Source organism: Epibacterium sp. Ofav1-8 (assembly GCF_022348185.1).
Taxonomy (GTDB): Bacteria; Pseudomonadota; Alphaproteobacteria; order Rhodobacterales; family Rhodobacteraceae; genus Epibacterium.
This window is the reverse complement of the sequence record NZ_JAKRFD010000004.1, coordinates 170,452-226,251: the sequence shown is the minus strand read 5'-3', so window position 1 is coordinate 226,251 and position 55,800 is coordinate 170,452. Positions and strand designations below refer to the sequence as shown.

At 63.2% G+C, this 55,800-nt stretch carries 51 protein-coding genes and 3 tRNA genes (1 of these 54 only partly in view); 30 read left to right on the top strand and 24 right to left on the bottom strand.

The window, feature by feature from the left end:
- Nucleotides 1–735: the 3' portion of a hypothetical protein gene (locus MHM97_RS08490; RefSeq protein ID WP_239321799.1), read on the top strand. It extends 147 nt beyond the left edge of the window; 735 of the gene's 882 nt are visible here — the last part of the coding sequence; its start codon lies beyond the left edge, outside the window; its stop codon occupies nt 733–735.
- Between the two features lie 24 nt (nt 736–759).
- On the opposite strand, the gene mazG is transcribed toward MHM97_RS08490, so the two are convergent.
- The gene (mazG, locus tag MHM97_RS08485) at nt 760–1,578 is read right to left on the bottom strand and encodes a nucleoside triphosphate pyrophosphohydrolase (protein ID WP_239321797.1); all 819 of its coding nucleotides are present in this window, start codon (nt 1,576–1,578) and stop codon (nt 760–762) included.
- Nucleotides 1,579–1,641: 63 nt separating this feature from the next.
- Between mazG and MHM97_RS08480 the strand changes: the two genes are divergently transcribed.
- From MHM97_RS08480 to MHM97_RS08465, 4 genes are all read left to right on the top strand, one after another.
- Nucleotides 1,642–2,805 carry a M20 aminoacylase family protein gene (locus MHM97_RS08480; RefSeq protein ID WP_239321795.1) on the top strand — a complete coding sequence of 388 codons (1,164 nt, stop codon included), beginning with the start codon at nt 1,642–1,644 and terminating at the stop codon, nt 2,803–2,805.
- An 89-nt stretch (nt 2,806–2,894) separates the two neighbouring features.
- Complete coding sequence (gene speB / locus MHM97_RS08475; RefSeq protein ID WP_219232534.1) at nt 2,895–3,860, top strand: agmatinase; 966 nt, start codon at nt 2,895–2,897, stop codon at nt 3,858–3,860.
- On the top strand, nt 3,857–4,789 hold the full coding sequence (gene speB, locus MHM97_RS08470) for an agmatinase (protein ID WP_239321793.1): 933 nt from the start codon (nt 3,857–3,859) through the stop codon (nt 4,787–4,789). Before speB (MHM97_RS08475) ends, speB (MHM97_RS08470) begins: the two co-directional genes overlap by 4 nt.
- A 210-nt stretch (nt 4,790–4,999) precedes the next feature.
- Nucleotides 5,000–5,371, top strand: a complete 372-nt coding sequence (locus MHM97_RS08465; protein ID WP_239321791.1) for a CZB domain-containing protein — start codon at nt 5,000–5,002, stop codon at nt 5,369–5,371.
- Between the two features lie 152 nt (nt 5,372–5,523).
- Here the strand turns inward: MHM97_RS08465 and MHM97_RS08460 are convergent, their stop codons facing one another.
- On the bottom strand, nt 5,524–5,832 hold the full coding sequence (locus MHM97_RS08460) for a hypothetical protein (protein ID WP_239321789.1): 309 nt from the start codon (nt 5,830–5,832) through the stop codon (nt 5,524–5,526).
- Between the two features lie 72 nt (nt 5,833–5,904).
- On the opposite strand from MHM97_RS08460, the gene prfA reads away from it, so the two are divergent.
- The 3 genes from prfA (at nt 5,905) to MHM97_RS08445 (ending at nt 8,666) form a co-directional block, all read left to right on the top strand.
- A complete protein-coding gene (prfA, locus tag MHM97_RS08455) occupies nt 5,905–6,957 on the top strand; it encodes a peptide chain release factor 1 (RefSeq protein WP_239321787.1) in 1,053 nt (350 codons plus the stop codon).
- Nucleotides 6,954–7,790 (top strand): peptide chain release factor N(5)-glutamine methyltransferase, encoded by an 837-nt coding sequence (gene prmC, locus MHM97_RS08450; RefSeq protein ID WP_239321785.1) that lies wholly within the window; start codon nt 6,954–6,956, stop codon nt 7,788–7,790. The genes prfA and prmC overlap by 4 nt, the downstream gene beginning before the upstream one ends.
- A gap of 231 nt (nt 7,791–8,021) precedes the next feature.
- Nucleotides 8,022–8,666: a DUF4167 domain-containing protein gene (locus MHM97_RS08445; RefSeq protein ID WP_239321783.1), complete on the top strand. Its 645-nt coding sequence runs from the start codon at nt 8,022–8,024 to the stop codon at nt 8,664–8,666.
- A gap of 102 nt (nt 8,667–8,768) precedes the next feature.
- On the opposite strand, the gene rsmA is transcribed toward MHM97_RS08445, so the two are convergent.
- The 6 genes from rsmA to lptF form a co-directional block, all read right to left on the bottom strand.
- A complete protein-coding gene (gene rsmA / locus MHM97_RS08440) occupies nt 8,769–9,611 on the bottom strand; it encodes a 16S rRNA (adenine(1518)-N(6)/adenine(1519)-N(6))-dimethyltransferase RsmA (RefSeq protein ID WP_239321781.1) in 843 nt (280 codons plus the stop codon).
- 107 nt (nt 9,612–9,718) lie between these two features.
- Nucleotides 9,719–10,699: a 4-hydroxythreonine-4-phosphate dehydrogenase PdxA gene (gene pdxA / locus MHM97_RS08435; protein WP_239321779.1), complete on the bottom strand. Its 981-nt coding sequence runs from the start codon at nt 10,697–10,699 to the stop codon at nt 9,719–9,721.
- Nucleotides 10,696–11,973, bottom strand: coding sequence for a peptidylprolyl isomerase (locus tag MHM97_RS08430; protein ID WP_239321777.1), 1,278 nt, complete (start codon nt 11,971–11,973; stop codon nt 10,696–10,698). Before MHM97_RS08430 ends, pdxA begins: the two co-directional genes overlap by 4 nt.
- Nucleotides 11,958–14,156 carry an LPS-assembly protein LptD gene (locus tag MHM97_RS08425; protein ID WP_239321775.1) on the bottom strand — a complete coding sequence of 733 codons (2,199 nt, stop codon included), beginning with the start codon at nt 14,154–14,156 and terminating at the stop codon, nt 11,958–11,960. Before MHM97_RS08425 ends, MHM97_RS08430 begins: the two co-directional genes overlap by 16 nt.
- A complete protein-coding gene (gene lptG / locus MHM97_RS08420; RefSeq protein ID WP_239321773.1) occupies nt 14,140–15,246 on the bottom strand; it encodes an LPS export ABC transporter permease LptG in 1,107 nt (368 codons plus the stop codon). The genes MHM97_RS08425 and lptG overlap by 17 nt, the downstream gene beginning before the upstream one ends.
- Nucleotides 15,243–16,376: an LPS export ABC transporter permease LptF gene (lptF, locus tag MHM97_RS08415; RefSeq protein WP_239321771.1), complete on the bottom strand. Its 1,134-nt coding sequence runs from the start codon at nt 16,374–16,376 to the stop codon at nt 15,243–15,245. Before lptF ends, lptG begins: the two co-directional genes overlap by 4 nt.
- Before the next feature lie 222 nt (nt 16,377–16,598).
- Here lptF and MHM97_RS08410 point away from each other — a divergent pair, with 222 nt between their 5' ends.
- Nucleotides 16,599–18,071: a leucyl aminopeptidase gene (locus MHM97_RS08410; protein WP_239321769.1), complete on the top strand. Its 1,473-nt coding sequence runs from the start codon at nt 16,599–16,601 to the stop codon at nt 18,069–18,071.
- A gap of 7 nt (nt 18,072–18,078) precedes the next feature.
- Entirely contained in the window at nt 18,079–18,543 is a 465-nt protein-coding gene (locus tag MHM97_RS08405; protein WP_239321767.1) for a DNA polymerase III subunit chi, read from the top strand.
- A 252-nt stretch (nt 18,544–18,795) separates the two neighbouring features.
- Here the strand turns inward: MHM97_RS08405 and MHM97_RS08400 are convergent, their stop codons facing one another.
- The 3 genes from MHM97_RS08400 to MHM97_RS08390 are packed head-to-tail and all read right to left on the bottom strand — an operon-like array spanning nt 18,796 to nt 21,909.
- Nucleotides 18,796–19,377: a retropepsin-like aspartic protease family protein gene (locus MHM97_RS08400; protein ID WP_239321765.1), complete on the bottom strand. Its 582-nt coding sequence runs from the start codon at nt 19,375–19,377 to the stop codon at nt 18,796–18,798.
- A gap of 49 nt (nt 19,378–19,426) precedes the next feature.
- Nucleotides 19,427–20,050, bottom strand: coding sequence for a MarC family protein (locus MHM97_RS08395; protein WP_005613274.1), 624 nt, complete (start codon nt 20,048–20,050; stop codon nt 19,427–19,429).
- Nucleotides 20,047–21,909, bottom strand: coding sequence for an ABC-F family ATP-binding cassette domain-containing protein (locus MHM97_RS08390; RefSeq protein WP_239321763.1), 1,863 nt, complete (start codon nt 21,907–21,909; stop codon nt 20,047–20,049). Before MHM97_RS08390 ends, MHM97_RS08395 begins: the two co-directional genes overlap by 4 nt.
- A 189-nt stretch (nt 21,910–22,098) precedes the next feature.
- Between MHM97_RS08390 and MHM97_RS08385 the strand changes: the two genes are divergently transcribed.
- The 3 genes from MHM97_RS08385 (at nt 22,099) to ndk (ending at nt 25,579) form a co-directional block, all read left to right on the top strand.
- A complete protein-coding gene (locus tag MHM97_RS08385; RefSeq protein ID WP_239321761.1) occupies nt 22,099–23,688 on the top strand; it encodes a DUF2235 domain-containing protein in 1,590 nt (529 codons plus the stop codon).
- Between the two features lie 106 nt (nt 23,689–23,794).
- A complete protein-coding gene (locus MHM97_RS08380) occupies nt 23,795–25,006 on the top strand; it encodes a multidrug effflux MFS transporter (protein ID WP_239321759.1) in 1,212 nt (403 codons plus the stop codon).
- A 150-nt stretch (nt 25,007–25,156) separates the two neighbouring features.
- Nucleotides 25,157–25,579, top strand: a complete 423-nt coding sequence (gene ndk, locus MHM97_RS08375) for a nucleoside-diphosphate kinase (protein ID WP_239321757.1) — start codon at nt 25,157–25,159, stop codon at nt 25,577–25,579.
- A gap of 211 nt (nt 25,580–25,790) precedes the next feature.
- On the opposite strand, the gene MHM97_RS08370 is transcribed toward ndk, so the two are convergent.
- A complete protein-coding gene (locus tag MHM97_RS08370) occupies nt 25,791–26,123 on the bottom strand; it encodes a TfoX/Sxy family protein (protein WP_239321755.1) in 333 nt (110 codons plus the stop codon).
- Between the two features lie 403 nt (nt 26,124–26,526).
- Between MHM97_RS08370 and MHM97_RS08365 the strand changes: the two genes are divergently transcribed.
- Nucleotides 26,527–27,792, top strand: a complete 1,266-nt coding sequence (locus tag MHM97_RS08365) for a mannose-6-phosphate isomerase (protein WP_239321753.1) — start codon at nt 26,527–26,529, stop codon at nt 27,790–27,792.
- A 435-nt stretch (nt 27,793–28,227) separates the two neighbouring features.
- Here the strand turns inward: MHM97_RS08365 and MHM97_RS08360 are convergent, their stop codons facing one another.
- Nucleotides 28,228–28,842 carry a response regulator transcription factor gene (locus MHM97_RS08360; RefSeq protein WP_239321751.1) on the bottom strand — a complete coding sequence of 205 codons (615 nt, stop codon included), beginning with the start codon at nt 28,840–28,842 and terminating at the stop codon, nt 28,228–28,230.
- Between the two features lie 343 nt (nt 28,843–29,185).
- Here MHM97_RS08360 and MHM97_RS08355 point away from each other — a divergent pair, with 343 nt between their 5' ends.
- From MHM97_RS08355 to MHM97_RS08340, 4 genes are all read left to right on the top strand, one after another.
- A complete protein-coding gene (locus tag MHM97_RS08355; RefSeq protein ID WP_239321749.1) occupies nt 29,186–29,659 on the top strand; it encodes an oxidoreductase in 474 nt (157 codons plus the stop codon).
- A 41-nt stretch (nt 29,660–29,700) separates the two neighbouring features.
- Entirely contained in the window at nt 29,701–32,163 is a 2,463-nt protein-coding gene (locus MHM97_RS08350) for a hybrid sensor histidine kinase/response regulator (RefSeq protein ID WP_239321747.1), read from the top strand.
- Between the two features lie 250 nt (nt 32,164–32,413).
- Nucleotides 32,414–32,488 (top strand) — tRNA-Asn (locus tag MHM97_RS08345).
- 223 nt (nt 32,489–32,711) lie between these two features.
- On the top strand, nt 32,712–34,538 hold the full coding sequence (locus tag MHM97_RS08340) for a methyl-accepting chemotaxis protein (protein WP_239321745.1): 1,827 nt from the start codon (nt 32,712–32,714) through the stop codon (nt 34,536–34,538).
- Nucleotides 34,539–34,956: 418 nt separating this feature from the next.
- Here MHM97_RS08340 and MHM97_RS08335 read toward each other — a convergent pair.
- Nucleotides 34,957–35,031: transfer RNA gene (locus MHM97_RS08335), tRNA-Asn, on the bottom strand.
- Between the two features lie 68 nt (nt 35,032–35,099).
- Nucleotides 35,100–36,023, bottom strand: coding sequence for an MBL fold metallo-hydrolase (locus MHM97_RS08330; protein WP_239321743.1), 924 nt, complete (start codon nt 36,021–36,023; stop codon nt 35,100–35,102).
- 57 nt (nt 36,024–36,080) lie between these two features.
- On the opposite strand from MHM97_RS08330, the gene MHM97_RS08325 reads away from it, so the two are divergent.
- Entirely contained in the window at nt 36,081–37,406 is a 1,326-nt protein-coding gene (locus MHM97_RS08325; RefSeq protein ID WP_239321741.1) for an ATP-binding protein, read from the top strand.
- A gap of 192 nt (nt 37,407–37,598) precedes the next feature.
- Nucleotides 37,599–37,778, top strand: coding sequence for a PLDc N-terminal domain-containing protein (locus MHM97_RS08320; RefSeq protein ID WP_239321739.1), 180 nt, complete (start codon nt 37,599–37,601; stop codon nt 37,776–37,778).
- Nucleotides 37,779–38,023: 245 nt separating this feature from the next.
- On the opposite strand, the gene MHM97_RS08315 is transcribed toward MHM97_RS08320, so the two are convergent.
- Nucleotides 38,024–39,208, bottom strand: coding sequence for an AI-2E family transporter (locus tag MHM97_RS08315; protein ID WP_239321738.1), 1,185 nt, complete (start codon nt 39,206–39,208; stop codon nt 38,024–38,026).
- A gap of 273 nt (nt 39,209–39,481) precedes the next feature.
- Here MHM97_RS08315 and MHM97_RS08310 point away from each other — a divergent pair, with 273 nt between their 5' ends.
- Nucleotides 39,482–40,420, top strand: coding sequence for a PRC-barrel domain-containing protein (locus MHM97_RS08310; RefSeq protein ID WP_239321736.1), 939 nt, complete (start codon nt 39,482–39,484; stop codon nt 40,418–40,420).
- A gap of 195 nt (nt 40,421–40,615) precedes the next feature.
- Here MHM97_RS08310 and MHM97_RS08305 read toward each other — a convergent pair.
- Both MHM97_RS08305 and MHM97_RS08300 read right to left on the bottom strand, forming a co-directional pair.
- Nucleotides 40,616–40,691: transfer RNA gene (locus MHM97_RS08305), tRNA-Ile, on the bottom strand.
- A gap of 36 nt (nt 40,692–40,727) precedes the next feature.
- Nucleotides 40,728–41,657: a LysR family transcriptional regulator gene (locus tag MHM97_RS08300; RefSeq protein WP_239321734.1), complete on the bottom strand. Its 930-nt coding sequence runs from the start codon at nt 41,655–41,657 to the stop codon at nt 40,728–40,730.
- A 121-nt stretch (nt 41,658–41,778) separates the two neighbouring features.
- On the opposite strand from MHM97_RS08300, the gene rmmL reads away from it, so the two are divergent.
- The 4 genes from rmmL (at nt 41,779) to rnd (ending at nt 45,937) form a co-directional block, all read left to right on the top strand.
- Nucleotides 41,779–42,747: a quorum-quenching N-acyl-homoserine lactonase RmmL gene (rmmL, locus tag MHM97_RS08295; protein ID WP_239321732.1), complete on the top strand. Its 969-nt coding sequence runs from the start codon at nt 41,779–41,781 to the stop codon at nt 42,745–42,747.
- Between the two features lie 284 nt (nt 42,748–43,031).
- Nucleotides 43,032–44,078 (top strand): phosphoribosylformylglycinamidine cyclo-ligase, encoded by a 1,047-nt coding sequence (purM, locus tag MHM97_RS08290; protein WP_239321730.1) that lies wholly within the window; start codon nt 43,032–43,034, stop codon nt 44,076–44,078.
- Nucleotides 44,075–44,680 carry a phosphoribosylglycinamide formyltransferase gene (gene purN, locus MHM97_RS08285; RefSeq protein WP_370645699.1) on the top strand — a complete coding sequence of 202 codons (606 nt, stop codon included), beginning with the start codon at nt 44,075–44,077 and terminating at the stop codon, nt 44,678–44,680. The genes purM and purN overlap by 4 nt, the downstream gene beginning before the upstream one ends.
- A 99-nt stretch (nt 44,681–44,779) precedes the next feature.
- Nucleotides 44,780–45,937: a ribonuclease D gene (rnd, locus tag MHM97_RS08280; RefSeq protein WP_239321728.1), complete on the top strand. Its 1,158-nt coding sequence runs from the start codon at nt 44,780–44,782 to the stop codon at nt 45,935–45,937.
- 205 nt (nt 45,938–46,142) lie between these two features.
- Here rnd and MHM97_RS08275 read toward each other — a convergent pair whose 3' ends face one another.
- The gene (locus MHM97_RS08275) at nt 46,143–46,667 is read right to left on the bottom strand and encodes a hypothetical protein (protein ID WP_239321726.1); all 525 of its coding nucleotides are present in this window, start codon (nt 46,665–46,667) and stop codon (nt 46,143–46,145) included.
- A gap of 133 nt (nt 46,668–46,800) precedes the next feature.
- Between MHM97_RS08275 and MHM97_RS08270 the strand changes: the two genes are divergently transcribed.
- Nucleotides 46,801–47,211: a SufE family protein gene (locus MHM97_RS08270; RefSeq protein ID WP_239321724.1), complete on the top strand. Its 411-nt coding sequence runs from the start codon at nt 46,801–46,803 to the stop codon at nt 47,209–47,211.
- Between the two features lie 55 nt (nt 47,212–47,266).
- Here MHM97_RS08270 and MHM97_RS08265 read toward each other — a convergent pair whose 3' ends face one another.
- Nucleotides 47,267–48,013, bottom strand: coding sequence for a DUF1638 domain-containing protein (locus MHM97_RS08265; RefSeq protein WP_239321722.1), 747 nt, complete (start codon nt 48,011–48,013; stop codon nt 47,267–47,269).
- Between the two features lies 1 nt (nt 48,014).
- A complete protein-coding gene (locus tag MHM97_RS08260) occupies nt 48,015–48,713 on the bottom strand; it encodes a corrinoid protein (protein WP_239321720.1) in 699 nt (232 codons plus the stop codon).
- Nucleotides 48,714–48,933: 220 nt separating this feature from the next.
- Here MHM97_RS08260 and MHM97_RS08255 point away from each other — a divergent pair, with 220 nt between their 5' ends.
- The gene (locus tag MHM97_RS08255; protein ID WP_239321718.1) at nt 48,934–50,013 is read left to right on the top strand and encodes a PA0069 family radical SAM protein; all 1,080 of its coding nucleotides are present in this window, start codon (nt 48,934–48,936) and stop codon (nt 50,011–50,013) included.
- A gap of 67 nt (nt 50,014–50,080) precedes the next feature.
- Here MHM97_RS08255 and bmt read toward each other — a convergent pair whose 3' ends face one another.
- The 3 genes from bmt to MHM97_RS08240 form a co-directional block, all read right to left on the bottom strand.
- Nucleotides 50,081–51,103, bottom strand: a complete 1,023-nt coding sequence (bmt, locus tag MHM97_RS08250) for a betaine--homocysteine S-methyltransferase (protein ID WP_239321716.1) — start codon at nt 51,101–51,103, stop codon at nt 50,081–50,083.
- 66 nt (nt 51,104–51,169) lie between these two features.
- Nucleotides 51,170–53,077, bottom strand: coding sequence for a phosphatidylglycerol lysyltransferase domain-containing protein (locus tag MHM97_RS08245; protein WP_239321714.1), 1,908 nt, complete (start codon nt 53,075–53,077; stop codon nt 51,170–51,172).
- A gap of 120 nt (nt 53,078–53,197) precedes the next feature.
- Complete coding sequence (locus MHM97_RS08240) at nt 53,198–53,515, bottom strand: DUF1476 domain-containing protein (RefSeq protein WP_239321712.1); 318 nt, start codon at nt 53,513–53,515, stop codon at nt 53,198–53,200.
- A gap of 456 nt (nt 53,516–53,971) precedes the next feature.
- On the opposite strand from MHM97_RS08240, the gene purC reads away from it, so the two are divergent.
- From purC to purQ, 3 genes are all read left to right on the top strand, one after another.
- Nucleotides 53,972–54,733 (top strand): phosphoribosylaminoimidazolesuccinocarboxamide synthase, encoded by a 762-nt coding sequence (purC, locus tag MHM97_RS08235; protein WP_239322038.1) that lies wholly within the window; start codon nt 53,972–53,974, stop codon nt 54,731–54,733.
- A 106-nt stretch (nt 54,734–54,839) separates the two neighbouring features.
- Complete coding sequence (gene purS, locus MHM97_RS08230) at nt 54,840–55,070, top strand: phosphoribosylformylglycinamidine synthase subunit PurS (RefSeq protein ID WP_005607046.1); 231 nt, start codon at nt 54,840–54,842, stop codon at nt 55,068–55,070.
- Nucleotides 55,070–55,738, top strand: coding sequence for a phosphoribosylformylglycinamidine synthase subunit PurQ (gene purQ / locus MHM97_RS08225; RefSeq protein WP_239321710.1), 669 nt, complete (start codon nt 55,070–55,072; stop codon nt 55,736–55,738). Before purS ends, purQ begins: the two co-directional genes overlap by 1 nt.
- Nucleotides 55,739–55,800 lie beyond the last annotated feature (62 nt).

The following is a 55,800-nucleotide window of genomic DNA, read 5'->3' as shown; positions in this document are numbered from 1 at the left end:
TTGGCGTTGCGGCTGCCCGCGCCCCGGCACGGCGCAAAGGAGGCTGCCAAAATGGCCGAGGCGGCGCGGCGCCATCTGACCGAGGACATCGCGCCCGATGCGGAGAGCAACATCCTGCTGTCGGAGGAGAATATCCTGGGCAGCATGGTGCATTTCCAGAATGCCACCTTTTATCCGGCCTCTGAACAACGGCTGACCGCGCTGCGGCAGGCGCTGGACGGGCCGGTGCAGGCGGTTCTCTTTGTGGTGCGGGACTATGGGCCGTTCTTTCGGTCCTGCATTCGCAAACGGATGGAGGAGACGGTGGAGACGGATTTCGAGGCTGCCGCCGCCGCCTATCTGGCCATGGATCGCGGCTGGGTGGAGGTGCTGCGCGAGGTGCGCGACATCTTGCACCCGTCGCGGTTGGCGGTGGCGCGCCATGAGGACAGGCATGGGCGTGTGGATCTGCTGCGCCAGCTCGCCCCCGGACTGGAGGATGCAGCGCTCACACCGCCGAGCCGGTCTCTGAATACCTCGGCCACGGATCGGGCCCTTGTTGAATTGCAGGAAATCTACGGCAAGGGGGGCAAACTGTCGCGCAAGGACCGGCGCGCGGTGATCGACGCCCGCAAGAACGACCCGGAGCCGCTTGGGCTGACGGAATTCACCACCCGAGAGCTGCGTTCGTTTTCAATGCGTTACCAGCGTGATCTGATGCGGTTGCAACAGGAGCCGGGGATCACCTTGATCTAGCCGCGATCTGCACGACGCGCGTGGCTATCGCGCTTTTTCCTCGGCCTTCACCGCGTTCCAAAGCGCATCCATTTCGTCCAGATCACTGTCCTCCGCGCGCTTGCCGCGGGCCGCAAGTTTGGCCTCTACGCCCTTGAAACGGCGCGTGAATTTGGCGTTGGTACGGCGCAGGGCGGCTTCGGGCTCGACGCCGAGATGACGGCCCAGATTGGCCATCACGAACAAAAGGTCGCCAAACTCTTCTTCGACTTCATCCTGAGTGAGGCTCTCTTGGGCTTCGACCAACTCGGCAGATTCTTCGGCGATCTTGGCCAGCACGTTCTGGGCGGACGGCCAGTCAAACCCGACCCGCGCGGCCCGCTTTTGCAGCTTGTAAGCGCGCAAAAGTGCAGGCAGCCCCACAGCAACACCATCCAGCGCGCCAGTCTCTGCCTTGGCGGCACGTTCGGCGGCCTTGATCGTCTCCCAATCCTGCGTTTGCTGGTCGGCGGATTTATCGCGGCTCTCGTCACCAAACACATGTGGATGGCGCGAGACCATCTTGTTGGACATGGTGGTGACCACGTCCTGAAAGGTGAAATGCCCGGCTTCCTCGGCCATCTGCGCGTGAAAGACCGATTGGAACAGAAGATCGCCCAACTCGCCTTTCAACTCGTCCCATTTTTCGCGCTCAATGGCGTCGGCGACCTCATAGGCCTCTTCGATGGTGTAGGGCGCGATAGTGGCAAAGCTTTGTTCGATATCCCACGGGCAGCCGGTTTTGGGATCGCGCAGGCGACGCATGATTTCCAAGAGCCGCTCGATGCCTGCATTTTCATCGTGGATCAACCTGTCGTCGCTCATTGCACCTGCCCGGGATTTCGTGTTCTGCTGCATCATCCCGACTATTTGACAGGAGTCCACCCCATGCCGGTCGTGAACCGCATCGCCGATTACGCCGAAGACATGAAGACCTGGCGGCGCCATCTTCACCAGATCCCTGAACTGGGATTGGACACCGTAAAGACCGCCGCATATGTGACTGAGATCCTTGAGACATTCGGCGTTGATGAGATCCACGGCGGGATCGCGCAGAACGGGATTGTGGCCATCATCAAGGGTCAGGGCGACGGGCCGACCCTTGGCCTGCGCGCGGATATGGACGCGCTGCCGATCACTGAGGTGCGCGATCTGGACTATAAGTCCCGGGAGCCGGGGAAAATGCATGCCTGTGGCCATGACGGGCACACCACGATGCTGCTCGGCGCGGCGAAATATCTGGCCGAGACGCGCAATTTCAAAGGCCGGGTGGCGCTGTTGTTCCAGCCCGCCGAGGAAGTGATCGGTGGCGCGCAGATCATGGTCGAGGAAGGCGTGATGGAGCGCTTTGACATCAAGGAAGTCTACGCGCTGCACAATGCGCCGGGGTTGCCGGTTGGCCATTTTGTCACCACGCCGGGCGCGCTGATGGCGGCGGTGGATGAGTTTACCATCAACATCAAAGGGCTGGGCGGCCATGGCGCGATGCCGCATGAGACCCGTGATCCGGTGATGGCGGCCTGTGGCATGGCGCAAGCGATCCAGACCATCGTCAGCCGCAACCATCATGCGACCGAGGATCTGGTGATTTCCGTCACTCAGATCCACACCGGCACCGTCGACAACGTGATCCCCGAAACCGCCTATATCAACGGCACGGTGCGCACCTTCAATCCGGAGGTGCAGCGCATGGTGATGGCGCGCTTTGATGAGATCGTGAAGGGCTGTGCGGTGGCTTACGGTGTGGACGCAGAGCTTGATTATGCGGTTGGGTATCCGGCAACCATCAATGATGCGGAAAAGGCAGCCTTTGCCACCGATATTGCGCGCGAAATCTCTGGCGATGCCAATGTGCAGGGGGATGCGGGCCGCGAGATGGGGGCGGAGGATTTCTCATATATGCTGCAAGCCCGTCCCGGGGCTTATCTTTTCCTTGGTCAAGGCGATACCGCCGGGCTGCATCACCCGGAATATGATTTCAACGATGAGATCTCTCCAGTCGGGGCGTCGTTCTTTGCCCGTCTGGTGGAGAAAGCACAGCCTTTGGCGTGAAATCGCGATCGGCGGCGGGCTTTCGGATGACAAGCCCGCCTGCATTGGCTAGGACGTGAGCATAACCCGAGAACAGGGAGCAGTCCGACATGGCGCTGGAAGACGCAAAAACACAGGTCGATCAAGCCTTTACCCGCGAGGATCTTAAGGGTCTCAGCTTTGAGAATACCTTTGGCGGGGCAACATCGTTTCTGCGACGGCGCTACAGCAAGGATCTGACCCATGCGGATATCGCGGTCACGGGGATCCCCTTTGATCAGGCGGTGACTAACCGCCCCGGCACCCGGCTTGGGCCGCGTGCGGTGCGTGAAGCCTCTGCCTTGCAAAGTCCGGATGCGCCGTATGGGTGGGACATTTGCCCTGCAAGCGAACTCGCGATTGTGGATTATGGCGATCTGGCATTTGATTATGCCAATGTTCCGGCCTTTCCCGACACGCTGACGGATCATATCCGGGGCATTCTGGCGACCGAGACCGCTTCGGTAGCGATTGGCGGCGATCACTACGTCAGCTTTCCGATCCTCAAGGCCTATGCCGAGAAATACGGGCCGATCTCGCTGCTGCATTTCGATGCCCACAGCGACACTTGGGCCGATGATGATTTCAGCCGCGTCGATCATGGCACCATGTTCTACAAGGCGGTGAAATCCGGCATCATTGATCCCGCGACCTCGGTGCAGGTGGGCATTCGCACCACCAATGAGGACAATCTTGGCGTGCCGACCATCGACGCGCCCACCGTGCATGAGATTGGCCCTGTCGAGACCGCGCGCCGCATCCGCGAGGTTCTGGGCGACCGGCCGGTCTATCTGACCTTTGACATCGACTGTCTTGATCCGGCCTATGCGCCGGGCACCGGCACGCCGGTCTGGGGCGGTCTGACCACGGCGCAGGCAGAGGCGATCCTGAAGGGCCTGCGCGGCATCAACATTGTGGGCGGCGATATCGTCGAGGTCTCTCCGCCCTTTGATACCACCGGCGCCACCGCCATTGCGGGCGCCCATGTGGCCATGAGTATTATCTGCCTTCTGGGCTGGAGGATGACAGGACGATGAGCGAGTTCAATCAACCCATCAGCGGCAATGATCTGGCACGGTTTTCCGGGCCGGGGACGTTTATGCGACTGCCGCAGGCCACCTCGCTGGAGGGGCTGGATGTGGCCATTCTGGGCGTGCCAATGGATATTGGCACATCCTGGCGGTCCGGCACCCGGTTTGGCCCCAAACAGATCCGCGCCGAGAGCGCGATGATCCGCCCCTATAATATGACCACGGGCGCGGCACCGTTTGAGACCCTCAATATCGCCGATATTGGCGATCTGGCGATCAACACGTTCAACCTTGCGGACTCCTTGCGCATCATCGAGGACAGCTATGATGCGATCCTTGCCTCCGGGGTGATGCCGCTGGCGATGGGGGGAGATCATTCGATCACCCTGCCGATCCTGCGGGCGATTGCGCGCAAACACGGCCCCGTCGCGGTGATCCATGTGGATGCCCACGCAGACGTCAATGACGAGATGTTCGGCGAGAAGGAAACCCATGGCACGGTGTTCCGCCGCGCCTATGAGGAGGGGCTTCTGGAGGCCGACAAGGTCTATCAGATCGGTCTGCGGGGCACCGGCTATGGGCCGGATGATTTCAAGGAACCACAGGGCTGGGGCTTTCAGCATTTCCTGGCGTCCGAGCTGTGGAACCGATCGTTGCACAATATGGGCGCGGAAATTCGCCGCGATATTGGCGCGCGTCCGGTCTATATTTCCTATGATATCGACAGCCTTGATCCGGCCTTTGCGCCGGGCACCGGCACGCCGGAAATCGGCGGGCTGACCACCATGCAGGCGCTGGAACTGATCCGGGCCTTCAAGGGGCTGAATGTGGTGGGCTGCGATCTGGTGGAAGTGTCGCCGCCCTATGACCCGTCGGGCAATACCGCATTGGTGGCGGCCAATCTGATCTACGAACTGCTCTGCATCCTGCCATAACGGTGATTGCTCTGCGGTGCCGGCGCGTCCTCTCACAGTGGGCGGCTCTGGCACCTGCTGGCCTCTCTGCGGAACGTCCGGGGAGAGCGGCGCGCAGATGTGCGCTGTTTTACTCGAATTCTCTGGATGACTATCATTCAGAATAGGAGATATTTTACCGCTGGACTGTATCTTGGCGCGCACAAAACAAAGTTGTTCTGGAGAGACAGTATGGATACTGCGGTGCTACAAGGCCAAATCAATGACGCCAAGGCGGCCCATGAAAGCTGGAAAGTGAAGCTGCGTTCGGCCATTGACAGTGGGGTTCTGCCAAAACCGGCACGGGACATCACGATGGATGACCAGTGCAGCTTTGGCAAATGGCTGAAATCCCTGGCCAATGACCCCGAGATCCGGGGGAACCTGAAATACAGTGCCGTTGTCCGTGCCCATGCCGCGTTTCACCGCCAGGCGGGGAAAGTGGCCAGCTATGTCGAGCAGGACAACCAGACGATGGCGCGCGATGCGCTTACCGGTGGGGCGTTTCAGGAGTCGACCTCACGGCTGAATGCCGCCATGGATGATTGGTTGCGCAGCATCTGACAGTCTGAGCGTCTCGGGGCGTGTTGCGCCGTTCAGGTTGCCAAGGGCAGGGCGCAGGCCCTGCGCATATCCTGAGACAAGACTGCGAAAAAGACACCGGAAGATAAACTGCCACGGTCGGGGGGCACACCCGGCCCACGGCCGCTCTGCGACTAGAGACGCGGCAGATCTGCGGGAAGGGGGCTGTGGCTGTTGGCAGCGGAGAGGCAGCCATCCTCGACCTTGCGCCACATCGGCACATTCAGCGACATCTGGCACTGCGCCATGAACATGCGCCCATCCACCTGCAGGCAGATGGTTTCGCCCAGCTCAATGCGCCCGCCCTGGGTGTCGGTGCAGTAGCAATCAATGGTTTTGCCGCCAGGGCCTATGACATCGGCCCGCGCAAATGGTGCAAAAGCAGCCCCGCCCGCAAGGGCGGCGCAGGCTGCAAACCGGACAAGACCACTGGCATGTTTCATGGCTCTAGCCTATCACAGGTGAAGCCCCGCGCCAAAGCAAGAGGCGCACCCAACAGCGAGACACGCCACGACATGATCCCCGAAGACCGGCTGGAACAGATCCTGCAACGCTATCAGTACCTTGAGGCCGCAATGGCCGATGGGGCAGGCGGCGACATTGCAAAACTCGCCAAGGAGTATTCCGACCTGCGCCCGGTGGTGGAGCAGATCAGCGCCTATCGCCAGCTGCTGAGCGATCTGGCCGAGGCCGAGGAAATGCTGGTCGATCCGGACATGAAGGCGCTGGCAGAAGAGGAAATTCCTACCCTGAAAGCGGCGTTGCCAGAGGCGGAACATGCGCTGCAACTGGCGCTCTTGCCCAAGGATGAGGCCGACAGCCGTGCGGCGATCCTGGAAATCCGTCCCGGAACCGGGGGCGATGAGGCGGCGCTGTTTGCCGGTGATCTCTACCGCATGTACAGCCGCTACGCCGAGGCGCAGGGCTGGAAGATCGACGTGATCGAAGAGCAGGTCTCCGAACTGGGCGGGCTCAAGGAATTGGTGGCGCGGATCAATGGCGATGGTGTCTTCGCGCGGCTCAAGTATGAGAGCGGCGTGCACCGTGTCCAGCGGGTGCCTGTCACCGAGAGTGGCGGGCGCATTCACACCTCTGCGGCCACGGTGGCGGTGCTGCCCGAGGCCGAGGACGTGGATATCAAGATCGACGCCAATGACCTGCGCATTGATACCATGCGCTCTTCCGGTGCGGGGGGACAGCACGTGAACACCACCGACTCGGCGGTGCGGATCACGCACCTGCCCACCGGACTGGTGGTGACGAGTTCCGAGAAATCCCAGCACCGCAACCGCGAGATCGCGATGCAGGTGCTGAAAACCCGGCTGTTTGATCTGGAACGGCAGCGCATCGACAGCGAACGCTCGGCGGATCGGGCCTCTCAGGTGGGGTCGGGGGATCGCTCGGAACGCATCCGCACCTATAATTTCCCACAGGGGCGCATGTCGGATCACCGTATCAACCTCACGCTTTACAAGCTGGAGCAGATCATGGGGGGAGATCTGGATGAGATCATCGATGCGCTGATCTCCGAACATCAGGCGAAACTGCTGGCGGAGATGGGACAATGACCACCACCGCCGCGCAGGCCATGGTTGCTGCGACCGCACGTCTTCGGGCGGCGGGTGTGGACGATCCGGCGCGCGATGCGCGGGTACTATTGGCCCATGCGGCGCGGATCGAGGCAGCGCGGGTGACGCTGATTGCACCCGAGGAGCTCTCGCACGAGGTGGCAGAGCGCTATGACCAGCTGATCTCCCTGCGCGCGATCCGGGTGCCGGTGTCGCATCTGATCGGCGAGCGGGATTTCTACGGGCGCCGCTTCAAAGTCTCGGCAGATGTGCTGGATCCGCGCCCGGAAACCGAGACACTGATCGAGGCGGCTCTGGCGGAACCGTTTGAACGTGTGCTGGACCTCGGCGTGGGGTCGGGCTGCATCCTGGTGACGCTGCTCGCGGAACAGCAGGGCGCGTTGGGGCTGGGGGTGGATCTGAGTGAAGCCGCCTGCCTGCAGGCCAGCGCCAATGCGGTATTGCACCGGGTCGAGGCGCGCGCCGACATTCGCCAGTCGGATTGGTTCTCTGCCGTCAAAGGCCAGTTCGACCTGATCGTCTCCAACCCGCCCTATATCGCGCTGGACGAGATGGACGGGCTGTCCGCCGAGGTGCGCGATCACGAGCCGCAGATGGCGCTCACGGACGGGGCCGATGGGCTCAGCGCCTATCGGTTGATCTGCGCCGGGCTTGGGCAGCATTTGGCGCAAGGGGGCCGCGTTATGGTGGAAATCGGCCCGACCCAGGGGGCGGCTGTGGCACAGATGATGCGGGCGCAGGGGCTGGTCGATGTTGTGGTGCTGCCGGATCTGGATGGCCGGGATCGCGTCGTTTCAGGGCGAAAATCGTGACATTCCGGCCCATTTGCCCTATATTTTGAGGTGTCAGAGCAAAAAGAGTCAAAAAACCACGGCTCCCCCCTTGTTTGTGACGGTGGAACGTGGTTACTCAAGGTGTCGCTGTTGCAAGAGGACGTCAACGGACCTCTCGGCGACGCCAAGCCCAAAAAAGTTCGCAGGCCCATGCGCAGGATGCGCGGTACGCGGTCTTCGACAATTAGAACCAAGGCTGACGTTAGGCATATGAGATCGTCAAAATCACGTTCGCGTTCGAAGTCGAACCGTAATCGCCCGAATGGGGCCAATGTTGTCAACCGCGTGTTCGACAGCTCTGGACCCGAGGGTAAGGTTCGCGGAACGCCGCAACAAATCATCGACAAATACAACCAGCTGGCGCGCGATGCGCAGCTTGGGAATGACCGTGTGGCCACTGAGAACTTTCAGCAGCACGCGGAACATTACCTGCGCATGCTGAACGAAGCGCAGCGCGAGATCGAAGCCAAGCGCGAAGAGCAGGAACGCCAGAACCGCGAACGTCAGGCCGAGCGTGACCGCGAGCGGGCAGAGCGTCTGGAACGGCAGGAGCGCGAAGCGGCAGAGGCTGCTGCGGGCGATGGGCCTCAGCCCGAGATCGCCGATCCGCGCGAGTCCACGGCACCTGCATCGCAAGAGGACAGCGGCCTGGTGGAAACCCCCGAAGGCAAGACCTCTGCCGGAGAGGCTGCACCTGCCAAGAAAGCGCCGGCGCGCAAGCCGCGCAGCCGCAAACCGGCAGCTCCCAAGGATGGGGAGACCGGCGAGGGCAAACCGGAGGCCGAGGCCAAGCCGAAACGCAGCCGCGCCAAGCCCAAGCCAAAGCCGGATGAGCCGCAGGAAGCCGCCGAATAAGGCCCATCCTGTCCATGCGAGACAAAAGAAAACCCCGCTGCGCGAGCTGCGGGGTTTCTTGTCATTCCGGGCGTGTCTCTGGCGGTTCTGGCCGCGGACGCGTCAGGCCTGCCCGAGGCTGCGGGCAAGGGCGCAGAACGCCTCTAGGCTGACCTGCTCGGCGCGTTCGGTTGGCGGAATGCCTGCGGCGTTCAGGTGATCCTCGATCTGCGGCGAGACGCCTTTGAGCGAGGCGCGCAGCATCTTGCGGCGCTGGTTGAAGGCGGCAGCCACCACGCGGCTGAGGATGGCGGCATCGGCCGGAAAACGCGGCTCTGGCAGGGCGGTCAGATGCACCACGGCGCTGGACACTTTTGGTGGCGGCGTAAAGGCCCCCGGCGGCAGCGACAGGGCGATCTTGGCCTCCGCGCGCCACTGCGCAAGGATCGCAAGCCGCCCGTAAGCTTTGGAGCCGGGTTGCGCCACGATCCGCTCGGCCACTTCGCGCTGGAACATCAAGGTGAGGCTTTGCCAGAAAGGCGGCCAGTCCTTGGGCGTCAGCCAGCGCACCAGCAGCTCGGTGCCGACGTTGTAGGGCAGGTTGGCGGCGACGCGGATCGGGGGGGTCAGATGCGCCAGCGGGTCGATCTCCAGCGCATCGCCATTGATCACCTCCAGACGATCCGGATAGGCGGCGGCGATCTCCGCCAGAGCGGGCAGGCAGCGCTGGTCCTTTTCGATGGCCAGCACCTTGCGGGCGCCTTCGCTCAGCAACCCCCGTGTCAGACCACCGGGGCCGGGGCCGATTTCCAGCACGTCACAGCCGGACAGATCCCCGGCCTGACGCGCGATCTTGGCGGTCAGGTTCAAATCCAGGAGGAAGTTCTGGCCCAGCGATTTGCGGGCCGAGAGCTGATGGGTCGCGATGACCTCACGCAGCGGGGGGAGATTGTCGATGGCGCTCATGATGGGTCTTCATAAGGGGCGGATATGGATCTGGAAAGCGGCTTTTGTTGTGAAACGGTGCGCAGGGCAAATGCCCTGCGCGCAGGTTTGTCTGTGGTCCGCGCCCTTCAGGCCGCACGCGTGGCGGCCATGGATTGCGCCAGACGCAGCGCCTCGATCAGGCTGGATGGGTTGGCCCGGCCTTTGCCTGCAATGTCGAAGGCGGTGCCATGATCCGGCGAGGTGCGAACAAAGGGCAGGCCGAGGGTCACATTGACCCCCTTGTCGAAATCCAGCGTCTTGATCGGGATCAGCGCCTGATCGTGATACATGGCGATGGCCGCGTCATAGTGCTGCCGGGCGGCGGCATGAAACAGCGTGTCGGCGGGATGCGGCCCCGTGAGCCGGTGGCCCTCGGTCTGCATGTCGGCAATCAGCGTCTCGATCCAGTCGAGTTCCTCATTGCCCATAGCGCCGCCTTCGCCCGCATGCGGGTTGAGGCCCGTCACCGCGATGCGGGGGGATTGGAGACCGAACTGGTCGCGCAGCCCCTGTGCGGTGATGGTGATCACCTGACGCAACAGAGCCGGGGTCAGGACCTCGGGCACCTGTCGCAAGGGGATGTGGATGGTGGCCGGGACCACCCGCAACTGCGCGCTGGCAAGCATCATCACCACATGATCGACGCCCGCAAGCGCGGCGAGGAATTCGGTATGGCCGGGATAGGCAAACCCGGCCCCGTCAATCAGCGCCTTCTTGTGGATCGGAGCGGTGCAGACCGCTGCCGCCTGACCGGAGGTGACCAGCCCGACTGCGGTTTCGATGGACTGGATGACCCCGGCGGCGTTCCTGGGGTCAGCTGTGCCCTTGCTCGCATCGCCTTCAAAAGTGAGCGGCAGGACGGGCAGGGCGGTTGCACAGAGCTCCAGCGCATCGGCGGGGAACGCGACCTGTTGCCAGTTGGTCTGAGCAGGCAGGTGCCGGGGGTCACCGATCCAGACAAAGGGACAGTCGGCGCGCAGCGCCTCCCATGCGGCGGCGGCGATCTCGGGACCGATCCCCGCAGGCTCGCCGCAGGATAGCGCGATCACCTGCGGGGGCCGGGTCATTTGTATTCGATCCGCGCGTTGGCTTTCAGTTGCTCGACCAGGCTGTCGGCATAGGCATTCAGCCGCTGCTGGACAAGCGCATTGGCGACAGTGGCGCGGGCGTTCTCCTGCGCAGCGACCACATCGCTGGTGCGACCGCAGAGCATCACGAACAGCAGCGTCTGGCCGTTGTCACGGGTTACCGCGGCGGAGGATTCATTGGCGTCCAGCTTGGACAGTTCCAATGCGATGTCCTGTGGAATCTCCGATGGGGCGCGGCTGATCCGCTCCAGGCGCTCCGGCGCCTGGCCCTTGTTGATGCCGTAGAGATCGTCACAGGTGTCGATCTCGTTGCGCAGTTCGGTTGCGCGCGCCTGGGCCTCCGGGCTGCGACCGCCGGGGATGCGGTAGGTGGCATAGTCGATGGCGGCGTAATTGGTGCTGCGTCCGTCGACTTCGCGCAGGCCACGCATCTGGAAAATGGCGATCGCCCCCTGCAAGGGCAGCGGTTGGGTGATCTCTCCGGGTTTCAGTCCCAGCACCACCTCCTGCAACTGGGCGGGCAGCCGTGTCAGTGGCATCCAGGGCAGGCGGCCACCGTCGACGCGGCTGTCGGCGGCAGAGAACTGGGCGGCGGAGGCGGTAAAGGCCTGCTGCGTCTTCAGCTCGGAGATCTGTGTGGCGAGTTCCTGAACCTGGGCGGCGTTCTCCTGCGTCATCGGCAGGATGACCTCCGACAGCAGCACCTGCACGCTGCCGGATCCCGCCGTGCCCATGGCGCGGTCGATCTCGTCTTGGGAGGGGCGCGCCTGTGCGAGAAAGCGCCCGCGCACATATTCGCGCCATCCAAGGCCCGCGGCGGCAAAGTCGCGCACGGTCTCGGGGGCGACCCCGGCCTGCTGGAGCTGCGCCAGGAACTGATCCAGCGGGATATTCGCACGCCCGGCCAGTTCGCGCATGCCCTCGGTGACCTCGGCCTCGGACAGGGTCAGACCGACCTCGTTCAGCAGATCCTGTTTCAGGCGGTCTTCGATCAGATCTTCGCGGGCCTCTTCCAGCGGGTCGCCCTGTGCGGAGCCCAAGACGGACATGAACAGCGCGCGTTGTTCCAGCTCATACTGGGTGACCACATCCTCGTTGACGATCACAACCGGAGCAAACAGCCCCTGCGCCATGACCGCGGATGCGGAGGAGAGCGACAGCGCTGCCAGCGCCAGGGCGCCCGCGCCAGCAGCGTTGCGGGTCCAGGTGGTCAGGATCCGGGTGATCCGGCGGGAGGTTACGTTCTGCTGCATGATCGCCTGCTTGTTGTGGTCGCGCTTTTCACGGAAAATCCGTTGAGCGAGAGTGTAAATCCGAAATCTGTCGAAGGCTCAACACTTGTGGTTGAGGTATAGCGACGGCTGACCGAGAGGTCGAGGGTGACGCATTCATTGCGATAGGTCAGGCCGAGCCCGGCCCGGGTCGCGCGCCCATCGGTGATGTCGTAGCGCATATTCGCCCCGGCGCGCCATGTCTCGTTCAGGTCATAGGCGCCGTCAAACCACAGTTCCGAGGTCTCCTCGGTGCGGTCTTCCTCCGGGTCGGCCTGGAGCCAGAGGTAGCTCCCGGCGAGGGTCACGCGGTTGCGATGCAGATCCCCGCGGAATTCGGCCTTGGTGACGGAGAACTCCTCGTCGAGGATGCCGCGCGCGGTGAGGGTCAGGTCGTTCTGCAAGCCGATCTGGCCCGCCAGCAGGAGGTTCGAGTTGCGCCCGTCCAGCCCGGAGGAAGAGGTAAAGCCGGGTTGTGCCTCTTCGCGCCGGATCTGGGCGATGGTGCCGGTGGCCTGCCAGCCGCTGGGATCAAAATGCGAGAAGTTCACGCCGTAAACCAGGGTGCGCCCGTCCTCGCGCGCATCGGTTTCCGGAAACCGCGACAAGGCGAGCAGGTTGCCCTGATCGAATTCCGAGATATTGCTGGCCTCGTTGGGGGTGCTGTCGCCACTGACCTTGGTCCAGCCGATCTGCAGGATGGGTTCGAGGATCTGAACCGCGCCGGAGGCAGTCTGGCGCGCCATCGGTCGGCGAAAGGTCACCGCTGTTTTGGGGGTGACGCGCGTGGCCTCGTTGTCAAACGCGCCATCATCGGCCAGCGCAAAGCTGTCCACCCCGACACCCAACGTCCAGCTGCCCTGCACGCCCCAGGGCAGAATCCAGCTGCGCAGCCAGGTGGCGTCGGCAGACACTCGGGTCATGTCGCGCCCGTTGGCGCTGGTCGCGGTGGCCTCCTGCGAGGAGGGGCGGTTGAAGTGGCTGGTGTTCAGGCGCAGGCGCAATTCGCCGCCGATGCGGTTGGGAAACAGGCGTTTTTCAAATGTGCCGGTCAGGATGGTGGCGGGCAGAAACGCCTGATCCTCGGTGCCGCGCAGGGTCTTGTAGTGATAGAGCGTGCCTTCGATCAGCTCGTCACGACGGGCCCGCGACAGGGTGATGCTGGACCGCAGCCGGTCGGTGTCGGAAATATCGTAATCGGCAAGATAGGCATCGTCTGACACGCTCTTGAGATCGAAGCTCAGCTTGTAGCCGCGCCGGATGTCGAAGCTGCCTTTTGCAAACAGGTAGCCACGCCCGTCGTCGGGCTGGATGTCGTCACGGCTGAAGGCGCCGGTGAGCTCGATCCGACCATTGCGGAAGGCCTGCCTGTACCGCAGGCCAAGGGTCGTGGTCTTGGCAGAGATATAGGGCGTGATGGTGAGGTCGCGATGCGGCCCCAGGGTCACGAAATAGGGCAGCTTGACACCGACGCCGAGGTTGGAGTCGCTCGATAGTGACGGGGTCAGGAACCCGGTGGAGCGCTCCAGGCTGGGGTCCGGCAGGCGCAGCGCCGGAAAGTAGAACACCGGAACATCCTTGATCCGCAGCTGCGCGCCCTCGAAGTAGAGTTGCCGCTCCACCTCGTCGTGGGTGATCCGTTCCGCGCGGATTTGCCAGAGCGGCGGGCGGCCGTCATCGCAGACATCGCAGGAGGTGACAGAGGTCTTGTAGAGCTGGGAATAGCGCCCTTCGACCCGGGTCATCTGCAAGGCCGCAAGCTGCACCTGCTGGTCGAACACCAGCCGGGCGCCGCGCAGAATCCCGTTGCGCAGGCCGTTGTCCAGTTCGGCGGCGTTGGCCAATACGGTGACCGACCCGCTCTGGTCGATGCGGATCGGGCCTTCGAGGTTGAGCACACCACTGTCGCGATCATAGGTGATCCGCTGGGCCTGAAGCCGCACATCCCCCTGGAACGCCTCCACATTGCCCTCGGCAACGAGCTTGCGATCCGGTGACAGGAACACGCGGTCGGCGACCAGCATGGCCGGCGCGCTGACCTGCGACGACGGCGGCGCCACAGGCTGTGCGATCCCGGGCGCCGGCAACAGGCCAAGCCACAGGGGCAGCACCGTGGACAGCAGCGCTCCTCGCCGCCAGTTCTTGAATTCAACCGTCTTCGGCATGCAGGAGCAGTCCCATTGTCAGAAGTATTGAGGCCACCGGCGGCGCCCAGGCCGCCAGCAGAACCGGGATTTGTCCGTTTTCGCCAAGGATCCGGGCGAAGTTATGGACGAAGTAGAGCGCGAACCCCAGCAGCACCGACGTCAGCACGGCGACCCCGGTGCCCCCCAGCCGCGTGTGGCGCATGGTAAAGGCAGCGCCCACCAGCACCATGGCGACCAGAAACAGCGGGCGGGCCAGCTCAACCTGCAACCAGACGCGGAACCGCGTGGTCGAAAATCCGGCTTCGGCGAGAGAGGCGATGGTCTCCGGCAGTTCGTAGATCGAGATGCCTTCGGAAAAGCTGAGCGTATCGCGAATGCGCTCGTTGGTCAGGGTGGTGGGCAGGCGCAACTCATCATGGCGCCGGGCGCTGGTCTCCGGGTTCACTCCGACCACCAGTTGCCAGACCTTGGCATCGCGCAGCACCCAGTCCGCGCCGTCCAGCCAGGCCTCCTGTGCCATGATGCGCCGCACCGGCCCGCCTTCCGGCGCGTAGGAGAGGATCGACACATCATAGAGCACGAGATTCTGCGCATCGCCGTGATAGTTGACCGCATGGATGACGGATTGGCCGTTCTGCCCGCCCTGTCGCAGCCACAGGCCCTCGCCGGTCAGGGAAACCGCGGCTGCCGACCCGGGTTGGCGATAGTCCTCGACCAGCGCCTTGTAGCGGTTGGCGGTGACCGCCTCGATCGGGTTGAGCGTACTGACGGCCAGCCCGCCGATCACCATCGCCACGCCTACCGGTGGCATCAGCGCCCGGATCCCCGAGCGTCCGATCGCCCGCGTCACCACCAGTTCGCTGCTGCGCGCCATCCCCACAAAGAGCACGATCGTCGTCAGGATCATGATGAGTGGCAGGAACTGGCTGAGGGCGGCGGGCGCGTTCAGGAGCGTGAGGCCGAACAATTGCCAGAAACTCAGATCTTGGCTGTCAAAGCGGCGGAACTGATCGCTGAGGTCAATCAGCATCACCAGGCTCATCAGCACCGCCGTGATGACCAGGAACCATTGCAGGAACCGTTTGGCATAATAGAGGTCGAGGATCATGCCGACGCCTCCGGGCGGGAGCGCCCTCTGGCAAGCAGCTGCGGCCGGCTTGCAAGATGCAGGAACACCAGCGATATCAAGAGCCCCAAGCCAGCGGGCAGGTAGAGCAGGGGCCACATGGCCGCGTCTTCCAGCACCGGGGCGGCAACGATGCCGCGCAAGCCTTCAATCAGAATCAGCAGCACAAAGGCGGCCAGCAGCTGTTTCCAGATACCGAACCGGCTGAACCCGCCAAGCATCAATGTGGATACGGCGATCATCACCACGGCCAGCGTCACCACGGCCCGCGCGAATCTCTGGTGCAGCTCTTCGGCCTGGGCGCCGAGGGAATGTGTCTCGGTGGCGGTGATCTGCGCCCGGTCATACAGCAGGTCGCGCGTGGGAATGCTGCGCAGCGGCCGGGGGCCGTCGCCGATCTCGGGTGTGACGCGCCCGATGGGATAAGAAAAATCGGCAAAGGCGGTGGTCGACAGCTGCGCGGTCTCCAGGTTTCGCCGCTGAGCAAGCCCGTCAACCAGAATGAGATGCGCGCCGTCGCCATCACGCACCAGATAGGCCTTGTCGCTGGTATATGTGACCTCGGTCGTCGCGGCGCGCTGGTCGGTCAGGAACACATTGTTGAGCGTGCCATCGTCGTCAATGCTGCCGATAAAGAAGGTCAGACCGTCCGCAGGATGCAGAAAGCTGCCGGGCTTCAGGAGTTTGGCGCTGACGCTGCGCGACAATTCGGCCTCCCGTTCCTGCATCTGCGCCAGTGATGCGGGCAGCAGCACCAGGCTGAGGGCGGACATCATCAGGGCGGTCAGCACGCCAAAGGCCATCGCCGGGCGGGCCAATTGCCAGGGGCTCGACCCCGTTGCGCGCAATACCGTCAGTTCGCTCTCGGAATTCAACCGGTTGGTGACCCAGACCGTCGCCGCAAAGGCCGCCAGCGGCAGCACCATACGCACGAGGTTCGGCAGGCTCAAAACCGAGATTTCAAGGAAAGCCATCACGCCTTGCCCGTCGCCGATGAGCCAGTCAAACAGGCTCACGGCCCGGTTGATCCAGAACACGGCCACCAGAATCAAGGCAAAAAAGCCAAAGAACAAAAGATATTGCGACAGCACATATCTGTCGTAGCGTGACACCCGATCCCCCCATAGATCTTGCGCTCGGACTGTTCGCCGGACCTTAGAGGAATTGTGCGGGCGGGAAAACTGCAATCTTCCCGGGCCCCTGCCTGATCGGCAAGGATTGGGCGCGCCGGTCTGCCCGCTCTGGTATTCATCTCGGTCAACCGCTACCTGTTACGGGACTGTCAGCCAGATGCGCAAGCGGCGACAAGAGCAGATCAACCACAGGAGACCCGAATGAGCGCGCTCACACCGATCCGTTTTTCCCCCTTCGATCCCAAATCTCTGGCCGAGGTCGAAGGCCATCTGGCCGTGATGGTCACGCCCGAAGGCACGATGGATCAGGCCGCCCGCAGCGCCAATCGCCTGAGCAAGGGCGCGGTGGCGCGTCTGATCGCCTCCGATGGTTTTGCCAAGGCCAAGACCGGTCAGGTGATCACGCTGGCATGGCCTGCGGGTCTGGCGGTCGAGGCCCTGCATGTTGTTGTGCTGCCCCGTCGCATCACCGCGATCGAGGCGCGCAAGGCAGGCGCAAAACTGGCCGAAGCGCGCGGCAACAAAGCGTTGACGGTGAAGGCGGGGAACATGTCCCGCGCCGCCGATCTGGCGTTGGGGCTGGCGCTGCGCAGCTACAGCTTTGATGCGCATCGATCCGCGGACGCCGAAACGCACGGCACCGTGACCATCGGCCACAACAAACCCGAAGAGATCGAAGCCGCCTTTGCGCCGCTTCTGGCGGTGGCCGAAGGCGTGCATATGACCCGTGATCTGGTCAACGAACCTGCAAACGTGCTGACCACCACCGAATTTGCCGCGCGTCTTGAGGAAATGACCGCGCTTGGTCTTGAGGTGGAGGTGCTGGAGGAATCCGAGCTGGAGAAGCTCGGCATGCGCACGCTCCTGTGTGTCGGCCAGGGGTCGGCCAGCCCCTCCAAGGTTGTTATCATGAAATGGAACGGCGGCGACAAGGACGCAGCCCCGCTGGCGCTGGTCGGCAAGGGCGTTGTGTTCGACACCGGTGGCATCTCGCTGAAACCGGCAGCGGGCATGGAAGACATGACCATGGACATGGGCGGCGCGGGCGTTGTTGCGGGCACCATGCGGGCGCTGGCGCTGCGCAAGGCAAAGGCCAATGTCGTGGGGCTTGTGGGGCTTGTGGAAAACATGCCCTCCGGCACGGCGATCCGTCCCGGTGATGTGGTGAAATCCATGAAGGGCGACACCGTCGAGATCATCAACACCGACGCCGAGGGGCGCTTGGTGCTCTGTGATGTGCTCTGGTATGCGCAGGAGCGGTTCCAACCGGCCGGTGTCATCGATCTGGCCACCCTAACAGGCGCGATCATTATCGGTCTGGGGCATGACAATGCCGGCGTGTTCTCCAATGACGACAAGCTCTGTTCTGCATTCCTCAAGGCCGCCGAGGCCGAAGGCGAAGGCGCGTGGCGGATGCCCCTGGGGCAGGCCTATGACGATCAGCTCAAATCCAATGTGGCGGATATGAAAAACGTCGGTGGCCGCCCGGCGGGTTCGATCACGGCGGCGCAATTCCTGCAACGTTTCATCAAGGACGGCACGCCCTGGATCCATCTGGATATCGCCGGTGTGGCCTCGGTCAAGTCCAACACCGCCTATGCGCCCAAAGGGGCGACCGGTTGGGGCGTGATGGCGCTGAGCCGTCTGGTACAAGATCAGTTCGAGGCAGAGTAAAACCGCAATGGGGGCCGCCTATTTCTATCACCTGACCCGCAAGCCCTTGCAGGAAACGCTGCCTGTGTTGCTGGACAAAGCGCGGGGCGCGGGCTGGCGTATCGCCGTGCGCGGACGTGATCCGGAGCGGCTGGCGTGGCTGGATGATACGCTCTGGCTGGGCGGGGACGCCAGTTTCCTGCCGCACGGGCTGGCGGGTGGCCCCCATGACGCGCTGCAACCGATCCTGCTGACCACCTCGGCCGAGGCGCCGAACAAGGCGACCTGTGTGATGAGCATCGACGGCGCGCAGGTTGCGCCCGAGGAAGTCACCACGCTGGATCGGGTGTGTATCCTGTTTGATGGCACCGACGCGGAGGCGGTGCAGCACGCGCGTGGTCAGTGGAAGGCGCTGACCGCCGCTGGATGTCAGGCGCAGTACTGGTCCGAGGAAAGCGGGCGCTGGGAGAAAAAGGCCGAAAGCGGGGGATGAGGGGCGCTGCCCCTCTTGGCCGAGCGGCCAATTCACCCCGGAATATTTAGCGTTAGAAGAGCGTCAGTTGTGCCATGCAGAAAGGTTTCGGTAACCAGTTTGCGCACTGATAGGATTGCGGAACAGGCTGGGAAGCCGATGGCCGTGTTAGGAGAGGACCTGCTGCACGGGCGCGCGCCGCTTGTGTGGCAGGTTCCAGTTTCTTCTAACCACAAATATCCCCGCCGGAGGCCCGCGCCGTGAGGCGCGATTTCAACGGGTGAGGATCAGTTCATTGTTGCGAATTTCAATGCCAGAGAAACGCTGAAGATACCCCATGCCCAGCAGGGATTGCTCCAATGCGCCCTCATTGACCCAGGCGGAGACGTTGCGATCCGTAATCGGGCCGAGCGCCACACTGTCCAGTTTCACCCGCGCGGTGCGGACTTCGCCATTGGCAGTCATCGCGCGCCCGAGATAGGCGAGGCTTGTAGGATCAATACCGATCAGCCGGGCGTCCTCGGCATTCAGCACCATGTCGCTGGCACCGGTGTCGACCAGAAAATCCACCGGATCGCCGTTGATCTGCAACGTCAGGTAGTAATGACCATCGCGCGCGCGTGGCACGCTGATCTGACCGCCGTCAGCGTGCACGGCCTGCTGCGGCACCACGGTAGAGCGGATGTCTCCCCACAGGCCGTAGGCGGCAATCACGCCAAGGAAGATCAGCCCCCAGATCATCAACTGCTGGACCGTTTTGCCCAGCGACTGCCGGTTCTGCACGAACACCCATGTCCCGACAGCGGCGAGCAGTGCGATGAGGTAGACCAGCTGGCCAATGTCGTCTGAATTCATCGGTTTTCGTCCTCCATATCAGGGAGGTAGGTGTTCACCGCACCTATGTCTAGCTGGCAAAGCCAAAGGCGCGCAGACCTTCCAGCACGAATTGCACCGAAAGCGCGGCCAGAAGCATACCCAGCAACCGGGTTGCCACATTGATGCCGACGGGACCCAAGAGGCGCTCCAGCAGGCCTGAAATCGAAAACATCCCCAGCATCAGCGCAATCACCGCCACCACAATGGCCATCACCGAGGCAAAGCCCTCGATACCCGGATGCTGCCCGGTCAGAAGGATGACCGTGGCGATGGACCCGGGCCCCGCGATCAGCGGTATGGCCATAGGAAAGACCGACGGATCATCCTCGGGGGCGATCTCGTCGCCTTGGTGCTGACGACGCGCGGTGCGGCGCTCAAACAGCATGTCGAGTGCGGTGAGGAACAAGAGAATACCGCCTGCAACGCGAAAGGCCGGCATGGAAATCCCGATAAAGCCCAGAACGCTTTCGCCAAACAGCGCAAAGACCGCGAGGATGCCGACCCCTGTGATCGAGGCACGAATGGCGATGGCGCGGCGTTGCTTGCTGGTCATGCCCTGGGTCAACGCCAGAAACACCGGCATCAACCCGATGGGGTCAATGATCACAAAGAGCGTCACAAATGAGGTGATCAGGAACGCGGTGTCGATCATTGCGCCTCGGCGACCTCCAGTTTCTCAAGCGCCTTCATCCACAGCTCCTCGGCGCGGTCCAGCGCGTCCATGCATTCGGCGTGTTTTTTCTGCCAGACCGCCCGGTCACCGGCACGGCTCGACTCGTAGATCTCCGGATCGGCGAGCTTCTCGTCCAGCTTGTCCTGCATCTCGGTCAGTTTCTCGATGCGGGCTTCGGCCTTGCGGACCTCGTTGCGCAGGGCGAGGATCTGATCGCGGCTGGCGCGCTTGGGCTTTGGCTTGGACGCGGCTTTTGCATCCGCTTTGCGGGCGGGTTTGTCGCGCATCAGCAGCATCTCACGATAGCTGTCGAGATCGCCGTCATAGGGCGCCACGGTGCCATCGGACACCAGCCAGAGCCGGTCCGCCACCATGCTCAGCAAATGCATATCGTGGCTGACCAGAATGACCGCGCCGCTATAGGCGGTCAGCGCCTCGACCAGCGCCTCGCGGCTTTCGATGTCGAGGTGGTTGGTCGGCTCATCGAGGATCAGCATGTGGGGCGCATCCAGCGTCGCCAAAAGCAGGCTGAGGCGGGCCTTTTGACCACCGGACAGCCGCCCGACTGCGGTTTCGACCTGCGCGGCCAGCAGGCCAAAGCCCGCCAGACGCGTGCGCCATTTTGCGGGTGCCTCATGAGGACGCAGGCGACGCAGGTGATCGATCGGGGTTTCATCCACATAGAGCTCGTCGACCTGATGCTGCGCGAAATAGCCAATGCGCAGCTTGGACGAGCGCACCATCTTGCCCGCCATCAGCGGCAGCCGGTCCGAGAGCAGCTTGGACAGGGTGGATTTGCCCTGACCGTTCTTGCCCAGCAGCGCGATGCGATCATCCTGGTCGATGCGCAGGTCGAGGCGTCTCAGAATCTCGACATCGCCATAACCGGTGACACCGCCCTCGATCTGGATGATCGGCGGCGACATCTCTTCGGGTTCCGGGAAGGTGAACGCCCGCAGCGCGGCCTCTTGCGGGGTTGAGATCGGCTTCATCTTCTCGATCATCTTCAGGCGGGACTGGGCCTGTTTCGCCTTCGAGGCCTTGGCGCGGAAGCGGTCCACGAAGCTTTGCAGATGGGCGCGGCGGGTTTCCTGCTTGCGCGCCTCGGATTGTGCCACGGCGATGCGCGCGGCGCGGGTTTCGGCAAAGGTGTCGTAGGTGCCCTGATAGAGCGTCAGCTTGCGATCCTCCAGATGCAGGATCGCCCCCACCGCCCGGTTCAAAAGCCCGCGGTCGTGAGAGACAATCAGCACCGTATGCGGATAGCGCGCGATATAGCTTTCGAGCCACAGCGCACCTTCAAGGTCGAGGTAGTTGGTCGGCTCGTCCAGCAGCAGCAGGTCGGGCTGTGCAAAGAGCACCGCCGCAAGCGCCACACGCATCCGCCAGCCGCCGGAAAAATCGGAACAGGGGCGCAATTGGTCCTGATCGTCAAAGCCAAGCCCCTTGAGGATCGAGGCGGCGCGGGCCTCGGCGGACCATGCGTCGATATCCACCAGCCGGGTCTGGATTTCCGCAATGCGGGCGCCGTCGGTTGCGGTGTCGGCCTCGGCCATCAGCGCCGCACGTTCGGTATCGGCTGCCAGCACAGTGTCGATCAGGGAGGTGTCCGACGAGGGGACTTCTTGTGCCACACCGCCGATACGCGCCTGAGAGGGCAGGGTGATGGACCCGGTTTCCAGCGCAAGTTCTCCGCGGATCAGGCGGAACAGGGTGGATTTGCCGGTGCCATTGCGGCCCACGACACCGACCTTGTGACCGGTTGGGATAGTGGCAGAGGCCTCCTCTATGAGGGGGCGGCCTTCGACGGAATAGGTGATGTTATCGATCCTGAGCATGAGGTCTCTCATGTCGAAACCTGCGCGGGGGGTCAATGACTATCCGTCTTTCGGCGCGGCAAAGCCCGGCCGCGCCTGCAGGGGGAATTCCAGCCTTGGCGCACCCGGGTTCCGTGTTACCCTAGGTTGCATTTGAGCATGCCGGAGCGGGGCAGGACCCGCATTGACGGGCTGCGGGGGGATTTTGAGATGCGCCGATTGATTATCTGCTGTGATGGCACCTGGAACACCGCCGACCAGCACAAGGACGGCACGCCGACACCGACCAATGTGGCCAAGCTGCATTCCCTGGTGGCTGCGCGCGACGACTCCGGTATCGAACAGCTGGGTTACTATCGCACCGGGGTCGGCACCTCGGGGGGCCTCTTTCGTCGCGTGCTTGGCGGGGCGATCGGCTTGCGGCTCGAAGATGACATCATGAGCGCCTATAAATTCCTGGCGGAGACCTATGCGCCCTGCGACGAGATCTTTCTGTTCGGCTTCAGCCGTGGCGCCTACACCGTGCGCAGCCTTGCCGGCATGGTGTCCAACGTCGGGCTTGCCGATCTGCGTCCGGACCACCTGTCGCCCTATGAGGACCCCTGGCAGGTGGTGACCCGGCTGATGGAACGCTACCAATCACGCAAGGCCGGAACGGAAAAGACCGCCTTGCAGGCCGCCCTGTTGCAGGAGCGTCCCCTGGGGGCGGTGCGCTTTCACGACCCGGGGCAGGTCGGCTTTGCCTTCATCGGGGTCTGGGACACCGTCGGGGCGCTGGGCATTCCCGATGACAAGGGGCTGTTGCGGCTGCTGCTGGGCGATCCGCGCAAACACGGGTTTCGCGACACCGAGCTGGGCGGCAATGTGCGATGTGCCCGGCACGCGCTGGCCATGGACGAGCGGCGTCATGATTTCACGCCCACCCTGTGGACCAGCTGGGCACCGGGTCAGGATGTGGAGCAGCGCTGGTTTCCGGGGGTGCACGGAGATGTGGGAGGCAGCTATGCCGATTGCGGCCTGGGCGATCTGACGCTGGAGTGGATGCTGGCGGAAGCCCGCTCCCGGGGGCTTGGGCTGCGCGAGATTGCGCCGGGGCAATTGGCGCCCGATGCCTTTGCGCGGCGGCATACGTCCCGCCTCGGCCTTTTCCGCTATCGGCCGACCCGTCCACGGGCGGTGCCGGAGCTGACACCGGACGCTGCCACGGTATCTGACCGGCGCAGCCGCACCCGGTTTGACCCGTCGGTCTATGCCCGCCACCGCACCCCGCCGCCGGGGGAAGCCAGCTACTGGCCCACCTGTGTGCTGCGCCCGGGGCAGACCCGAACCGTCGCCGCCCATGCGCGCCAGCACTGGAACGCCACCGGCCTGTTTATCGAGGCGGGCGGGCGCTACAGGATACGGGCACGGGGGGAGTGGCTGGACGCCTCCATCCCCGCAACTGCCGATGGCGCGCGCGCCGGGGCGCATCTGGGCAAGCTGGCCTATCTGCTGGCGACCATCCCCGAAGCGCTGCGCCGCGGGTTGCGCCGGATCAGGCGGCTGGCCAAGGCCGATGTGATCTTTGCCCGCCGCGTCGATACCGCGCCGTGGTTTGCACTGATCGGAGCGGTGGCCAATGGCCAAGGCGCCAGCGAGCATGGCGAGGGCGTTGCCGCGCACGAGATACACCAACTGGCGCAGGAGGGCGTGTTCACGGCCAGCGAGAGCGGCTATTTCTACCTGTTCGCCAATGATGCCTGGCATATGTACCGCAACAACGCCGGCACGCTCTTGGTCGAGGTCACACGGCTGCGCTGAACCCGCTTCGTATCCCTGCCTTGTATCACAGAGCGTTTAGGGGTTCACTGACCGTCGGCCGCCGGCTGCCTTCGCGCCCGGCCTGTGGAGGACGGGACACCACATCATGAAACTGCGCGCGGCACAATCGCCCCCGACCTTGATGACGCTTGTGTTCGGCACCGCGCTGTCGGTGCTGTCGCTGAACATGTTCCTGCCGTCTCTGCCCGGGATCGCGGCGGCGTTTGACGCGGATTACGCGCTCGCCAATCTCGCCGTGGCCGGATATCTCGCTGTCTCCGCGGTGTTGCAGATCCTGATGGGACCGCTCTCCGACAGATACGGGCGCAGACCCGTGATGCTGGTCTGTTGCGGTCTCTTTGTGGTGGCCTCTGCCGGGTGTGCACTGGCGAGCAACATCTGGGTGTTTCTGGGGTTTCGTCTGTTGCAGGGGGCGATCATCAGCGGCCAGGTGGTGTCGCGTGCGGTGATCCGCGACATGTATGCCCCCAGCGCCGCCGCGAGCAAGCTTGGCTATATGGGCATGATCATGGCGCTGGCGCCGATGCTGGGACCGATGATCGGCGGGGCGCTCGACATGGCGTTTGGCTGGCGGGCGGGGTTCTGGCTCTATTGTGCGCTGGGCGGTGGCGTGATGCTGTTCACCTGGGCCGATATGGGAGAGACCAATACCACCCGCTCCGCGACCTTTCGTTCGCAGCTGCGCCTCTATCCCCGTCTGTTCTCGTCACGCCGATTCTGGGGCTACTCCGCCTGCGTCGCCTTTTCCATCGGCGGGTTCTATTCTTTCGTGACCGGTGCGCCGCTGGTGGCCGCGGCCTGGTTCGACCTCAGTCCGGCCATGGTGGGGCTGGGGATCGGCATTATCACCGCGGGCTTCATGACCGGGAATTTCGTGACCGGGCTGCTGGCGCAGCGGGTCCGGCTGCTGTCCCTGGTGCTGGTGGGGCGTGTCATCTCCTGCGCCGGGCCGGCGCTGGGCCTGAGCCTGTTCTGGAGCGGGCAGGGCAGCGAATGGGTGTTCTTTGGCTCTGCGATCTGCGTCGGGCTGGGCAACGGGTTGACCATTGCCAATGCCAGCGCGGGCCTGATGTCGGTGCGTCCCGAGCTCGCCGGGAGTGCGGCGGGGCTGTCCGGGGCCCTCACCGTGGCGCTGGGCGCGGCGCTTACGTCCATGACAGGGGTTCTGGTCGCGCCGGACAATGCGCCTTTTATGGTTCTGGGGATCATGCTGGCGGCCAGTCTGCTGGCGCTGGTCTCGGCGCTCTACGTGATGGCTGTGGATGCCGCCGATCCGCTGGAACCCGCCCAATCCTGACCGGGGCGGCGAATTGCACCCCTGCGGCGCGACAAGCCCTCTTCCCATGCGGCACCAGCCGTGCTACCCGGCGCCAGATCGTTGCGGCGTCCGCACAGGCGGGCTCTGCGGCACTTAATCGACCCGTGAATGTCCCAAGGAGATCGCCTGATGGCACTGGAACGCACCTTTTCGATCATCAAGCCCGATGCAACCCGCCGTAACCTGACCGGCGCGATCAACGCCAAATTCGAAGAAGCCGGCCTGCGCATCGTTGCGCAGAAGCGCATCCACATGACCAAAGCGCAGGCAGGCAAGTTCTACGAAGTGCACGCCGAGCGTCCCTTCTACGACGAACTGTGCGAATTCATGTCCTCCGCTCCGGTGGTTGTGCAGGTGCTCGAAGGCGAAGGCGCCATCGCGAAGAACCGCGAAATCATGGGCGCTACCAACCCGGCGGACGCGGCTCCCGGCACCATCCGTGCCGAATTTGCCGAATCCGTGGGTGAAAACTCCGTGCACGGTTCCGACGCACCGGAAACCGCGGCTGTGGAAATCGCCTACTTCTTCTCCGGCATCGAGCTGGTTGGCTGATCGTTTAGCGATCAAACAACCAACAGAGAGATTGGTTCAGCGTTGAACCATTCCCTGTACTACAGAACCGCCACGCCCACGCGTGGCGGTTTTCTTATACCCAGCAGAGCGGTCCCCTCCTGAGATTCAGAGTGGTCAACAGTGCAGGGGGGCACAGGGGGCAACAGCTGCAGACCCGGCCAGAGGGCTGGGCGTGCCAGCGGGGTAGGCTTTAGCCGGGGCGTCGCTCCACCACGCCGATCTCGTTCAATATCGCATCCAGGGCGGATTGCCCGCTGTCGAAGGAGCGCGCCTTGATCGCGTCGAACCGTTTGCGCAGCGCCTTCTTCTCGTCGCCCTTGCAGTCATTCCAGGGGCGCCCCTGCAGGGCCATCACCAGAACGTAATAGCCTATGAAATGCGGCTTGCTGCCTGATTGCAGCATCTTTGCATAAGCCGCGTCAGCCCCAAGCGCGCGCAGTTGCTCGGCGGTGTGAATGCCGGCGCGGGCACAGGCCTGTTCGTAGGCGGGGCCGAGATTGCGAATGGAGGTGATCGAGCTCATGCGGCGGAGCCTAACGCACCCGGGCGGGAAGGTCAGCCCCGAACTCGGCGGCACCGTCATGACGGGAGCTGGCGCGGAATCGGAAATCAGGCGGCAGATCTGATCTTGGTTAATGATTCCAATTGGTTGGAAAGATCATGGTTAATGCTTGTTAGCATTTCCGCGGCCAAAGACTGATACCAATAAATTCAGTAAATTTGTGACCCTCGGAGCGGTTCCCACCTATCCTAAAGGGGGAGCGCTATGCTTTCGCAAGGGGCAGAGCGACGTCTGGGTAGGAAGGTCTGTGACGCGTCTTCGTCTAAAACTGTATGCAATGATATACCAAGCAAGCGAGGTTCCCATGCTGCACCCGATTATTCTCGCCGGTACGCCCCTTCCGTCCAGCGTTGCAGAGTCTGACATGACCCCGTTGCACTTTGAAGACGCCCCAGGGGTGCCTAGCCGGTTTGAGCGGCTGTTGACGGCCCTGTCTGGCGATGTCTTTGCGCCGCCGCTGGTGGTCGCGACCCGGGACTGCGCCACGGTGGCCACACGTCAGGCGCAATGCGTTGCCGGCAGCAGCCTGATCCTGGAACCCGAGCAGCACAAACCGGCAGCGGCGGTGCTGAGCGCGCTCATGGCGCTGCGTGATCGGCCGCATGCGCTGGTGGTGGTGGCCCCGGCCAGCGCCGATTTTGCGGATGCACAGCAACTGGACACCGCCCTGTGCCATGCGATCCCCGCCGCCCAGCGTGGCGAGATCGTGATGCTGGGGCAGCGCCGCAGCCGCGCCTACATGGGGCACGGCCTGTTCGAAGTCGCAAGCGCGCCGCGGTCCTCGGCGCCGGTATCGGTGGACCGTGTGCTCACGTCGGACCGGCAGCCGATGTTGTCAGGCCTGTTCCACGGCAACCATCACCTCTGCGGGTTGGGGATCTATGTTGCACGTGTGGATACCTTGCTTGCTGCCTACAAGCGCCATGCCAGCCGGATTTTCCTGGCCGTGAAGAATGCGGCGCAGCGTGCCAGCCGTATCGGCGAGGCGACGCTGCTGGAGGATCGGACCTATCGCCGGATCAAAACGCTCAGCTTCGAACGGGCAGTGGCGCAGAAGGCGGATAACCTCGTGGCCGTGCAGCTGGATGTGAACTGGAGCGTGCATGCCGACTGGGATCGGGATCGCGACGCGGAACGGCACTCCGGTGGGCAGGACCTGTCCGCCTGGGAGGCGGACCTGGCCGCAGAACGGCAGGCGGCAGGCGCGCATCCCCACGCCGCGGACATGATGTCGGTTTACGCCAGCCTCGCGGAGGCTGAGGCGGGCGATGCACTGAGTGCCCACAGCGCTGAGCATGACTGGGGCCGCAAGGAGACACTGGCGATGGGGCCGGGGTTCTCGCTGCAGCGCTTGCTGGTCAACCCGGGCGAAAGCGTCGAGCTCTGCGCCGGAGACGGGGTCGCCGAGCATTGGGTTGTGGTGCAGGGGGCCGCCCTCATCACCCTTGGCAACCATGTCCGCCTGGTCTGGGAAAGCCAGAGCGCCCGCGTGCCCGCCGGTCGCTCGCGCCGGATCGAAAACCCCGGATCGGCACCGCTCCAACTGATCCAGCTGCATGTCAGCGCCCTGCCGGAAACGGCGCATGTCGCAGACCGCGCTGGAATTGTTCCCCCCGCCGGAGTTGCCTGACTCCCCCCCCTCTGATCAAGGCAACAACGGCACTCAGACGTCCCGCGCGCCCACGCGGGGCGTCTCTTTTGTTTCAGGCATCCCTGTCTGGCGTGCTGCGACGGGACGGGAAGGGGGAGGGCCGTGTGATCGGATCGGCACCGGGTCAAATCAGCCGGCGCGGCGGTGCCGACCGGGGCGCGGCCGAAGTATCCGGGGCGATTGGTTGCGGAGGCCCGGCGGTGCAGAACTTGGGTCTGCCAAAGCCTCTGACGGCGCGGTGGGGAAGCTCCCGCACGCGCTTGGGGGAGGGCGAGACCGATCCCTGTGGATGGACGCAGAACGCAAAACGCGCCCCGGCCCGAGAGGTGGGCGCGCAGGGGCGGGTTTCATCGGACCTGGATGTCGGTGTGCCGAAAGCGGGTGCGAGAGGAGACGCAAACGCGTCGCCTTCGATCAGAACAGGCCGGCTTCCTTGGCGGTGAGCGCCGCCTGGGTGCGGTTCTTGGCATCAAGCTTGCGGCACAGCGTGCGCACATGCAGCTTGATGGTGACTTCCTGAAGGTTCAGGTCGCGGGCGATTTCCTTGTTGGATTGGCCACGGCACAGACCATTCAGCACCTCGACCTCGCGCGGGCTGAGCTGCGCAATCAGCGGATGGGCCGGGGCCGCTGCCTCTTGCCGCATCAGCTCGACCGGAACATAGATTTCGCCCGCGCTCATGAAGCGCACGGCGTTGAGCAGCGATTGCGCCCCCATCGTCTTGGGCAGGAAACCGATCGCACCTGCATCAAGCGCTTCCTGGGCGGTGCGCGTCGGCGCGCTGCCGGAGAGGATGGCGACACCCCGGCCGCCATTTGCCTTGAGCGCCCGCTGCAACCCGTCCAGCCCGTTCATGCCCGGCATGTTGTAGTCGAGCAGAACCAGATCATAGGGTCCGTTTGCTTCGAGTTCCTGCATGGCGCGTGGCAGATCGGTGGTTGTGGTGATCTCTGCTCCGCCTTCCGAAGTCAGATAAGCGGAGATGGTGTCACGGACCATGTCATGATCGTCTGCGAGAAGGATACGCATATCGCCATTTAACCTGTTTTCACTGTTCTGATCTGACCCTACAGGCGTAAACGTTTCGAATCTATCAACTTCTGACTCATTTTCTGACTCAACGGTTGTGTTTGTATTCTGCATTTCGAACTCCTGAATCACCAAAACCGCTGAATTGTGGCGGGTGAGTCGAGTTTAATTCGCTCTCAAGAGGTCCGGGCCGGGGCAACCGGGTGCCTCCTGTGTGCGGCAGTTTACCGATATTATACGAAAGTCTAGCAGACTATACACAGGCGCTCATGTCCTCGCGGCAGGGGTGTGCCAGTATCCTCCCACGCCCGCTCTGGGTATGGTTTGCGTAAGGAGACACTTCATGAAACGCCTTTTGTCCGCCCTCATGGCGGTGTTTGCTCTCACTGTTTCCCTGCCGGTGGCGGCCGCGGAGGATGATATCGTGCTGACACTCCGCACGGACAGCGACAGTCATGAGTTCTCGATCGCCGACCTGCGCGCGGTGGGGGAGCGCAAGATCGAAACCACCACCATCTGGAGCGACGGCCTGCAGGAATTCGTGGGCGTGCCTCTCGACAGGCTGATGGCCCATGTGGGGGTCGACAGCGGTACCCTCGAAGCTGCGGCCGTGAACGACTATGCCGTGGAAATTCCGATGTCCGACGTGCGTCCCGGTGGCCCGATCATTGCCTATCTGCGCAATGGTGAAACCATGTCGCTGCGGGACAAGGGGCCGCTCTGGGTGATTTACCCCTATGACGATGGCGCGGAATTCCGTACCGAAGAGGTGTTTTCCCGCAGCATCTGGCAGTTGAATCGGATAACCGTGAAATGACCCGCCCGACATGCGGCGGAGTATAGGGAGAGCTCTCGCCTGTGACCCGCCCCTCGGCCCACACTTTGTACCGTCTGCTGCTGACCGGCGCTGCCGTGGTGCTGATGCTGCTGGCGGTGCAGGCCTTTCGGCTGGGCAAGGACGTGCAGACCCGGCTCGAGGCGCTGTCATCTGCGGCAACGGATAACCTGCAATGGACCTTGTCGCAGGCCGAGGTCGATTTTCTCAAATATCAAAGAGCCGCCGCGCGTGTTCAGGGCCCGTCGGACCTGCGCGCATTGCGCCGTCAATTCGACATCTATTACAGCCGCATTGCCACTTTTCGGGAAAGCTCCTCCTATGCGGGTATTCGCGAGACGCCGGAAGGCAGTGATTTGCTTGAGGGTCTGCGTCAGGGGTTGAACGAGCAGGCGGCGCTGATCGATGCCGCAGATGAAACCCTGTTGTCACGCATGGCAGAGCTGCGTCAGTTGATCCGCGACGAGGGCGACGATGTCCGCGATCTCGCCCTTATGGGCGTGGTGCTGCAGGCCGCCGCCGCCGGAGACGAGCGCGGCCGGTTGCACCAGCTGTTCCTCCGGCTGGCAGTGGTGGTGATCACGCTGACCTTTGCGCTCACCCTGACGGCGCTGGTGATATTGTTTCTCTACCGGCGGGGGCAGCGGCTGGCCCATCTTCAGGCGCAAGAGGCCGCGCGCACCGAGGCAATGGTCACCTCCTCGCTGGACGCCATCCTGATGGCCGATGAAGACGGCCGGATCACCGCCTTGAACGGCGCGGCGGAACGCATGTTCGATTACACGGTGGAGGAGGCCCTGGGGCGCCCCTTCCAGACGCTGGTGGACGTTGATCCAACCCTGATCGGTCAGGCGTCGGTGGCCGCGGATGCCGGTGACGGACGCATCCAGCTCACCGCTTATCGCAAATCCGGCGAGGCACTGCCGGTAGAGGTGTCGCTGACAATCAGCCGGTCGGGCGGCAGCCCCGTTCTGGTCAGCTATATCCGCGACATCTCAACACGCCTGCAGGCTGAAGAGGAACTCCGTCGGGCACGCGACGACGCGCTGGCGGGGGAGCGCGCCAAGGACAAGCTGCTGACGGTGATGAGCCATGAAATGCGCACGCCGCTGACGGGCATCCTGGGCTCTCTTGATATTCTTGAGGATGGCAACCCTTCGGCTGAGCAGGTACGGTATCTGCAGGCGATGCGGGTGTCCGGTGAGTTGCTGCTGCATCATGTCAACGATGTGCTGGAGCTGTCGCGCCTCGAGGCCGGTGCCGAACCGGAACAGGAACGTGTATTTGACCTTGAGGAACTGGTCGGCAGCATCGTGGACAGCCAGCAGGCCAACGCGGCCCGCAACAACAACGAGCTGAGCGTGTTTTGCAGCATCGGCACCCCAACCGGGGTGCGCGGGCGAACCCGCGGGCTGCAGCAGGTGTTGCTGAATCTGATCGGGAACGCGCTGAAATTCACCCGAGATGGCGCAGTCTCGGTCGATGTGTTGCGCGGCGAGGCGGATGTTGTGGAGTTCAGCGTCGCCGATACGGGCAAGGGGATCGCGCCGGAGGATCTGGAGCGCATCTTTGATGACTTCATCATGCTCGACCCCAGCTACAAACGCGGCAGCGAGGGCACCGGCCTGGGTCTCGCCATCTCGCAGCGGCTGGTGCGGATGATGGGTGGGGAGATCTCCTGCGAAAGCGAACCGGGCGAGGGCAGTATCTTCTCCTTTACGATCCCGCTCCCACCGGCGGAACTGGCAGAACCGGCCCAGGTTGCGCATACGCAAACAGGGCAGGAGGCCCGGAGTCTGCTGGTGATCGAGGACAATGACATCAACCGGCTGTTGCTGGAAAAGATGCTGACCGATCTGGGGCATCAGGTGGTCTCAGCCGCCGGGGGCGCCGAGGGGCTTGACCGGATTGCCGCGCAGCGTTTCGATCTGATCCTGTCCGATATCAGCATGCCGGACGTGGATGGCATGGAGGTGTTGCGGCGGGTGCGCGCGGAAAAACTGGCTGAGGGGATCGATCTGGTGGCGTTGACGGCGCATGCGGCGGCCGAGGACCACGCGCGGATCGTCAAGGCCGGGTTCGCCGAGGTTCTGACCAAGCCGATCAACCGCGCTGCTCTGGCCGATCTTGTGGCCCGGCGCGGGGGCGGCGCTGCCGTTGCGCCGCCGCAGCCGGACCAGGATTCGGATATTGCGCAGTTCGTCGAGGCCATTGGCCCGGAGAAGGCCCGACATTTTCTGGCAGAGTTCCGCAGCGACATGCAGAGCCTCAACGAGGTGCTCGGGCAGAGCACGGAACTCACCGAAGGCCACCGTCAGGAAGCGCATCGCCTGGCGGGGTCCGCGGCGGTGCTGGGATTTGCGGATCTGCGTGCATCGATGCTGGCCATCGAACAGGCGAATACAAACGCGATGCCGAACCTGGACGGGTTGCGACAGGCCTGGGAAAACGCGGACGGTCTGCTGAACCGTTATGTCGGTCGTTAGATGTCGTGTTGATGGCGCGTTGTGCCCAAGGCACAGCCACATGCGGGTCGATCCGTAGGATGTGATGGGATTGGCGGGCGGCGACAGAAATTTCGAGCAGGCGCCATCACTTTCCGGCATATGTTCGGTCGGAACGGCATGCGCTGAGCGACTGCCAGCACTTGACGGGACCACGCGGCAAAAAACTGGTTTCAAGCGCGTTTTTTCCTCTGGACGCCCCCGTCTGTGGCGTCTATATCCGCCCTCACACTCCGGCGTAGCTCAGCGGTAGAGCAGTTGACTGTTAATCAATTGGTCGTAGGTTCGATCCCTACCGCCGGAGCCAAAATTACCTAAAGTTTTGAGCACACAATCGCCGCCTTCGCAGGCGGTTTATGCGTGCGTGATTGCGCCTCATTTCAAGGCGCGGCCCAAGGCGCGGTGCGGATCCGTGTTTTACTAAAATACCGCATTTTGCGGTCCCTTTATCGCGCCGGCGGTCTCTCCCGACTTAACGAAATAACAAGTGTCTTGCGCAATGGTATCTCCGAACGATTTGGAGGGACACCATGTTCTTAAAGTCTTGGTTCCGGAACATGCCAGTGAAACAGAAGATCCTGCTTCCCGGGATGGCTGGTCTGTTGATGATGATTGGCGTTATCACGACGTTCTGGGCACAGCGCCTCTCGACCGCGCTTTATACCGGGTTCGAGGAGCAGGTCGAACTGACCGAAACATATATTGCCGCGCCGCTTGCGACCGCGGCATGGAACTATGACGAGGAACTGGCCAACACCACGCTGGCCTCCCTCGCCGAGCGCGAGACCTTCGTGTTTGCGCGTGTCGTCAGCAGCGGCGATGTGTTGTCCGAAGCCTTCAAGGGCGAGGAGATGCAGGAAGCCTGGACGCTGAAGGCAGCAGAATTGCTCGAAACCGGGGAAACCCGGCTGGTGGATGGCGACTTCACCTACTTCCGCACACCGCTCCTGTTCGAAGGAGAAGAAGCCGGTAACATGGTTTGGGCGCTGGACACCTCCATCATCGCCAATGAGATCATGCACGCCAATACGGTTGCGGCAGGTCTGGGATTTGCCATCTTTGCCGGTTTCTCCGTCATCTTCTACATGATTGCAGTTGCCGTCTCGCGTCCGATCAGCGACGTGGTCAACCACATCGATGCGCTGCAACATGGTGACACCACCCGGGATATCCCCGAAGCGGACCGCCGGGACGAAATCGGTGCGCTTGGCAAAGCGTTGGTGGATTTCCGCGACACCACAGCCGAACAGCAACGCATGGAAGAGGAAAAGCGCAAGCAGGACGCCGCCCAGGAACATGTTGTGACGGTGCTCAGCGACGCGCTTGGCAACCTCTCCACCGGCGACCTTACCGTGCAGATCACCGAAGATTTCCCCGCAGACTACGAAAAGCTGCGCACGGACTTCAATGCGCTGGTCAATCGCCTGTTTGACACCGTGTCCGCCGTGGTCGACGCCGCCGATAGCATTCAGAACGGCTCGACCGAGATCAGTTCCGCTTCGGACGATCTGGCGCGCCGCACCGAAAGCCAGGCTGCAACCCTGGAAGAAACCGCTGCTGCTCTGGATGAGCTGACCGCCTCCGTGCGTCAGGCTGCGGATGGGGCCAGCAGCGTGGCCAACACCATGGAAGAGGCAAAATCCGAAGCGGTGAACAGCGGAACCGTCGTCAACAGCGCGGTGTCGGCAATGACCGAGATCGAGCAATCCTCGAGCCATATCTCCCAGATCATTGGTGTAATCGACGATATTGCGTTCCAGACCAACCTGCTGGCCCTGAACGCGGGCGTAGAAGCGGCCCGTGCGGGCGAAGCCGGCCGTGGCTTTGCGGTCGTCGCCTCCGAGGTGCGGGCGCTTGCCCAGCGGTCCTCTGATGCGGCGATGGAAATCAAGACCCTGATCGGCGACAGTTCCAAACAGGTCGAACGCGGCGTGGATCTGGTCGGCAAGGCAGGTGAAGCCCTGCACAATATCGTCGAACGGGTCACGCAGATCTCCGGTCTGATTTCCGACATCGCCCAGGGCGCAAGTGAACAGTCGGCCGGTCTTGGCGATATCAACAGCGGCATGGTCGAGCTGGACCAGGTGACCCAGCAAAACGCTGCAATGGTCGAAGAGGCGACCGCCGCAAGCCATATGCTGAAAGCAAATGCCACCAACCTCGCGGAAATGGTGTCACATTTCAAACTCGGTGCCGGCACGCGCAATGTGGAACCTCTGGTGCCAGCTGCCGAAGAACAGCAGCACACAGCGCCCTCTGCGCATGGGGAGGATTGGGATTACACCCCGGAGCCCAGCCAGGCTGCAGTCGCAAGCGGTGGTGGCAGCGAAGCGACCAAGATCTGGGACGATTTTTGATCCGGATCTCAACGAGACCCTTTCATGAAAACGCGGCCCCTTGGGCCGCGTTTTTTTTCGTGCATGTCCTGATTGGTTGCCGTCCGCACCAGAGATCATGAAACGCAACTGTCAGCTGCCGCCGCGGCTGCCGGAGACCGGTGAAACATACGCGATGGTACGAAAACCTGGCCCCAAACCTCACGACGCAGGCGACTGCGCCTCTGATCTGGCCGGGCGACGGATTGAACCAAGTTGATCATGCGGGACGACGAGATCTGTCACGATGCACCAAAACCCCGCTGCGATCACATTGCGGAAACGCAGGTCGCGCGCTGATGGGTTTGGCAAAATACGGAACGGGCGCGTTTCTTCGTGACGACAGCGTATTAAACAAGAAAAATGACTTAGCGAACGCGCGCTAAGTCCTTGAAATCTTTGGCTCCGGCGGTAGGGATCGAACCTACGACCAATTGATTAACAGTCAACTGCTCTACCGCTGAGCTACGCCGGAGTGTGGGCGCCGATATAGACGCCACAGGCGGGGGCGTCCAGTGGGAAATGTGAAATTCTGAAAAAAATTCAACGGCACAGTTCGAAGATGGCTTCGCGCGCCAATGTCGCGGTCGGCCGCACCCGCCCGCGCTGATAGAGGTCAACGAGATGAGCCAGCACATTGCGTTCCGCCGCGGGGAGCAACGCGTCGGGGGGGTCGCGGTAGATGTGCCTGGCCAGGCTGGCGGCGTCGGCGGCGCCATGCGCAAGTTGTTCGAGGATGTCGGCCTCGCGCCCTTTGCGATGGGCAATCAGCCAGGCCAACCTCTCAGCGGGATCGTGCACCAGATCGCCGTGTCCGGGTAGAAAACACGTCCAGCGGCGCTGCTGCAGCCGCGCGCAAGAGGCCATGAAGTCCGTGAGATCGCCGTCCGGGGGCGAGACCAAGGAACTGGCCCAGCCCATGACGTGATCGCCGGAGAACAGCAGCCCCCCGATCGCGAAGCACAGGTGATTGCCGATATGACCGGGCGTGTGCAGCGCCTCGATCTGCCAGTCGGCACCTGCGATGATGTCGCCATCCGCCAGAGTATGATCGCAGACGAAACCGTGATCGATGCCCTCACCACCGCCGAGCATGCCCTCGGCGGCAAGCTGGGCCATGATCGCGCTGCGCCCCGTGGTGGCCGGGCCATGGGCATAGACAGGCGCGCCGGTGGCCTCCCGGAGCACGGCTGCCAGCGGCGAGTGATCGAGGTGGCTGTGGGTCACCAGGATATGGCCAATCCGCCCGCCCGGTTGCACCGCATCGAGGATGGCCTCCAGATGCGCGTCCGACGCCGGCCCGGGGTCGATCACCGCAATCTCGCTGTCGCCGACAAGATAGGTATTGGTGCCACGATAGGTCATCGCGGAGGGGTTGGGCGCGAGCAGACGGCGGACCCCGGGGGCCACCTCTTCGGGCACACCGGGTTTGGGGTTGAACCCGGTGTCGGCTTGCGGTCTGTTCATCTGGCACCTCCCGTATCGGAGCGCCGTTGCAATCGGCGCCCAAGCCTAGGCTTAGTCATGAAACTCTTACGTCTCAAATACTATCTCCCCAGAATGCCCTCGGGCATCTACGGGCGGGCGGCGCTGATCCTGCTGATGCCGGTGATTGCCCTGCAATTCGTGGTGTCCTTTGTGTTCATCCGGCGCGATCTGGAAGACATCACCCAGCAGATGACCTACACGATGGTGCGTGAGCTCACCTTGATCCGAAACGAGGTGACGCAGGCGGAGGATCGCGCGGCGGCGCTGGCCCGGCTCGACCCGATGATGGGGCCGTTGCAGATGTCGGTGCGATTTCTGGAGGCGGGCGCGGTGCCACCCGATCTGATCCATTTCGAGGATTTTTCGGGCCGGATCGTGCGCGCGACCCTGGCACAGAGCCTGCCGGAGTTCCTGTCGATCCAGCTGCCGCGGACGAAGGTGCTGCGCACGGTGGTCGACACGCGACACGGCCCGCTAGAGGTGGAGTTCAGCCGCCGACGCGTCAGCGTTGCCGCGCCGCACCAGCTGATCGTGATCATGGTCTTTTTTGGCATTCTGTTGGGCGTCATCGCCATGGCCTATATGCGCAACCAGCTGCGACCGATCAAACGGCTTGCAGATGCGGCCGAAGCCTTTGGCCGTGGGCGCATGATCCCCTATCATCCGCGCGGTGCAACCGAAGTGCGTGCGGCGGGAGCGGCCTTTGTCGATATGAGATCCCGGATCGAACGGCAGATCGAACAGCGCACGCTGATGCTGTCGGGGGTGAGCCATGACCTGCGCACACCGCTCACCCGGTTGAAGCTGGGCCTGTCGATGCTGGACGATGACGACGCCAAGCCGATGTTGCAGGACGTCACCGAAATGGAGAACATGGTGAATGCCTTCCTCGACTTTTCGCGCGGGGTGAGCACCAGTGCCATGGAGGAGGCCGACCCCTGCGCCCTGGTCTCGGAGGCGGTGGACAGCTGGACACGACAGGGCAAGAACGTGCTGCTGGTGGAGGCGGTTGGCAACCGTCCGGTGCCCCTGCGGGTGGCTGCGGTACGGAGGGCGCTCGACAATCTGATCTCCAACGCGGTGCGATACGGCACCCGTGCGCGGGTCTCGGTAGCGGTGATGCAGAAATCTCTGCGTATCCGGGTGGAGGATGACGGTCCGGGCATCCCGGATGATCTGCGGGGCGATGCAGTGCGCCCGTTCACCCGGCTTGATCCGGCGCGCAACCAGGATCGGGGCACGGGCGTCGGCCTGGGCCTGGCGATCGTGGCGGACATCGCGCGCGCCCATGGCGGGACCTTGCGACTGGAAACCAGCGAGGAGCTTGGAGGGTTGCAGGCGGACATCGTGATTGCACTCTGACCGCGCGGCGCGCCGCGAAAACGCGCCGAGGGCGGATGGGCTTTGACAGAGGGGGCTGCCCCCGCGTGGCGCGGTCGCGCCGGTGGGGCGTGCGCGTGTTTGTGCGGTTGTCAGGTCGGTGCCGTCAGGGCCGGTCGGGAACGAAACCGCGACTAAGGCGTTTCCGAAGCAACAGCTTCAAGGAGACAGCACATGGAATATGGTATTTTTGGCCTTCTGGTCCTGATCGCGGACATCTACGCGATCTTGCAAACCTGGAGCAGTGGCAGCAGCACCGGCGCAAAAATTCTCTGGACGCTTCTGATCCTGATCCTGCCCGTGCTTGGCTTTATCATCTGGTACTTTGCCGGTCCCAAGGGGCGCGCGCTCTAAGCGCAACTGCCCCGACAATCGGTTTCATCCGCACGAAATCCGCTGATTGCTGATCGCGTGCCGCAGATCTGCAAGGGTGTCTTGCCCTTGTGACTGCGGCGGGACGCGATTGGTATCCTCCGGATTTCGTGCTTTTTTGTGCCGGTCGTCCCGGTGGCGGCCGTTGGGGCACAACTGCGCATCGGTTGTCGTTGGCCTGTTTCGCAGGACGCAGGCGAGGTGACCAAATCGCGGCTGTCAATGTGCTAGGCGGCAGGGCGTGCGGCTGGGGCGCTCGAGTCCCCGAGAAAGGTGCCAAGAACGGACAGGGCGGGCACGTGATCGCACAGGGACTTGAGACAGACCAGAAGCGGCACCGCCATCAAAGCGCCCGCCACGCCCCAGACCCAGGCCCAGAGCACCACCGCCGCAAACACCGCAACCGCGTTCAGATTCAGGCGCCGCCCCAACAAGACCGGGGTCACGAACTGCCCTTCGATCAGAGTTGCCAGCAAATAGGCCAGTGGCGCCAGCACGGCATAGGACAAGGCGGAGAAGGTCACCAGCGACACCACCGCGCAGAGCACCACACCGGCAAGTGAGCCGATATAGGGCAGGAAGTTGAACAGGAAGGCGATCGCCCCCCAGACCACGGGTTGCGGCATGCCGATGATCCACATGCAACACCCAACCACGACGCCCAGACCGGCGTTGATAAGCGTCACCGACAAGAGGTAGCGCGAAATCCGGCGTTCGATGCTGTAGACGATCTGCAAGGCGCGGGTCTTTTCGGTCAGGCTGGGGAAGCTCTGCACGATTTTCAGGTAGAACATATCGTTGGAGGCCAGAAGAAACAGCGCCAGCACCAGCGCAACCATCGCGGTCGTGGCCAGCGTCACGATGTCAAGCGCGGTCGAGGCAATGATCCCCGGCTGGTCGATCGCCACCTTGATGACATCGGAATCTTCGGTGCTGGCGGCGATGTCTTCGACACGCTGCGAGGCTTCTCGGACTGTTTCAAGGGAGGAGGTGATCGCCCTCAACCGCTGTTCGAGTACGGCGCGCATGCGCGGCGCCTCATCGATCCATTCGGCGACCGGGCCGCTCAGCAGGTAGATGCCACCGGCCACCGTTGCCGCAACCGCCAGGACCAGCAAGCCCGCCGAGATCAGGGGCGGGACGCCGTGACGGGCGAGCCCTCGGGTCAGGGGGCTGAGCGTAAGCGCAATCAGCACCCCGAGTACAAAGGGGAGGATGACCTCCTTGGCAAAGAAGATCAGCGCGGCGGCGCAGATGACCACGATGATACCGAGAAAGTTCCGGATCAGGATCAGGTTGCGATGCGTGGCCTGCGTCGCGGCAGCGCCGGGTTGATCGAAGGTGGCGCTGGACACGGCGTGATCGGAGGCCGGTGAGGCTGTGCCATCCGGCGCTGGATTGGTGGGTTTCATGATCTGGTTCTCTCTCCCTGACGCAACGACAACGCAGCCCGCGCCAACTCGTTCCCGCGGCGCTGCCAAACCTTCACCGTGGTCTTGCTGCGATCTGTGTCACAGCGGTCTGACGTCGCCTTGCGCGCGCTGGCCGGGTGCGGGTTCTGAGCCGGTTCTTGCGCAGGACGGCGGCAGCCCGCGGTTTTTTTCAGGAACATTTTTCACCCCGTCCGGTTGGTTGGGGGAGTGTCGTCGCGACAGACCACTGCCCAATCAATGAGGAGAGTTCCAATGAAACATCTGTTTATTACCAGCGCCTTGCTGACCGTAACCTCGACCATGGCCGTGGCGGAAACAGGGATGTTCCGCGCGGAGAACGACCCGATGGCAATTCACGCATCCGAGTTCATCGGCCAGCGCATCTACACCAGCAGCGATGCTGTCGAACAGGACAGCTTTGCCGGTATCCAGGACGGCTGGGAGAACATTGGCGAGGTCAATGATATCGTGCTCAGCCGCGACGGGATGATCGACTCGGTGCTGGTGGACATCGGCGGTTTCCTCGGGATCGGCGAGCGTCAGATTGCCGTGGACATGGATGCGCTGAAATGGGTCTCTGACAGTGCCACGGCGGAAGACACCTCGGACTACTTCCTGGTGATGCAGGCCGATATGGCGGACTTCGAGAACGCGCCGGCCTATCACACCGATGCCCGTAGCACTCTGGACCAGGAGGTCGCGCAGGCCGCGGATGCGGTCGAGCAAACCGCCGACGCAACGGGAACGGCCATTGAGAACACCGCCCAGGATCTGCAGTCCGGTGCCGAAACCGCAGCCTCCGAAGTGGGAGAGGCGATTTCTGACACAACCGAGCAGGCACAGGACATGGCCGCCGACACGATGGCGCAGGACGGCGAACCGATATTGCGCGACGAGTATGAACCGGTGGTCGACAAGACCCTGACGGCAGATCTTCTGACCGGTGCCCGGGTTTATGACGCCAAGGACGAGTGGATGGGCGAAGTGTCCGAATTGGTCATGAACGACAAACAGGTCATCACGCATGCCGTTGTTGACGTGGGTGGTTTCCTCGGTATCGGCGAAAAGCCCGTCAAGCTGAGCATCGACGAGGTCCAGGTCATGACCGCAACCGATGGCGATGATGTGCGCGTTTACGTGCCGATGACCGAAGAGAAGCTGAAGTCCATGCCGACCTACGAGGGTAAGTAAGGCCAGCAGGCCCTGACGGATCCCCATCCGTGATGAGGGGCATATAAAACGCGGCCCGCCAGCCTCTGGCGGGCCGCTGACGTTATTGCCTGATGTTGGAACGCATCGGTCTTCCCGCACAGGCAAACGCTGCTGGAGCTACAGGGTGCCGTTTGGGGCTGTTGCAGCGGGGCTGTCGGGGACGTCTCGAAAATCTGGTAGGCCCGGCAGGATTCGAACCTGCAACCAAAGCGTTATGAGCGCTCTGCTCTAACCGTTGAGCTACAGGCCCACCTGGGCAAACTGGTAGGAAATGGCGCGGGAGAGGTCAAGCGGTGATTGCGTGCAGCCGGGCAGGGGGACGATTGTGGCGGATCTCCTGCAAGCGTTCGATCACGCCGTCGATCACCAGATCCCGCCGCCGGTCCAGGCCATGGCGCGAGGGATATACCGCAAACACATCCTTTTCCGGCGCGCTCCAGTGGGGCAGAACCTGTTCGAAGGTGCCGTCCCGAAGCATGTCCTGGACAAAGAACAAGGGCGCTCGGGTATAGCCTGATCCACTGCCGACCGCGCGCATGATCAGGTCCGGGTCATCGGCGGTGAACCCGACCCGGATCGGGGCCAGATGCTCGGTTCCATTGCGAGTCAATGGAAAGAACCCCTTGGTCTGGTCCTCGTGGTGCTGGATGAACTTCAGGTGCTTCAGATCTTCGGGGTCACTGGGCCGGCCTTTCTGGTCCAGATATTCCGGGGTGGCAAAGAGCACGGTTTCCAGGCTTGCGATGCGGCGGCCGACACCATCGGTATCGCCGAGGCGGCCGGTGCGGATCGCCAGATCATAGTTTTCGCGCACCACATCGACCAGCCGGTCCTCGATCCGCATGATGATGTTGAGGTCATCATGCCTGCGATCCAGTTCCAGCAACATGGGGCCGATCACCCCGCGCCCCAGAAAGCTGTTGACGCTGATGCGGAAATCTCCCGACAGGCTGTTGTGCATCTGATCCAGCTCTGCCGCCATGCGGTCAAAGCCGCCCAGAAGATCCTGCGCATGGGCATAGACCAAGGCACCCGAGCGCGTCGCCCGCACACCCTGTGCGGTGCGGTGCAGCAGCTGATGCCCCACCAGCGCTTCGAGCTGCTTGATCTGCTGGCTGACCGCGGACTGCGTCATGTCGCGTCGCTGGGCCGCCCGGTTCAGGCTGCCTTCGTCCAGCGCAACGATGAGGGTCTCGAGAAGTGACAGCCGATCCATGGCCCATCCTATCAGTGGTGCTAATACCCCATATTAGACGGTCCCCGCTATGGGATGCCAGACCAAAGCGATAAGGTCAGTGCAGCCCGTAATTGACGGGCCCAGGATATTGGAGCTTCTTATGACCCTTTCCCGCAGAACTCTGTTGAAAACCCTTGGTTTTGGTGCCGCGTCGCTCTCCCTCCCAGCGTTTGGCCGGCTGGCACAGGCCGCGCCCGCAGGGCCCGCGCCGGTCTTGCACCAGATCAGGCTGGGCGAGATGACGATAACAGCCTTGCTCGACGGGCACCTCGCGGTCCCGGCTGCGGCCTTCACCGGCTATGACGCAGCGCGCGCGGAGGAGACCCTGTCCGGCAGTTTCTATTCCGAAGGCCCGCAGGGTCTGGAAATTCCGGTGAACGGTTATCTGGTGGAGCGCGGCGGTCAGTACACGCTGGTGGACACCGGGACGGCACAGCTGATGGGGCCGGATCTGGGTGGCTTGATGGCGGCGCTGTCGGCTGCGGGTGTCGCCCCGGCGCAGATCTCCACCGTATTGCTGACCCATATGCACCCCGATCACGCCGGCGGCCTGTTGGCTGCGGATGGCAGCGCGGCCTTCCCCAATGCAGAGCTGGTGGTGGCCGAAGCGGAATGGGCGTTCTGGCATGATGACGCGATCATGGCCTCGGTCGACGAGGGCAGCCGTGGGTTCTTTCAGATGGCGCGCAATGCGGTGGCCCCCTATGCGCAGCGGCGCAAGGTCTTTGCCGGCGAAGGCGAGGTGCTGCCGGGCTTTGACGCCATGCCGCTGCCGGGACATACGCCGGGCCATTCGGGCTTCATGCTGGACACGGGCGCGACGCCGCTGCTGATCTGGGGCGATGTGGTGCACAGCACCGCGTTGCAATTCGCCAACCCGGGCTGGACCATTCCCTTCGACGTCGATCAGCCGCTGGCGGCAGAGACCCGCAAGGCGATGTTTGATCGGGCCGCTGCCGATCAGCTGTTGGTGACCGGCATGCACTTGGATTTCCCGGGGCTGGGACGGGTGGAGCGCGACGGTGCGGCCTATGCCTTTGACCAGGCGCCGTGGCAATTCGGGCTGTGATCTAGCGCAGAGCCGGAGGGCCGCCGACGACATCGGGTGGCCTTTCGGCAGCAACCAGCGGCTCGTAAAAGGGGGGGAGGGCACAGGAGCGCCCGACAGTGAGCCCCCCCCGGCCGTCCGGTGATTTTTTGCACAACCTTAGCGCGTTCGACTAAAATCCATCGAAGTATTGGTTCTGTCGGATGCCGCAAGTGACCGTATGCTGGGGGAATTGGCAAGCTGGGGCTTTCCACATCTGACTGAAAGCGGTAAAGGCAGCGCAACCTCACGGAAGGAGCCATGCGATGACCAGCGGCAAGAACGGTTTGACCTATGCGGATGCAGGGGTCGATATTGATGCGGGCAATGAGCTTGTGGACCGGATCAAGCCGGCGGCCAAGCGGACTGCACGTCCGGGTGTGATGAGCGGCCTCGGCGGCTTTGGCGCGCTGTTCGACCTGAAAGCGGCCGGTTACGAGGATCCGATTCTTGTCGGCGCCACCGATGGGGTCGGCACCAAGCTGCGCATCGCCATTGATACCGGTCTGGTGGATGGCGTGGGCATTGACCTCGTGGCCATGTGTGTCAACGATCTGGTCTGTCAGGGCGCAGAACCGCTGTTCTTCCTCGACTACTTTGCCACCGGCAAGCTGGAAACCGATGTCGCGGCGCGAATCATCGAAGGCATCGCCGAGGGCTGCGTGCGCTCTGGCTGTGCGCTGATCGGTGGTGAAACGGCAGAGATGCCGGGCATGTACCCCAAGGGTGATTTTGACCTCGCAGGCTTTGCCGTTGGCGCGATGGAGCGGGGCACCGCACTGCCCGAAGGCGTGAGCGAGGGCGATGTGCTCTTGGGGCTGGCCTCTGATGGTGTGCACTCCAACGGCTACTCGCTGGTGCGCCAGATCGTGAAATATTCGGGCCTTGGCTGGGACGGCGACAACCCGTTCGGCGAAGGCAAACTGGGGGAGGCGTTGCTGACCCCGACGCGTCTTTATGTGAAACAGGCCCTGGCTGCGGTTCGCGCGGGGGGCGTCAATGCATTGGCGCATATCACCGGTGGCGGCCTCACCGAGAACCTGCCGCGCGTCCTGCCCGAGGGGCTGGGTGCTGACATCGACCTTGGTGCGTGGGAGCTTCCGGGCGTCTTCAAGTGGCTGGCGGAAACCGGCGGCATTGAAGAGGGCGAAATGCTCAAGACCTTCAACTGCGGCATCGGCATGATGCTTGTGGTGAAGGCCGACCGCGCCGATGCGCTGACCGCGGTGCTGGAGGGCGAAGGCGAAACTGTCGCGCGTCTCGGTACGGTGACAGCCGGGGAGGGCATCCGCTATACAGGCGGGCTGCTGTGAGCGACAAGAAACGCGTCGCCATTCTGGTTTCCGGCGGGGGCTCCAATATGGTGTCCCTCGTCGACAGCATGCTGAATGACGCCGATCATCCGGGCCAGCCTTGTCTGGTGCTGTCCAACAACGCCGATGCCGGGGGGCTGACCAAGGCCGCCGCGCGCGGCGTTGCGACGGCTGTTGTGGATCATCGCCCCTTTGGCAAGGATCGCGAGGCGTTTGAGGTCGAGCTGGTAAAGCCTCTCCTCGAGGCGCGCGCCGATGTGGTCTGTCTCGCGGGTTTCATGCGGGTACTGACCGCCGGGTTTGTGCGCCAGTTCGAGGGGCGGATGCTGAATATCCACCCGTCTCTCCTGCCCAAGTATAAGGGCCTGCATACCCATGCCCGGGCGCTGGAGGCCGGCGATGAGCGGCACGGCTGCACCGTGCATGAGGTGACGCCGCTCCTGGATGACGGGCCGATTTTGGGCCAGGCGGAGGTGCCGGTTCTGCCCGATGACACGCCGGACGATCTGGCCGCGCGCGTATTGGTGCAGGAACATCGCCTCTATCCGGCCGTGCTTGCGCGCTATTTGCGCGGCGAGCACGACATTCTGCGTCTGAACTGACCTGCGCCCTTTCTTGCCGTTAGAGGGTTTGCAACCCGCTTGCACTCGTCGTATCAACGGGGAACCGAGCGGCAGAAACCCTTAATAAAGACCCATTTGATGAAAACTCTGACCACCACCGACGAACTGCGCGCCTTTTGTGAAGAGGCCGCGAAATATCCTTATGTGACGGTGGATACCGAGTTCCTGCGAGAGCGCACCTATTATTCCAAGCTCTGCCTGATCCAGATCGCCTATCGCGGTGATGGTGAAACGGATGCGGTTCTGGTCGATCCGCTTGCCGGGGATCTGTCGCTGGAGCCCTTGTATGAGCTCTTTCGCAACGAGGATGTGGTCAAGGTTTTCCACGCCGCACGTCAGGATCTGGAGATCTTCTGGGTGGATGCGGCCGTCTTTCCCAAACCGCTGTTCGACACGCAGGTCGCCGCCATGGTCTGCGGCTTTGGCGAGCAGGTGGGCTATGAGACGCTGGTGCGCAAGATCTGCAAGCAAGGCCTTGATAAGACGTCGCGTTTTACCGACTGGTCGCGTCGCCCGCTGAGTGATGCGCAAAAGACCTATGCGCTGGCGGATGTCACCCATCTGCGCCAGATCTATGAACACCTGCGCAAAGAACTGGACAAGACCGGGCGCAGCCATTGGGTCGCCGAAGAGTTGCAGGTTCTGACCGATCCCGCGACCTATGATATCCAGCCGCGCGAGGCCTGGCGCCGGGTCAAGACCCGCACCAATTCTGGTAAGTTTCTTGCTGTGGTGCGTGAGCTCGCGGCCTTTCGCGAGGAATACGCCCAGACCAACAATGTGCCCCGCAACCGGGTCTACAAGGATGACGCGCTTGTGGAGCTCGCGTCCACCAAACCGCGCACGCCGTCCGATCTGGGCGGCTCTCGCCTGTTGCTGCGCGAGGCGCGCAAAGGCGCCATTGCCGAGGGCATCCTCAAGGCGGTGGAGCGTGGCGTGAACTGCCCGCAGGACGAGATGCCGCAGCCGGATCGCTCGCGCGAAAAGATGCAGATCAACGGCGCGCTGGCCGATCTGCTGCGGGTGCTGCTGAAGGCCAAGACCGAAACCGCCGGTGTCGCCGCAAAACTGATCGCGCCCTCCGCCGATCTGGATGCCATCGCCGCAGGAGAGCGGGATGTTCCGGCCCTCAAAGGCTGGCGGCACGAGGTCTTTGGCGCTGATGCCATGCGCCTGTGCAATGGCGAGGTGGCGCTGGCGGCAAAGGGGCAGGTCGTAAAGGTCGTCGACCTCTGAAAGACCAAATCCAAACCGATGATAAAACACGCTTTCGCCCTGCGGGAGCGTGTTTTGCGTTGGGGGCAGGCGGTCGTCGATCAGCCGCGCCGTCAGAGCAGGAGTGCAGGGGCGGGCCGAAACCTAAGCCCCTGATACGAAAGGGATCTGTGTCTTAAGGCGGCGATGGGATATGCGCCCGGGGATGGGACCCTGCCGACCCGGCTCAGCGGCGGCTTTCGCGGGCGTTTTCCTTGCCGACGACACGGATGGTCCGCACTCCGGCCAGATCCTGGTTCGACAGGCTGACGGCGGCACGAATGGTGCGTGTTGCCTCGGTGCCGCGATAGGTGGCGCTCTTGGGATAGGTCACGCGGAAGGTGTACTCCAGCCGCCCGGCCTCCTGGATCTCCGACGGCACCAGCTCTGCCTTGTAGGCACCGTTGCGCGCGGCTTCGCCTTCGACTGTCAGGATCGCGCCGACAGAGGTGCGTTCGATCCGCATGTCCTTGATCCGCGCGATGGGCAGGCTGTTGTCCACTTGCTCCGCATCCTTGCGCGAACCGATCAGGTTCACCCGGTCCTCCTCCTGCGGGATCAGCGGGTTCAGGTTTTCGTCGGCTGTGGCCTCGACGCGGCTGTCGCGCGATTGTCCAAACCAGTTGCCGGGGTTGATGCGCGAGTCGCGCCAGCCGCCGCAGGACGACAGGACCAGAGTGCCAACCAAAAGGGCGCCGATTGTGATACGCATGAATACCTGCCGCAGTCAGAGTTACTTGCAAAACTGACTACCCGATTGAAGCGGCGTTGAAAAGCGGTTGAAAAGACCCCTGCGCTGGCCTAGGTCCGATCTGTTGCCACCTGACAGTAGGATGAGGTTTGACATGGCCAGTGCCGCCTTCGAGGAGATCGTCGAGGATTTTGAATTCTTTGAAGATTGGGAGGATCGCTATCGCCATGTGATCGAACAGGGCAAGGCGATGCCGCCCCTGGACGACGCCCTGAAGGTGCCCGCGACCAAGGTGGATGGCTGCGCCAGTCAGGTCTGGCTGCATTCGCAGATCGAGAATGGTGTCTTTCACTTTGACGGCGACAGCGACGCGATGATCGTCAAGGGGCTGATTGCGGTGCTGCGCAAGCTCTACAACGGATTGACCCTGCAAGAGGTGCTCGCGGTCGACGCGCGGGCCGAGATGGAACGGCTCGGGCTCAACGATCACCTGTCGGCACAGCGCTCGAACGGATTGCGCGCCATGATCGAACGCATTCGCGATACGGCCGCCGCGCAGGTCTGAGGCAGGTCTGAGAGAGCGGCGGCGTCAGCCGGTGCGGGGGCTGTGATCGCTGATCCTAGCCGGAGGCACCGGACGTCGGCGCTGCGCCCCAGTCTTTGAGCGTTGTTTCCAGATCGCCATAGCCGGTGTGACGATGGACGAAGTCCAGACCCATGCGGCGGGCGCATTCCTGTGCTTTTGCCACAAGGGCCGGATCGTTGACCTGGGATTGGTAGATCAGCGTCGTGTAATTGCCAAAAATCATGTCGCGCAGCTCCGGGTTCTTGTCGAGACCCATGGGGCGCCAGACGAAGGCATCGAATTGCTTGACCAGAAAATCGGTCAGGTAAAAGGCCGTGATCTCGCCCGCCTCGGCCTGTTCTTCAAAGCGGGCGTTGCCCTCGAAGAAGGCGTAGCAATGCGGGCCGGGGACCATCTCCACCCCCAGGTGTTCGCATTTGGCCTGCAGTTGGCCGCCCGTGCCGCAGTCGGCGTAGACGACATAGATTTGGTCGTAGGTCGCGCGGTGTTTTTCGACCGCGGCTTCGACATGGGTGATGATCTGGTCGGGATAAAGATGCAGTTTTGCCGGCAGGCAGGTCAGATCCATATGGTCAAGACCATTGGCACGCGTGATGTCGAGGATCTCGCGGGCGAGGGCGCCACAGGCGATCAGCAGGATGCGCCCGGTCTTGCGCTCCGGTGCTGCCAGCCCGTTCTCTGTCAGGCTTGTGTCCTCAAGAGAGGTGCCGCTCGGCAGGGGGAGGGCGGCCCGCTGTGAAAGCCGGGCCGCCCGGCCGCGTCGCTGGGACGCGGCAGCCATATCAGGCGTTCATGGCGTTGTGCTTGCGCGCCACATATTCCTTGGCGGTTTCCACCGCGACAGCCGCATCGCGGCAATAGGCGTCCGCGCCGATCGCCTTGCCGAATTCCTCGTTCAGCGGTGCGCCACCGACCAGCACGATGTAGTCGTCGCGCTTGCCCTGTTCGACCATGGTGTCGATCACCACCTTCATGTAGGGCATGGTGGTGGTCAGCAGGGCGGACATGCCGAGGATGTCGGGCTGATGCTCTTCAAGTGCTTCCAGGTAGTTCTCGACCGGGTTGTTGATGCCGATGTCGACCACCTCGAAACCCGCGCCTTCCATCATCATCGACACGAGGTTCTTGCCGATGTCGTGGATGTCGCCCTTGACGGTGCCGATCACCATGGAGCCCATGCGCGGCGCGCCGGTTTCCGCCAGCAGCGGCTTCAGGATCTGCATGCCGCCCTTCATGGCGTTGGCAGCCAGCAGCACCTCGGGCACAAACAGGATGCCGTCGCGGAAGTCTGCGCCAACGATGGTCATGCCGCCGACCAGCGCTTCGGTCAGGATCTTGTAGGGCGCCCAGCCGCGCTCCAGCAGGATATTGACCCCTTCTTCGATCTCTTCCTTGAGACCGTCGTAGAGGTCGTCGAACATTTGTTGGACCAGTTCCTCGTCATCGAGGTCTGCGAGGATGATGTCTTCTTCGTCTGACATATCTGGATTCCTTAGCTGGCGGGCGTACCCGGTTTGGCCGTTATTCTATCTTTTTGTGACAGAAACGACGGGGTGAACTGTTTTGATTGCGACATAGCCGCGTTACGAACCGACCTCTGGTGATGAAACCACCGCAGTCATGCTGCTGTTGCAGGTTGATTTTGTATTCTTTTCCGCAAGTGTTCTTTATTTGTTCCGCATGGCGTGTCATAGTCCCACTATGCATGGAAATGGTTCTCAAATCCTCAAATGTCGTAAATCTCGCGGTGCGCTCAGCAATGCGTCAGGACGCTTTGATCTGCAGCGCGAAGAGGTGGATGATGGGTGGAATCAGGATGTGCCGGAGCGGTCGGTCGCGACAGAGATTCGCCAGGAGATGGCGCGGAGCCTGATCTCCTACAACCGGTCGCCGGATCTGCCGTTCGACCGCTCGATCAATCCCTACAGGGGATGTGAACACGGCTGCATCTATTGTTTTGCGCGTCCGAGCCACGCCTACCTCGGCCTGTCGCCGGGGCTGGATTTCGAAACCAGGCTGGTGGCGCGTCCAAATGCGCCGGATCTGTTGCGCAAGGAGCTCTCTGCACCGGGGTACAAGGTCGCGCCGATCGCCATCGGCACCAACACCGACCCCTATCAGCCCTGCGAGCGCGATCATGCGTTGATGCGCGCCTGCCTGGAGGTGTTGCAAGAGTTTCGCCACCCGGTCGCGATCGTGACTAAGGGGACCCTGATCGAACGCGATCTGGACATCCTGTCCGATATGGCGGCGCAGGGTCTGGTGCGGGTCGGCGTGTCGGTGACCACGCTGGATGCGGATCTGGCGCGCCGGATGGAGCCGCGTGTCCCGGCGCCCGTGCGCCGGCTGGCCACGATCAAACGGCTGAGCAGCGCCGGCATTCCGGTGCGCATCATGACCTCGCCGCTGGTTCCGGGGCTGACCGATCACGAGTTGGAAGCCTTGCTTGCGGCCGGGGTCGATGCGGGCGCGGATGCCGCCAGCTGGATCATGCTGCGCCTGCCGCGCGAGGTTTCGGGCCTGTGGCAGGATTGGTTGCACGCCCATGTCCCGAACCGGGCGGAGAAAGTGATGGCGCGCCTGCGCGAAATGCATGGTGGGCGGGACTATGATCCGCGCTGGGGGCAGCGGATGCGCGGCGAAGGGCACTACGCCGAGATGATTGCTCGCCGGTTCAAACTGGCCTGCACCCGGCTGGGGCTGTCAGAGAAGGCCCCGCCGCTGCGATGCGACCTGTTTGCCCGTCCCGCGCAACCCGGCGACCAGCTCAGCCTGTTCTGAAACGGAAAAGACCGGGCAGAGGCCCGGTCTTTGCAGGTTTGTTAGGGCATGGCGTCGATGCGTCGGCTTAGCCGCGGCGACGGCCCCGGCGGCTGCGGCGCTCTGAGCCGGTATTGGCGCCGTCTTCGGTGCCATCATTGGTCGAGGTGAACGGGCCGAGAACGTCGACAATCTGCTCCAGCGTCGGACGGTCGCCGCGCGGACGGGTGTCGAGCGCCTCGCGCATGCTGCGCAGGTGCTCCGGCATGGTGCCGCAGCATCCGCCGATGATCTTGGCACCGGCATCCCGGGCGAGGACCGCATATTCGCCCATCAGTTCCGGCGTGCCGTCGTAGTGGATATGGCCGTCCACGTATTTCGGAATGCCCGCGTTGCCTTTGGAGATGATCGGCCGCTCGGTGCCCTGCGCGGCAAAGCCAAGGACGGTGCGCAGGATGTCGGACGCGCCGGTGCCGCAATTGGCACCAAAGGCCAGCGGCGGCACGTCGTATCCTTCGACCAGTTTGGCCAGGTCGGCGGAGGTGACGCCCATCATGGTGCGCCCGGCGGTGTCAAAGCTCATGGTGCCGCACCAGGGCATGTCGGCCAGTTTGAAGGCCTCGGCGGCGGCGGCAAATTCCTCCGGTGCGGAGATGGTCTCCAGCCAGAGCACGTCGACGCCGCCTTCCTTGAGCGCATCGGCCTGTTCGTGAAACATCTCGACCGCCACGGCATGGCTCATCTCGCCCACCGGTTGCATGATCTCGCCGGTGGGGCCGACAGAGCCGGCCACGGCGATCTTGCGGCTGGCGGTATCGGCCACCTCGCGTCCCAGTTCGGCGGCGATGCGGTTCAATTCGCGCACCCGGTTCTGCGCGTCATGCAGCTTCAGCCGCGCGGCGGTGCCGCCGAAGCTGTTGGTCAGGAACAGGTCGCTGCCCGCATCAACCGCACCGCGGTAAAGCGCCTTGATCTTGTCCGGCGCATCGGTGTTCCAGAGTTCCGGGGCATCCCCGGACTGCAGACCCATGTTGAACAGATTGGTCCCGGTGGCGCCATCCGCCAGCAGCACGTCGCGGCTCTGCAATAGATCGAGGAAACTGTTGCTCATCTTGGTATCCACTTGCCAGGTCTGCGTCAGCGGCGGGATGTGCCACCGACAGGATGGGTCCGTCTGTCACGCAGAGCGTTTCATCGCAACTGCATTTTCTTCAACATCAACATGAGGCGGATGCGAGGACTGGGGAGGCGTCTGCCATGTGATCTCGGGGCGCGCGGGACGGTGAACCATGCGGATCATCTCCGCCAGGGACAGGGCCATCTGCGGCCAGCTGGGGGCGACGACATAGCGGTTCTCCCAGCGCGGCACAAAGCTGGCCTTGAACCGCCGCAATCCACACTCCTCTTGGCGTGCAAATCGGTGTGCGGGGACCGCGGCCAGCGACAGGCGGGCGACCTCGGCCTCGCGCGCGGCCTCGATGGCGCTGTGCACCAGCGCGTGACAGGTGCCATCCGGAGCGCCGGGCAAATGCCGCACCAGATCCAGACACCATTCATCGGCGGCGCGATGGAAGGTGACGAAACCGATCAGCCGGTCATCCAGCCAGGCGAGAAAGACCATCTGTATGGCGACGTAGCCAGGTTCGAACTGACCCATCGTGGTGCCGCGCGGGCGACCGTGGTGTTGGGTCCAGGCGGCGTCCACCGCCGCCATATCGGCAAGCGGCAGGTTGCTCCACGCCGGTGTGACGGTCACCCCGGCCTTGCTGGCGTGGCGCAGTTTGCGGCGCAATTGCCGAAAGCCGGCCCCGGTCGGGGTGAATTCCGCAGGGCAGAGGATCGCATCCTGCGCCACCCGGAGCGTTTTCCACCCCTGGCGGCGGGCGCTGATCGCCATGCGCGCGCTGCATTTGTAAAAACAGGCCGCGGCATTGCGGGCGCGGGCGTGGCGGCGCAGGGCATCGGGGATTTCACCATGGCGCCCGCTCAGCGGGTCAAACAGCACCGCGGAGATCTGCGGCGTGTCCAGCATGGCCACCTGGTTGAGGCCAAAGGCCATGACATGGCCGCCGTTTTGCAGGATCACGGCGGTTTCGGCCTGCGGGCGGACAAAGGGTTGGCTGGCGGCGGGGCGAACATCCGACCCCAGCAGATCCGTGTCCGTGACGGCTGGCGCCGGCAGGGCGCGCCCGATCAGCCCGGGCCAGAGCAACACGACACCGGTCACAAGCAGCGGCAGACCGTAGTAGACAGCGCGGAAGGCAAGCAGCCCGGCCATCAGCGCAGCCGGATCGGACGCGGGCAGCAGGGACAACATGGCCAGTTCCAGCGGGCCGGCACCGCCGGGCGACGAGGAGATGATCGCCAGACCCAAGGCCACGAAATAGGCGGGCAGCAGGGCGCCGAGTGCAATTCCGCTGCCCTCTGGCAGCAGCAGCCACAAGGCGATGCCGGCGCAGGTCACATCCATCAGGGTCCAGAGGCCAAGCGCCAGGATGGCCTGTAGCGACGGCAGCCGCAGCTTCAGACCGCGCAGGCGCCATTCCGGGTGCAGGAAGCACAGCACGCAGCAAAGGATGGCCAGCACCAGAATGCCAAGCCCCACCGCCCGCAACGCCAGTGTGGCGCCGATCAACAGCAGGGTCAGCCCGCAGATCACCGCCAGGGCGGTCATGAAGGTGATGCCGACAAACCCGGTGATCTGTGCAGACTGCAGGGGCGACAGGCGCGGCAGCAGGCGCCAGCGGGCAAAGGACCCCGACAGCAGACCAAACCCCACCGCCTGCGAAAAGGCGATGGCCGCCATGCCTGCGCGGCGCGCCAGCGGGTCGGGCGTCCCGCTGCCCAGATGCCGATGGGCCACGGCATCATACCGACCCAGCGCCCAGAAGCTCAGCCCGGTGGCGACCATGGCGCCGATCCAGTTGGCGACAGGCACCTGCCGCGCCATCGACAGCAGATCCGGCAGCGCCGGCAGATCGGTATGGTCGGCCAGCGTCAGCAGGCAGGTGGCCATGATGACAAGCGTGGCGATCACGCGCAAAGCGTTTGCAAAGATCTGTTTGCGCGTGGAGCGTGGTGTCATCTTGGGCATCCGCCATGCTTGAAGCGTGCAGACCGTGCGCCAAAAACAAGCGGAGCGCGGTCGACACGAGGTCACTATCAGACGGATGTGCCGGGTATTTCCGGTCGGCAGCCGTCGGGATCAGGAGGTCTGAGCGGAGATTTCTTCCACCGCCTGACGCATGCAGTCCGCCATCTTGTCGCGGATCACGTCACGTGTGACCCGGCCATCCAGATCGCGGGCCAATTTGTCCAGCACATCGCTGTCGCCGGGCAATTCCAGGTCCGCCAGGATGACGGTCTGCGCATAGGCTTCTGCCGCCTCGTCTCGGTGCCCCAACAGATCTGCGGCCCAAAAGCCCAGCAGCTTGTTGCGGCGCGCTTCTGCCTTGAACCTCAGTTCGGCGTCATGCGCGAATTTGTTTTCGAATGCCTTCTCGCGGTCATCAAAGGTCGTCACGTCGGCTCCTCCCTCCCAAAGTGGTGATGCGGTCGATCCTGCGGGTCGGGGCCGTGCCGCTGCCGGACTTGCCCCGGAGGTCCATGGTAGCACATCGCACCGCATTCCGATTTCACAATCTGTGTCAGGGTGCGGCGTGCCATTCTGTGCACTGAAACCGCGGTCCCCGGGTCCCACCACGGGAGGCCGGACATCCGTGGACGTCCGTATTCGATTAACACCCAAACTAACGCCCGTTCTTGAACAAAGCGTCAACGCGAAGGGCGCAACAGGGCGCGAAATGGCGCAGAGGTGCGGAATTGCGTATATTTAACGCAACGTCAGATCCGCAGCCGCCCTTTGCCCTACGGGCAGGCGGGTGGGATCGGCGCCACGCTTGCGGGACCGTCCCCCTTGCACTATGAGAGCGCTACGGATCGGGGCAGATTCCCGGTGGTCCATACCGAAAGGCTCTCCATGGCGCGGCGCAAGAAGATTTACGAAGGCAAGGCAAAAACCCTCTATGAAGGTCCCGAACCGGGCACCATCGTCCAGTACTTCAAGGATGACGCCACGGCCTTCAACGCCGAAAAGCACGACGTGATCGAGGGCAAGGGTGTCCTGAACAACATCCTGAGCGAGTTCTTCATGCTGGGTCTGGGCCAGATCGGCGTGCCGACGCATTTCCTGAAACGCCTCAACATGCGCGAACAGCTGGTGCGCTCCTGCGAGATCATCCCGCTGGAGGTGATCGTGCGCAACTATGCGGCCGGATCGCTGTGCAAACGGCTTGGTCTTGAGGAAGGTGCGCAGCTGCCGCGTCCGATCGTGGAATATTGCTACAAGGACGATGCGCTTGGGGATCCGCTGGTCACGGAAGAGCATATCGCGGCCTTTGGCTGGGCCAGCCAGCAGGACATGGACGACATCCTGAGCCTGGCGCTGCGTGTCAATGATTTCATGTCCGGTGTGATGCTGGCCGTCGGCATTCGCCTCGTCGACTTCAAGATCGAGATCGGCCGCATCTATGACGGCGATTTCCAGCGCCTGGTGATCGCCGATGAGATCAGCCCCGACAGCTGCCGCCTGTGGGACATCAAAACCGGCCAGAAGCTCGACAAGGACGTGTTCCGCCGCGACCTTGGCAGCCTCACGGATGCCTATACTGAGGTCGCCCGCCGTCTGGGTGTCATGCCGAACAATCCGCCAGCGCCGGGCAAGCCCCAGCTGGTGAACTGAGAAATTTCGCCCGCAAGGTCTGCTCCGCCGGTCTTGCGGGTTTTTCAATAGCGCAACAGGGCAGGGCGCTGATGCTCCCGCCCGCAGGAACTTGAGGAAAGACGCGATGAAAGCACGGGTGCATGTGATGCTGAAGAACGGGGTTCTCGATCCGCAAGGAGAGGCCGTTCGTCACGCGCTTGGCGCGCTTGGCTTTGACAAGGTCGAAGGCGTGCGTCAGGGCAAGGTCATCGATCTGGAATTGGCCGAGGGTGCCACCGAGGCCGATGTGACCGAGATGTGCGAAAAGCTGCTCGCCAACACCGTGATCGAATCCTACAGCGTCGAGATCCAGTGATGAAAGCTGCCGTCGTCGTTTTCCCCGGTTCCAACTGCGACCGTGACCTTGCCGTGGCCTTTGAACAGGCCGGTTTCGACGTCTCCATGGTGTGGCACAAGGACAGCCAGCTGCCCCAAGGGGTGGACATCGTTGGCGTTCCCGGTGGCTTTTCCTATGGGGACTACCTGCGCTGCGGTGCGATCGCGGCACAGTCTCCGATCTGCAAGGCGGTGGTCGATCACGCCGAACGCGGCGGTTATGCGCTGGGTGTCTGCAACGGCTTCCAGATCCTGACCGAGACGGGCGTGCTGCCGGGCGCGCTGTTGCGCAATGCGGGACTGAAGTACATTTGCAAGACCGTGGACCTGACCGTCGCGACCTCTGACAGTGCCTTCACCCAAGGCTACAATGCCGGTGATGTGATCGGCGTGCCGATCGCGCATCACGACGGCAACTACTACGCCGATGAGGCCACCGTGCAGGCGCTCAAGGATCAGGACCGCATCGCCTTTACCTATGTGGACAATCCCAACGGCTCTGTCGCCGATATTGCGGGTATCCTGTCGGAAAACCGCCGTGTGCTTGGCATGATGCCCCACCCGGAACGGGCGGCGGATGAAGGCCATGGCGGCACCGATGGTGCGGCGATGTTCCGCGCATTGTCCGGTCTTCTGACGGACGCCTGACTTGAGCCTTCGGGGCGGTAAACCTACTGTTACGTCATGACTGCCCCCGAAGAGCCCACTGA

Excerpts from the sequence above, each read along its gene's own strand:
- mazG (WP_239321797.1), bottom strand. The coding sequence starts at position 1,578 with ATGAGCGACGACAGGTTGATCCACGATGAAAATGCAGGCATCGAGCGG.
- MHM97_RS08480 (WP_239321795.1), top strand. The coding sequence starts at position 1,642 with ATGCCGGTCGTGAACCGCATCGCCGATTACGCCGAAGACATGAAGACC.
- speB (WP_219232534.1), top strand. The coding sequence starts at position 2,895 with ATGGCGCTGGAAGACGCAAAAACACAGGTCGATCAAGCCTTTACCCGC.
- speB (WP_239321793.1), top strand. The coding sequence starts at position 3,857 with ATGAGCGAGTTCAATCAACCCATCAGCGGCAATGATCTGGCACGGTTT.
- MHM97_RS08465 (WP_239321791.1), top strand. The coding sequence starts at position 5,000 with ATGGATACTGCGGTGCTACAAGGCCAAATCAATGACGCCAAGGCGGCC.
- MHM97_RS08460 (WP_239321789.1), bottom strand. The coding sequence starts at position 5,832 with ATGAAACATGCCAGTGGTCTTGTCCGGTTTGCAGCCTGCGCCGCCCTT.
- prfA (WP_239321787.1), top strand. The coding sequence starts at position 5,905 with ATGATCCCCGAAGACCGGCTGGAACAGATCCTGCAACGCTATCAGTAC.
- prmC (WP_239321785.1), top strand. The coding sequence starts at position 6,954 with ATGACCACCACCGCCGCGCAGGCCATGGTTGCTGCGACCGCACGTCTT.
- MHM97_RS08445 (WP_239321783.1), top strand. The coding sequence starts at position 8,022 with ATGAGATCGTCAAAATCACGTTCGCGTTCGAAGTCGAACCGTAATCGC.
- rsmA (WP_239321781.1), bottom strand. The coding sequence starts at position 9,611 with ATGAGCGCCATCGACAATCTCCCCCCGCTGCGTGAGGTCATCGCGACC.
- pdxA (WP_239321779.1), bottom strand. The coding sequence starts at position 10,699 with ATGACCCGGCCCCCGCAGGTGATCGCGCTATCCTGCGGCGAGCCTGCG.
- MHM97_RS08430 (WP_239321777.1), bottom strand. The coding sequence starts at position 11,973 with ATGCAGCAGAACGTAACCTCCCGCCGGATCACCCGGATCCTGACCACC.
- MHM97_RS08425 (WP_239321775.1), bottom strand. The coding sequence starts at position 14,156 with ATGCCGAAGACGGTTGAATTCAAGAACTGGCGGCGAGGAGCGCTGCTG.
- lptG (WP_239321773.1), bottom strand. The coding sequence starts at position 15,246 with ATGATCCTCGACCTCTATTATGCCAAACGGTTCCTGCAATGGTTCCTG.
- MHM97_RS08410 (WP_239321769.1), top strand. The coding sequence starts at position 16,599 with ATGAGCGCGCTCACACCGATCCGTTTTTCCCCCTTCGATCCCAAATCT.
- MHM97_RS08405 (WP_239321767.1), top strand. The coding sequence starts at position 18,079 with ATGGGGGCCGCCTATTTCTATCACCTGACCCGCAAGCCCTTGCAGGAA.
- MHM97_RS08400 (WP_239321765.1), bottom strand. The coding sequence starts at position 19,377 with ATGAATTCAGACGACATTGGCCAGCTGGTCTACCTCATCGCACTGCTC.
- MHM97_RS08395 (WP_005613274.1), bottom strand. The coding sequence starts at position 20,050 with ATGATCGACACCGCGTTCCTGATCACCTCATTTGTGACGCTCTTTGTG.
- MHM97_RS08390 (WP_239321763.1), bottom strand. The coding sequence starts at position 21,909 with ATGCTCAGGATCGATAACATCACCTATTCCGTCGAAGGCCGCCCCCTC.
- MHM97_RS08385 (WP_239321761.1), top strand. The coding sequence starts at position 22,099 with ATGCGCCGATTGATTATCTGCTGTGATGGCACCTGGAACACCGCCGAC.
- MHM97_RS08380 (WP_239321759.1), top strand. The coding sequence starts at position 23,795 with ATGAAACTGCGCGCGGCACAATCGCCCCCGACCTTGATGACGCTTGTG.
- ndk (WP_239321757.1), top strand. The coding sequence starts at position 25,157 with ATGGCACTGGAACGCACCTTTTCGATCATCAAGCCCGATGCAACCCGC.
- MHM97_RS08370 (WP_239321755.1), bottom strand. The coding sequence starts at position 26,123 with ATGAGCTCGATCACCTCCATTCGCAATCTCGGCCCCGCCTACGAACAG.
- MHM97_RS08365 (WP_239321753.1), top strand. The coding sequence starts at position 26,527 with ATGACCCCGTTGCACTTTGAAGACGCCCCAGGGGTGCCTAGCCGGTTT.
- MHM97_RS08360 (WP_239321751.1), bottom strand. The coding sequence starts at position 28,842 with ATGCGTATCCTTCTCGCAGACGATCATGACATGGTCCGTGACACCATC.
- MHM97_RS08355 (WP_239321749.1), top strand. The coding sequence starts at position 29,186 with ATGAAACGCCTTTTGTCCGCCCTCATGGCGGTGTTTGCTCTCACTGTT.
- MHM97_RS08340 (WP_239321745.1), top strand. The coding sequence starts at position 32,712 with ATGTTCTTAAAGTCTTGGTTCCGGAACATGCCAGTGAAACAGAAGATC.
- MHM97_RS08330 (WP_239321743.1), bottom strand. The coding sequence starts at position 36,023 with ATGAACAGACCGCAAGCCGACACCGGGTTCAACCCCAAACCCGGTGTG.
- MHM97_RS08325 (WP_239321741.1), top strand. The coding sequence starts at position 36,081 with ATGAAACTCTTACGTCTCAAATACTATCTCCCCAGAATGCCCTCGGGC.
- MHM97_RS08320 (WP_239321739.1), top strand. The coding sequence starts at position 37,599 with ATGGAATATGGTATTTTTGGCCTTCTGGTCCTGATCGCGGACATCTAC.
- MHM97_RS08315 (WP_239321738.1), bottom strand. The coding sequence starts at position 39,208 with ATGAAACCCACCAATCCAGCGCCGGATGGCACAGCCTCACCGGCCTCC.
- MHM97_RS08310 (WP_239321736.1), top strand. The coding sequence starts at position 39,482 with ATGAAACATCTGTTTATTACCAGCGCCTTGCTGACCGTAACCTCGACC.
- MHM97_RS08300 (WP_239321734.1), bottom strand. The coding sequence starts at position 41,657 with ATGGATCGGCTGTCACTTCTCGAGACCCTCATCGTTGCGCTGGACGAA.
- rmmL (WP_239321732.1), top strand. The coding sequence starts at position 41,779 with ATGACCCTTTCCCGCAGAACTCTGTTGAAAACCCTTGGTTTTGGTGCC.
- purM (WP_239321730.1), top strand. The coding sequence starts at position 43,032 with ATGACCAGCGGCAAGAACGGTTTGACCTATGCGGATGCAGGGGTCGAT.
- rnd (WP_239321728.1), top strand. The coding sequence starts at position 44,780 with ATGAAAACTCTGACCACCACCGACGAACTGCGCGCCTTTTGTGAAGAG.
- MHM97_RS08275 (WP_239321726.1), bottom strand. The coding sequence starts at position 46,667 with ATGCGTATCACAATCGGCGCCCTTTTGGTTGGCACTCTGGTCCTGTCG.
- MHM97_RS08270 (WP_239321724.1), top strand. The coding sequence starts at position 46,801 with ATGGCCAGTGCCGCCTTCGAGGAGATCGTCGAGGATTTTGAATTCTTT.
- MHM97_RS08265 (WP_239321722.1), bottom strand. The coding sequence starts at position 48,013 with ATGGCTGCCGCGTCCCAGCGACGCGGCCGGGCGGCCCGGCTTTCACAG.
- MHM97_RS08260 (WP_239321720.1), bottom strand. The coding sequence starts at position 48,713 with ATGTCAGACGAAGAAGACATCATCCTCGCAGACCTCGATGACGAGGAA.
- MHM97_RS08255 (WP_239321718.1), top strand. The coding sequence starts at position 48,934 with ATGCATGGAAATGGTTCTCAAATCCTCAAATGTCGTAAATCTCGCGGT.
- bmt (WP_239321716.1), bottom strand. The coding sequence starts at position 51,103 with ATGAGCAACAGTTTCCTCGATCTATTGCAGAGCCGCGACGTGCTGCTG.
- MHM97_RS08245 (WP_239321714.1), bottom strand. The coding sequence starts at position 53,077 with ATGACACCACGCTCCACGCGCAAACAGATCTTTGCAAACGCTTTGCGC.
- purC (WP_239322038.1), top strand. The coding sequence starts at position 53,972 with ATGGCGCGGCGCAAGAAGATTTACGAAGGCAAGGCAAAAACCCTCTAT.
- purS (WP_005607046.1), top strand. The coding sequence starts at position 54,840 with ATGAAAGCACGGGTGCATGTGATGCTGAAGAACGGGGTTCTCGATCCG.
- purQ (WP_239321710.1), top strand. The coding sequence starts at position 55,070 with ATGAAAGCTGCCGTCGTCGTTTTCCCCGGTTCCAACTGCGACCGTGAC.